Source organism: Candidatus Pantoea communis, assembly GCF_011752685.1.
Lineage (GTDB): Bacteria > Pseudomonadota > Gammaproteobacteria > Enterobacterales > Enterobacteriaceae > Pantoea > Pantoea communis.
In genome coordinates, this window is the sequence record NZ_VWXC01000013.1 from 115,344 (window position 1) to 166,263 (window position 50,920).

Here is a 50,920-nt window from a genome sequence, read left to right on the forward strand (position 1 = left end):
TGAAGAGGGATTTGGCGATCGGACTCAACCCTGCAGTGAAGAAGAAGCAGGATAAAACGCCGGACTCGTTCGGAACAATTTTCGAGGAGTGGTATAAGCACAAGCGCCAGGTGTGGTCGGAGACTTACGCCACGGAACTAAAGAAGATGTTTGAGGCTGACATCCTTCCCTATCTGGGTAAGATGCAGATGGACGAGATTGAGCCAATGGCACTGCTCAAGGTGCTGCGCAGATTTGAAGAGCGTGGCGCATTAGAGCGTGCCAGCAAAGCGCGCCGCCGATGCGGGGAGGTGTTCCGCTATGCAGTCGTGACCGGAAGGTGCAAGTACAATCCGGCGCCAGACCTTGCGGATGCGATGAAGGGATACAGGAAGCAGCATTACCCATTCCTCCCCGCCGAGCAGATACCGGCGTTCAATGCCGCGCTGGCGACTTATTCAGGCAGTGTGATTTCCCGCATTGCCACTCAGTTCTTGCAGTACACCGCCATGCGCACAAAAGAGATGCGTACCCTGCAATGGGTAGACATCGATTTTGAAAACGACATAATTACGATCGCCGCCGAGGTGATGAAGAATCGCAAGGTGCACGTTGTGCCAATGTCACATCAGGTGAAGGACCTTCTCAACTTCATCAAGCCGATCACTTCCAACTCTCCTTTCGTTTTCCCCGGCCGCAATGACAAAACTAAGTCGATAAGCGATGCCGCCGTTCTGCTGGTTATTCGCCAGATAGGATACGAGGGGCTTGCGAGCGGGCACGGATTCCGGCACCAGTTCAGCACAATACTGAATGAGCACGGCTGGCCCCATGACGCCATCGAGCGGCAGCTGGCGCACGTAGACCGCAACAACATCCGCGGCATCTATAATCACGCCCAGTACCTCGATAAGCGAAGAGAGATGATGCAGTGGTGGGCGGATTATATCGATGGCAATTCTTGATAATGGAACCGACAGATGCCAGGATCAGCCACAAAATTTTAAGAGAATGCTCATGGGAAAAATTTTTGCTCGATATGTCACTATTGGCGTAATCAATACCGCATAAAGAATATAGGCCTCATCCGTAAGGCCGCTCAGGCTTAAGCCATTACCCTCCAGTAACCAGCGATTTTCCGCACCTCATAAACTTGCTGGGTTCCCGGCGAGATGGTTACAGTACCCGTGACCATATTGGTTGCCCCAGAAGATATCTGAATCTGACCATTAGACCCACTATCGCTTTGCACCTGAAGGTAGAAATTTGCACCATCTGGGTAACCCGAAGCAATTCCAGAAATGGTAGTAACTGATGCATATGAGCTACCTCCATCTGTTGTATACAAATTACCTACCACTGGCGAGAAGCTGCTCAGTGTTGGGAAATTACTTACTGTTGATAACGCAATTGCTGTTTGCTCAAGAGATGTAACTGCGTCGGTATAGTACTGGCTTCCTATCTGTTTAACTCGAATGATTTTATTAGAGTGATCTGCCCCATTCAGAATTAAAGGCTTACCGTTTCCAACTCCTGCATAATATGAGTTAACATTAACTTTAAGTTGGCACAGTGGGCTTTGAGAAGATACAACAAGATAAAACTCTTTAGCGCTATATTCTGAAATTGTCAGCTCAAAACTATTTGTTCCAGTAATTGAATAAACGTACCCATCTCTGGGGTGGAATGAAGTATTGCTAGCGGTAATTACAGTTCCTTTACCGCTCTTACTTGTTCTTGAGCATAAAATTGATTTCAGAAGCTCCTTGCTTTTATCATCCATAAAACTCGTATTGGAGAAAGAGCCGTGCCGATTTGCTCTATCGGCTTCAATTTGCTTTGTTGAAGTCCATGACACAAGATCATTTGATTCACTATAAATATATGACCCTGTTACATATGAGTCTGCATAAAGCCTGAACCTTGGCAGTGACTCTGTCCACTCCACTAAATATGGCGCTTCAGCTTGTCCGCTTGTCATAACATCAGATGACTTAGTGTAAGGGCCGTTTAATGTGCTCGACGTCCAGTGTTCGATATATTTGTTATAATCATTTTTGGAAAATAAATTCCAGCTGTCTCCATACTTGTAAAACATACCATCAATTTGACAGTTTGCATTAGACGTTTGCGTTACAATTGTAGGGTATTCAAAGGTTAGGCTGTCTAAGCTTGAGCATTTAGATAAGTACTGCCGATAATCACCTATGGTATTTCCATTAACATCAACGAAGTCATTACCATATGGTAAAGTTAAACCTACATAGATATCATCTCCGTCTTTTACAAAGAATGGACTCCACACTTTATCACAGGCGTGAGTTGCCCCTGATATAGGATTGGTGCTTGATCCAATAGGTGTAGAACCGAAATTAACTCTGTGCCTTGAAAAGTTAAATCCATCCGTAGTTTTATATACGGTTGCATCCCAACTGCCAAGAGAATACCAACCTACGATTAGGTATAGAGTTCCATCTACCCAGATGTGCCCTGATGGCCCCATACTAATTGGTTCATCGCTGCCATCTGTTGAAAGTGGGTTGTCGCTAACGCTTGAATAAATAACACCATCCGTAGAAAACATAAATCTTGTATCAGTGTCTTCATCAGAACGGAAGTTAGGGAAAAATATAAGATCGTTAGGCAATGTAGCCAAGTCAACCTTATTATCTACATAGGAATGAGATGCAATATCCTTTACATCAATAGTTACTGTACCATCTAAAGTTCCTAGTTGGTTTGTTCTGAGTTGGCTCATATATATTCCTGTTACCTGGCTCTTCTCGCCTGAATAAATCCTTGCACTGGCATTGTCCCATCTGGGAATGATGCACCAGCAACTAAATAAACTATCGTGCTTACTGAAACGCTAACGCGCCTTACTGGTGTATTAATCATTTGACCGCCATTTGCATTAAATGATGATCTTAACTGCGTCATGTAAGGGAATCCTCCCCCCATCCCGGATGAAAGGCTAATGCTGACATTGAACTGCGTAGCATTATTGCTAGCTCCAGTAGGGTTGAATTGCGCGCACCCACTGACATCCCAATCCCCGGGGGTCAACGTTAAAGTTGCGTAGTTGGCTACAGAGCCTGCCGTTGCATTTGAGGCAGTGCCAGTATTGGATAAGTATTCGCCTACCTCGCCAGATGTCGCATTTCCGCCATCCGTTACACCTTTCTTGCTTGCTGCGATCTGGTTTCCGCCTGCCGTTGAGCCATCTCCTGCATACAGCTTGTTTGTTGTTGTATCTAAAACCAGCTCACCACTGAGTGGTGTGTAGGCGGCAACCTTTGCTGTTGTGCCTCTTTTTACCTGAATGGATGCTGCCATATAACCACCTTACGACAGCGTGCCGAGATCAATAGCGCCAAGTGTCAGTGCAATAGACACGTCTGCTGAACCATCCACGGAGCCTGAACCTGTGGCTGCTCCTGTGATAGTTAGAGTACGGACAGTCGTCCATTTCGCAGCTGATGCCACTGTTAGGGCCTTACCTCCGGTAGTTGAACCGTCGCCAATAAATAGCCGATAGTTATCGGTATCGATTACGACTTCACGCGCCAGAGGTGTATACGCTGCAACCTTAGCGGCCGTGCCGCCTTTCAACTGCAATGATGCTGCCATGTGTTTTCCTTAAAGTTCGCCATAATCGACGTTTGTGCCTGAGTTGTTAACCTGCTGACCGCTCGCTATCGTCCAGTAGCTGTTTTCTGGAATGGTGACCTGCTGGCCAGAGCTGATGGTAATTTCCGGTCCGAAAGACCATGCATTCATGTTGTCGGGGATAGTGACGCTGTTATCGACGGTTTGTTTATGCCAGGAGATAACTGAGAAGGCGCTAGCCTCAAGTGGAACGTTGCCGGTTAACTGATCCTGAAGGTTGGCATCTGCTGTTGCACGCGCATCTGCTTCTGCTATATCAGCGGCTTTTCGTGCCTGAGACTCTGCAGAAACTTCGCTGTCAACGTACTGTTTGAAGTCTGATACCGATTCATCAACGTAATGCTTGGGAACCGCATCATTGCTTGCGACTGGATCCGCAAGGTTACTGATACGGTTGTTGAGGGCATCGTAATAGCTGGCGAAGATGCTGGGCTTTTTCAGGGTTAATGAGTCGAAGCGCCAGCCATACTCCTGAATGAGCATGGTAAGTTTATCCAGCGCTGCTTCATGTGAAGCGGCCGGGAACTTGCCGTTCTCGTAGTACTTTGTCTCCTGCGTTACCGGTGGATTTCGGTAAATGAGAATAGTATTTCCTGAAGCGGTAACAGTGCCGAAAGTGAGTGAGCCACCTCCGCTTTCACCTGCGCCAGTGACGGTGAAATCAGCGCCATTCACCGACTCACTGATACTCCCTAATGAGTCGGCGAGCATTACTGAAATATCGCTGTTCAGAAGGAAATAAAATGGAATGGTGAATGTCGCCGTTACTCCGTCAGCTTTATACTCCACGTAACTTTGGGTGGATGAGACTGTCATCTGCCTTTCTCCTGAAAGGAAAATCAAATGAGAAGAATGTTTTTTGTTTCGTGCATAACAGTGCTGGCCGGATGTACATCAGCCGGGCATTTCAAAGAAATGAAGATGAGCAAATACGACAGCAATACAAATTACGGCATTGTTAATAAAACCGATGGGTTTGGAGTGCAGGTTGATTATTCACGCTATCAATTCGAACCAGAAAGCGACTCTGTGGCCATTGCTTGTAAGAGCCAGGTAACCGCTATCGCTTTTGAGCACGCGAAAGATATTGGCCGGGAAATAAAACCGATTAATGAGCAAGCCGTCAGAATCTCATTAGGGCGAAACGGATTGCTGGGATTGACCTCCTGTAATGCGTATGCCGAAGCAGAATGGAAATAAAAAACCCGCCGAAGCGGGTTTAGTGTTGAGCATTTTATTTATGCAACATCAGCACCGTGAATAAGATGCCTCAAAGCCTTAACTCCTTCGGCATTATATCGGAACGCCTCAACCTGTTTATTGCTGTGAGCTGACTTATCCATCACGGTAATTCCGTACTGGTCTGTCTTCAGGTTGTTAGCATTGGCCACTCGCCCAATTTTCTGAGCCGATACGCCAAGCATTTCCCCAACCTCACCTGCGCTATGATAATGCTCATCAACCTGCGGCAGTGGGAGTAACTCCATGCCGGCCGCATCATTAACAGCGCGTGCCATTGCCGTCTGCTTTGCGATATCGCTCAACTTTGGCATGAATGAAAGCGCAATATTCATAGCCTCTACTTCCATCTTGATCGCTCGGGCGCGGCGATACTCCGGCAGGTAAGACGCTGACTTCTGCGGCAGCACCTCGCCAGACTCCAGTTGACGCCAGCGCTTGGCAACTTTATGGCGCAGTGGAATGCTATAGCCAGTCATCAGGGTAAGAGTCAGATCTTGGTCGAGCCAATACTCCTGGTAGGTGCGCCCTTTATCATCTTGGTAATCGGCCGAAAAGTCGGCCGATTGAAGATTGAGCGCTTCGAAGAGTTTGCGGCAATCATCAAGAACGTGTTTATGCTGCTTGCCCGTCAAAGCAGCGATTTCGCGGCTAGACATTTTGGTGACAGCTGATCTTCCTTTTGCTACAGTTACTTTATTCATAGATTTCGCCTTCTATGTAGTCGATGTAGACCGCCAGCTGTAACTGGCGGTTTTTCTTTTTGCGCCGTCCTTTGCGCCCATCAATGTAACTCCGGAATCCTTAGATTGTTCAGCACCCGCCAATTGTCAGTGGTGTGACGATCCGCGTGAATATGCATGGTTTCGCGCTCCAGCAATTTCCTGGCTTTATTCATGACTCGCGAATACTCGCGTGGCATCGAGTGATATGCGCCTGCCAGTCTGTGCTCAGCAACACGCAGAAGTGGCTCAACGTCATCCATCTTGCTTGCCATGCCAACCGATGCGCGCCACAACCAGCACAGGTCTTGCAACTCTTCGTCGCTGAACTGCTTGGCGATCGGTGAGTGAGCAACTTCGCGATCCAGAATGTCTAACACCCAGCGGCGGAATTCTTTGGCTACCGGCGTTCTGGCAAACATAGCCAGAAGATGTGCACCGCGAAGAGAGAAAACGCGAACCTTCATCCGGCGGGAAGAGCCGCCAATACCATTGGTCACTGATTCAATGACCATTGTCATTGCTGGAGAAAACTCATCGCTGTACTGATTAAACAGGTTGGTTACTGATTTGGTGCTGTTGTAATGAAGGGCTTTCGCAACATCTGCCGATGTCAGCCAAACACCGTTCAAATCAGCCACTGGAGTCAGGTTGATGCCATGGAAGTTCATCTCTGTTTTAGCTACAATGTTCATGTTGGTTTTCTCGCAAAGGTTAACCGGCAAATTAGAGGCCCTGACTGTTAGCGCAGTCGGGGCTTCGCTGTTTTTACTGACCACTTGTTCTTTCCTCACGCAGGCTTTTAGCAAGTCGCTGGACTATCGCAGAGTTGATTGAGATTCCATCCATTTCTGCCATTCGGCGGATTTCTTCTTTCATGCGTTCGGGCAATCTAAGCATAAAGTTTTCGCTTTTTCTTCCCGTGTAAAGCACATCACCCATTTCGCACCTCGTTAGCAAGTTGATATCACGGTGAAATGATTACACCGTGAGTCTATCGTGTCAAGCGGTTTTATGATTACACTGTGATATCAAAACTGATTAGAGCAAATTTATGAAAGGTATGAGAAACATCGCGCCATTCGGACTGAGGATGCCCGACGAGTTGCGCGATGCCATTACAGCAAGAGCAAAGGCGAACGGAAGATCTATAAATTCAGAGATTGTTCAAATACTAGAGGATGCCGTTTCTGGAAAAGCCAAGTCTATTAAGTTCGACATGGCTAATGGAAAGCCTATTGAAATCAAGAATGTTGATAACCCTGAAGGCATCATTCAAGCTCTGACCGCATTTGCTGCTGCACTAACTGACATGCAAAAGAGCCCAGCAGATGTGGACGTCAATGATCTCCTTGATGAAAGCAAAAAGAACACCTGAAAGAAAAATAAGAATATTCTCATTAAATTTATTGCTGTTTTTGTAATCAGGACATATTGTTTCTTGCCGCTTGGCAAAAATCACACAGCGAGAAATATTATGAAGAAAACAATTGCAGTCCTTTGCCTGATCCTCTCCATGGGTGCCTCTGTGCAAGCCTTTGCAGGTAACTGCCAACACTCTACTGATACCGCATCAGATGGTTCCATCTGCGGCGGCCGCTCGGCTGACTCTCGCCCCGGCGGCAAGTAAGTCAGATAAGCCCACCTAATGGTGGGCTACAAGTGCTTGCTTAACATCCAGTCAGATGGTTTAACCAAGAAGTCGTTTCCCTGATTTTTCCTCACGTTCTGCTCATACCGCTGCAGCGCGCCGGGGGAAAGCGACTCGGTTATCTGGTTCAGTATCAGGCCATTCAATACTGGACGAAGCCAGAATAGATTTATGAACGGGGTGTGATCAACCGCCGTCCTGAAAGCATCACCGGCCTTAGCCTCCCCCGCGACAGCCTTTTGGTAGAGCGAAATGAAGTCATCCAGATCGCCTGCAACAGGCCCGGCCAATGAAGTGACTGGCCCATTACCAAAGCGATTCGCCTCGCCGAAGAGGAAATCACCGATAATCCCTAATCCTCCACCCTGCGCAGCGGCAGCAAGGAAGGTCTTATAATTATCAGCAGGCCTAGGCGTCTGCCCCTTCAACATCAGCTTGGTCTGCATTGACAGATAACCGAAAGTTGTCATCCACAGGAAAAGCTGAGCGAGCCCGACCATCTCACCCTTCCCGCTTTTGAACAGTGCGTTCTGCACGCTTCCCCACTTACTTTGCCCAAGAGGTGCCGGGGTATAACCGCGCCCGAATACCTCACGACCCAGCGCCTGCTGCATGAATGATGCAGTAAAGGATTTGTACTGACCGATAAAGCGCAGCAGTTCACCCTCTACCGTTCCGGGCTGCGTGCCCTGCTTCATCAGCGCTCGGGTGCGCGCCGTTGGCTCAGTCATTGCCACCATGACGCGGTCGAGAACGTAGCCGCGCAACTTATCAGCCAGTTGCTCACGTCCGGCCTGCAGGCTTTTGTCGTTCACGTTGACGTTGCGATCGGAAACGTATTTGGCGATCACTTCATCCGGAATTGAATCAATGCCGTCAGGCGTCATGAATTTGCGGCCTTCTGAGCCCTTCAAATCCATCTGGCGGTAAATGCTCCATTCAGCCTCACCGATGCCGTGCAGGTCCAGCGCGCGCTTTAAATCGCCATTGAGCGTGGCATGAGCCGAATCGGCATTATCAGCCAGCCAGTGAGAAATCATTGTGGCCGTGGTGTTGCGCGAGGCATCTGTCCACCAGTTCAGGCCGTTGAGCTTAAAGAACTGGCGCTGCAGACGCGACACCTTTCCGGGGAGAGTCACGTCACCAGAAAATCGCTGCAGGATTTCATCACGCATCGAGTCGGCGTAAACCCCAAGCGAGCTGAGGATCTGCTTTTGCTCCGGTGCCGAGTAACGCTTCAGACGACCCTGAATTGACTCGGTCAGCGCCTGCGGGAAGCTTTTACCCTGATAGCGAAGCTCCAGCGCGTTGCTGGCAAGGTCGTTGAATGATGAGATAAGCGCGCCACCAAGCTTAATCATCGAGTCCACAGCCCGTGTCGTAGAGCCAAAGCGCGCCAGCGCGGTTGAGCCGGGGATGTTTGTTGCGCCGGTAACTTCTGCCATCTGGCTTTTAATCTGGCTGCGGCGCGCGTCAGTGAAAGCACGCAGGCCTTTCTCATTGCCGCGCAGGTCGTTTGATACAGTGTCAGCCAGATAGTTGAGCATGTTCTCCGGGTTGGTGCCCAGCACGCGCATCAGGCCGGTGTTGCGCGCCGATGACTCCAGTCCACCAAATATGGCTTCACGAAGGCTGCCAACGCCATACTGCTGATTGTACTCATGCCATGCGTTACCGTCTTTAAAGTGCAGCACGCGCTCCTGGCTGGCACGGCGCGCAACATTCTGTGAACCTTTAAATCCTTTCATCCAGTCTGGCTTTTCGGAAGACAGGTGAACGCCGGATGCCAGCCCGTCATACACGTTACGCAGGAAAGCGTCCGTATCAGTTACGCCTTCAAAGGTGGCATTATCCAGTCGTGGGAGGATGGTCTGCTTCCACGCATCAAAACCAGCGGCGCGGATTTTCATCATGTCGTGACCCTGACGGGCGATGTAGCCAGGCATCTTGCGTATCCACGCCCCGGCCTTATTGGCATCGATACGTGCCGCCTCCTGCCACTTGGTGATGATCTCCGCAATCTTCACCGACTCCGGGCGTAGTCCATTGGTCGCCTCGCCTTTACCCAGTCGCCACATTGCATCAGCAACCTCGGCATCGTTTGTGCCGGCTGCCAGAAACTTTAGCACGTCTGCCTGTTCAAGGTCGTGATTCAGGCCTGACAGGTATTTGGAGCGAAGCTGGAACTGCTCGGATGAAGCAGAGGATCGGCTGCCGGTGCGTGCCTCGTTGCGCCCGACCAGAATAGCTGATAAGCCAATGTCCGGGCGGTCAGGGAAGCTGTCACGCAGGAAGGCAAGGCGTTCGGCTTTAATGCGAGTATTTAGTGCTTCATTCCTAGCGTCTATTACGGCTGCCAGTTTCTTTTCATTTCCTAACTCTTCCGCAGCGCGAAGTGCCGCATCCTGCAGTGATATTCCTTCGTTCTCTGCTCTGATTCGCTTCACAGTGTTTTCCATGTCGCGCACCAGATTTTCCATTTCCTGCTCAGACAGTTCGCGCCCGGCAGCCTTATTGACTGCCTGCTCGCACTGCGTCAGAAACTGATTAGCCATTACATTCTCCTGAGCATACAGGCTGCATATTCCTGATAGCCTTTAACCAGACTTTCGTCACTGGCCTGCTTCTGAATGTCACCCAGCGCCTCACGCAGTTCCGGTGAATCCAGTTCATCAACGCGGCTTTTCGCTAATGCCATTTCTGCTTCGAAATCTTCCTGCGCATTCAGCAGGTCGGCATCGTCACGGCTGGCGCGCTGATAATCAGCTTCAGCATCGCGGCTGGCGTTCACTGTAGATGGATCGGTGTCACTGCGTGGTCCTTTGCGGATCTGCTCGATGGAAGGCTCACGGAGTTCAGGCGCCGTCAGGTCGAAGAAAGGTTCAACGTCGGGCGCTTTACCCTGCATCATGTGAGACAACCCTGCGCGGAAAGCATTCTGACGCTGAGTCCAGTGGGCATCGTCGATTCTCTGTGCCGCGCTGCGAACACCTTCAGCCAGGTTTGTGCGCTGCAGGCCGGATTTAATCTGGCCTGCCCGCTCACTGATTCTGCCTGCCAGCCCATCAGGTATCTCGCCACGACCAATAGCGCTTAGCTCGCCCGCCGCTTTCTCAGCTGCTGCGTTGCCATCCAGCGCCTGATTGATTTCGTCGTTGCGCGATGACAGAGACTGCTTCTCACTTTCGATATCGGCAAGAGCGCGCTGGCGCGCATCTCGATACTTCATGCGCTGCTGCTGATATTGCTCAGTGCGATCTTTCAGTGTTGCATCAAGACGACTGGCGGCGTGTTCATTTGCCGCCATCTCTGCGCGCAGGTCGGCAACGTTGTCGATGCGCCCCTGCTGCAAGTCCTGAAGCGACTGCTGATAGTCCGGGATGACATCGTCGTACGCACGACTGTAGGCGTAATTATCAGCCTCACGGGCCATCGTCTGGTCGAGTAGCGGTGATGCGTTATCGGGTTCGGCTGTTGTGGTTCTAGATGGTGAAACCGGATCTGTTACAGGCTCAACGCGAGAGGTGGTTTCGAGCGGTGATTCACCGACTGAAGGAGTTCTGCGCCCGCGAACCAAATCAGCGATCACGCCGCCACCGGCATGAAGCAGGCCGCCGCCGACCGTGCCATAGAAAAGATTCTCCATGGCGTTGCCCAGCGTAAAATCATCACCCTCTGCCGCCGATGCCAGCGCGGTCGTAGGCAGTGTGACGCCCGTCTGGATGCCGCCCATCGCCGCACCCTGCAGGAATCGCTCACCTGCGCGACCGAGCAATGTCGCCGCGCGCGCCTCGCCTGCGAATGGCACCAGACCCAAAGCAAGGTTACCCGGGTCAGCCATTGCGCCAGCGAGGTTTGCCATCACGTTTAGTGGTGTGGCCACAAATCCTGATGGGGCGGCAGCGGCGATCTGCTGCTTTGCCAGTGTGTCTTTGCGGTTGGATACCACGTTATCCAGATAGGTCTGCGTGACGCCTTCATCAGGTATATCGATGCTCTTCACGCCATACTGCTTGAGCGTTGCATCAGCCTGTGCCTTTGGCACCATCGGTGATGTCGGATCGTTTAACTGGCCGTAAGCCCGGTTGAGGCGCAGCGCCGAGTTAAACGGCCCTTCTTCAAATCCCTGCTCGAAAGTAGCAGCAAGCGATTCACCAAGACCGGACTGAGCATTGCCTATTGGCTGGTTAATACCCTGACCAGGGTCTTGTGTGTAAATCGTCAACGCTGTACTCCTTGCTGGAAGTTATCACCGAACAGTGCGCGCTCAGGCGTCATGCCGCCTTTGCTGGCGTCAAACTTGGTTGGCGATGAGAAGAACTTACCGACGCTGTTCATCACGCCGCGATTCTGCTGGCCTGCTATAGACAGGTCATTAAAGTTCGCGGTGATCGGCGCGCCGTTACTGCCGTTTACCACCAGACCATTCAGCGTTAGCAGAAGCCCGGTTTCATCGGCGTTAGTCACCCACTCGGCGCTGTCACGGATACGCGACAGGCTTTGCTGGCGGTTCACTTCATCACCCAGGCGAGGATCGCCCTGCAGCGGCATAATCTGGTCTGCCTTTAGGTTTTCCAGATAATGGTTTGCCCCATCGCGAACATCGCTCAAATCCAGTCCGTACTTAACCGGCAGTCGCCATGATCCCTGAGTCTGGTACTGCGAGCCGAGCACATCCTGATAGGCCTGTTTCGCAGCATCACCTGGACTCATCCCCTTCTGGATGTTGAGGTAGGTAAGGCGGCGTCCCTGCTCGTTGAAGTTGTTCCATACACCAACCCCACCAGGCTGATTCACCATCGTGGTTGCGAAGTCTTTCGACTGGCTCGCCCACTCGCTGTCAGCGTTATCAGAAGCTCCTTTGTTGTCCGTGTTGATGGCGTCTTTGATGTCGCCTGTCTTCACGTTGCGGTTCTGCCAGAGCGTGTTGGCTGAGCGGGGGTTATCTGTTGCCATCACCACCTGCAAAACCGGGCCTGCCTTCTTCTGCACCTGCTGCATAACCTGATCTGCATAAGGGCCAAACTGACCAGCGATATTCTGTATCGCTGTCACGCTTTGCTCTTTGCTGGTATCAATCTGCTGCAGGATGCCGTCAGCCAGCGCATCAGGCAGAACATCTTTGCTCTTAATGCCAAGGCGGGATTTGTCCACCATGATGGATTGAGCAAGTTGCGCGCCATGAGTTGGGTCCTGCTGATATGCCTGATAAGCCGCCTGAACCTGTGGTGAGTTCTGCGCCAGCCAGCCGCCGGGGTCTTTTTCGCGTGCGCCGATGACCTGCTGGTATTTCTGCAGCGCCTGCTGGTAACGCTGCTGACGGAAACCGAAATCATCTTCAGTTCCCGTTGGCCTGATGCTCTGCACCGATGCGAGGCCTTCACCGGCCGACTTGCTGTTGATGTCGGAATAGATGGGCTGCAACTGGTTCAGCAGCGCATACTGCTGATACTGCTTATCCAGAATGGTAAGTTCTTCAGGTGTGGCATCATGCGGCGCGGTACTCATCCATTGATCATGTCTGATTGGGTTTGTAACCGGGTTGCCCGCCTCAATGAGAGCGGTGTCATTTTTCATCTGGTCCTGCATCAGCATGCGGCGCTGCGTGTTCTGCTGGTCAACCTTGGCCTGAGCCTGATTAATTACGCTGTTTGTCTGCTGCGGCGTCAGCTGCCCCCACGGAACGCCGGGGGCCAACTGGTTAGGATCGTTCTGTGATGACCATGCGCGATTAAGTTGCGAGTCACTGACTGGCGAACCATAGCCTTCCTGCCTCGCCATTGCTTTAGCAACGGCTGTCATCTGCTGCGGGTCGTTGGGATTGAGCTTCGCGTCAACCGGAATGCCGGTTTGCTGGCTTACTGACTGCGCATACTGCACCGGGTCATTGTGATCGCCAGCGGGAGCCCACTTATTGATGAGGCTTGAAATCGTGTCGTTACCGTTGTTGATGTGGTTACGCATCAACTTAATCCCGGCGCGGAACCCGTGATCGGGCGTGTCGAACTGCTCGAATCCTGTGCCGTTATCTCCACCCTTTCCTGCCCAGTCATTCTTCTGATTGAACCTGATGTTCAGCGGGTTATTGTTGCGTGTTGCCAGCGTGGACGGTGAGCCAGATGGCATTGATGAGCCATCGCCAGCACCAACCGTCTGAACAGCCTGGAACGCACCATGCTGGTCTAGAACATGCTGAGCGTCTTTCTGTATACCGTACTGCGCAGCAGACAGAGCCCACATGTTGCGCGAGCGGCTAGCAAGCTCTGCTTTTGTGGCTGGGTCCAGATCGCTCTGGTCGATTGCCTGCAGATGCGCCACTGCCAGTGACTTGGCTGAGTTCGGGTCCTGCAGGATAGCGTTACCAACTGCTGATGCGCTGTCTGTCAGGTTGGCGACTGAAATCTGTTTGGCCTGATTCTGGCCCCAGTTGATAGCCTGATTCTCAAGCTGACCGCGAGACTGCGCCCAGCGCAGGGTGTAATCCTGTTTCTCGCTGTCGCTAAGTCCGGGGTGCTGAGTAAAGAAATCTTCCTGATGTTGCTTTATCAGCTGCTGCGCGGCGGGGATGTAGTCGATGCCATCCTTAGATTGCTGCTGTGCATCATTCAGTGCCTGACCCAGCGAGGTTTGCGCATTAACGAAGTCGGTCATGTACTGCGTGCCGCGAACTGCATTCTGCTGCTGCTGAAGCCTGACGGCCGCATCGGCAAATGAATTGACGCCCTGTTGCAACATCTGTGTATCTGTTGACTGCGTTGGCAGATTGACCGGAGAAGGCCCGCCAGCGCGCACTCCAACCTGACGTTCGTAGCCCGGAATTCTTGCCATTGCTCACCTACCGTTTAGTCAAAGCTGATGTGTTGTAATAGCTTCCCGCCGCGCTGCTGATGCCACCAAGCAGACTAACCAGACCCGGACGCTGCAACTTAGCCTGAGCGCGCTGGGCCGCTGCCTGATTTTCGATGTCAGCGATTTGCAGCCGACCGTTATAGTCAGCGGTTGCCGCATCCATTTCTGTGTCGATGGCAGTCGAGCGCTGAATGGCGGCATTACTGCCGCCCGTACCAGTACCGTTTTCAGCAAAGGCCGCCGACTGTCCGGCAATCGCCTGTGCGCCCTGACGGCGAATCTGTGCCGTCTGAGAGCCAGTCTGTAGAGCGACCGTCTTTGCCTGCTGGTCAAGCAACGCGGCGTTGTAACTGCTGTTGCGTGAAGCTGTGAATCCTTGCGCCATGGTACTTACGCTGTTCAGGCCAGACGAAGCGACTGATGACCATGCGGCGGGGTTATTGCTCACTGATTGTGTGAACTGCATCGTCAACCCTCACTATGCTGTACATTTTCGCATCACACCCATCCGGACCCGCCCGGCGCATGACTCCCTCAAACCGAAAGCCGATTAACTCAAGCCAGCGATCGGCTTCAGGAAAAGCCGACAGCGTTTCAAGGCGGATGTAATCGTTCAGCGCGAGACCAATCAGTCGGCGGGCGACGCGATAAAGCTGTGTCCATTGATGCTGAATTTCGTCGGTCACGATGAGGTAGAGGTAAGCCCTGATTGGGTTCAGCTCTACCAGACCGCCAATCGCCACCACGCGATCGCCAATCACCCCTGTAAAGCTTTCGTACTGGGCAAGTTGGGCTGCTCGCTCAGGCGTTCTTTCCAGTGATTCCTGGCTGGGCTGCGGCTTAATCATCAGCAGGTGCTGCGGTTCGTAGGGGATTATCTTCATTCGCCTGTTGTCCATGAGCGAGGGTAAATAGCAACAAGCGTCATCGGGAGAGGCTGATCCTGCACTACCCTGATACACGCATTGGTGTCATAACCACCGGGGAACGGGAGATTCCTGTCATCAGTGAACGGCGCAGGGGGATTGTCCATCAGGTCTGAATAGTCACGACTTTCCAGCACATCCAGATCGGCTCCACCCTCAAGCCCCGCTTTGCCGCCCAGCGTATTCACGAATCGCAGCGTGAGTTTACTGATACGCTTTGTTTTCCCCTGAGCAGTGCCAGCGGTACCGCCCGCCTCCAGTGGAAGCGTGACAACCTCAGAACTGTATGGCAGGCCAACGTGAACCACCGATGCTGACCAGTCCAGAGAGACAGAGCCACCGCTCACTGTGCGATTGGGATGCGCCGCGCCATCTGAGATGATCGCGACCGTCTGCCCCTCAAGGTGGGTTAGGCCAGAAACACTAGTCACCGGGTCACCTGAGTAAGTCAGTCCGCAGTCGACGTAGTACGCCTGCGAAAAGCTTTCACTTGCCGCATCCCATGCCGCATGAAGAAACTCGACATACCGCTTAGTCACGCCATTGATGGTGCGCTTTACCACAAGCCAAAGGTCATCACGAATGCCGTTCGGATCCGGTATGCAACTCACCGCCTCAACATCGCCATCAACATCATGCCGGTGCCATGCCGTGACCTTCTGCTCATCGTTATAGGTCATCGCGACCAGAGAGCCATCGGACAGCACAACCCACAGCACGTAATCCGGCTCCTGCTGCCATGCCATATCGACAACGCCAGCGCGGGTGATGTGTTCAGCCAGCACGGTAAGATCGCTTGAGCTGTACGAACCGCTCTCATAGTCAGCCTGCACGGCGCGGACTTTACAGCCTGCACGCTGGACAAACATAGACGTTGCGCCGACCTGCACTGAGTTAACGCCAGTCGAACCATAGGCTGACTCTTTGGTGATCTGAATATTCTTCGGACCAAACGCCGATGTGGTTGTTGAAGGAGAGCAGGAGTGCTCAGCGCCAGCGGTGCCAATCAGCAGAGATGATCCGGGGGCCAGCCACTGAATGGTGTTGGTTGAGTCAGCTTCAATCTGTACGTTGATCGCATCATCATCCTGCACCTCATAGCCGTCAGCCATTGGCGTGAAGTTTTCGTAGTCGGAAGCAACCGAGAACCACAGTTTACCGCGAGAGGCGAATACAAGGCGGTTCTTGTAGAAGGCAACCTTTGTCGGGAAGCCCTGCTTCGGTGACCAGTCACCAAATGCATACTTGAATGTTTTGCCGGTTGTGTTGCGAACGCTGGGCGGCAACTCCTGAAGGATTTTTCCGACAGCAACAGTGGAGCTTGTGACAGAGGTGATCTGAATAACGCCCCAGCCACCGTTAGAGTATCGCCACAACGTATAGCCATCCTGATGCGCGCCTGCAGTCCAGTCTGGCTGAGTAGAGCCAGTCTTGGTGCCGTCCATGCTTTCGTAATACTTTCCATCACTGCGGCAGAATACGCCCGGAGAGAACGTCTCCGTAGTACCAGCAGCCCATGACGGGATATAGCCATTGTGTCCGGTATCGTCATCAACCTTATCGGTGCTAGCCTCGATATAAAAAAGACCACCCACGTGGCCTGATTCGAATATCGCGGTGTTTGATGTGATCGTGCACAGACTGGTTGTAGTAGGTGTACCATCCGGTCGCGCCGCACCATCGCTTGACCAGATGCGAAACTGGTCGGTATAAACAGTTTGTGAGCGCTTTGAGTTAGTGCTGTCAAACGGCCCCAGCGCGCCAGCGTAATCAAACGCGGCCAGTGTCCAGTCAGTATTGGAGTTTCGGCTCAGTTTGTAAGGCGCGATATCCCCGGTGTGGCAGCAGATGTAAATCACATCCCCGCTCTGCACCATGGACAGGCCAAAGCCACCATCGTCGTTAGTCAGGTCATCAGAGCTATACGGCGAAGGCACCTCGAGCACCCCGCCGCTGCTGTTCAATGCAACTCCGTGATCAGAGTAGAAGCGAATGTAATAAGGGCCAAACTCAAGGATAAATGCCTGGGTAGTGTTGAATTCAAACTTAGCCAGCCATACTTTATCTCCCGAATATTTTATCTCGCTGACAAAATATGTACCGGCGCGGCGCTCAGCCGGACCCTGAGATCGGGGTATGAAGTTGAGCATCGATTTAACACCAGATGACCACTTCTCAAAGTTGGTCTGCCCCATCATCAGCGGGGAGAACTCACCGGCGTTGAAGCTGTTGAGTGACGGGGATGCTGCTGGCATTTATAACCTCGACGTTAACCAGGATGTTTCCTGCTGCTTGATGCGTGGTCGCTCGATGGCGCTGGCTGCGCGTGCTGCCTTGATAGCGGCATCGAAATCCTGAGCGGCGGCCTGCTTCTTGGTGGATGACTGAGTGATTGACTCGCACATCTCGTAGGCCAGCAGACAGGCAAAGGCTTCTGCGAATGAACTATCCCACTGTGATGGGTCTGTGACTTTTGCCCCATAGCGCAGGTGTAGCGGCGATTCGATATCGGTCAGGATTTTCCTTCCTTCCATCTGCCATGGTGCTGTTGACAGGCGCTCACCTGAATAACTCCAGACCTCCATGAGCACGCTGTTAAGCACTTCATCCATACGCAGGAAATCGGCGGGCAACTGGTACTGCGTGGAATATCCGTAGGCCGGTGCGTCACTCAGCGCGGCGAGCTTTGTGCGCTTGATGGCAAACGCCCAGCGGTAGTCGCGCAGCAGACTTTCAAGCAAACCGTCATAAATCGCCTCGACTGTCCGTGACGCTTTATTGTTATCCGTCTCGCTCATCAGGCGCTCTTCGCCAAGCTTCACCAAAGCGCGGTTTATGACGATTATCTTGGTAGTCATATCTCACCATTAAAAAAGCCCTCCGTAGAGGGCTTGTGATATCGGGATGCTGTTACGAGGCGGTAACGGTGATAGTGCTGGTTGCGGTGTAGCCGCCATCTTCCGTGGTAACGGTGATGGTTGCGGTACCGGCTGCCACACCTTTCACGGTGATGGTGTTACCAGAGCGGGTCACGGTTGCCACTGCAGTGTTGGAAGACGATGCAGTAATTGCCGCATTGCTTGCATCAGACGGCGACACGCTGGCGGTAAGCGCGACAGTTGCACCTACGGCAACGCTGGCAGTCGTCGGGCTGACGCTGACACCTTCAACCGAAATGTTGGTAACGGCGCTGAAGTCAGGCGTTGGCGAACCAGCCGGATAAGCACGGTAGCCATCAGGACCCAGCAGCAGTGAAGCTGTCACGGTGCCTGCGGTGCCAGTGCCTGCCACGGTGTAGTTCACGCGCAGATAACGCTTAGTAGATGACGGCACCACCATGCGCACTGGCTGAGCGCCAGCGGTCAGGCTTGCCACCGGGATAGCGCCGGATGTCGCCAGGTCTGTCCAGGTGCTGTTGTCAGCACTGGTCTGCAGCGCCACATTCAGCGAGGTCAACCCGGCAAAGCCGGTACCAACTTGGACGGCGAAATACACCGGCTCGCCCACACCGATATCGCGATCAACACCGAGGTCTACCACGTTGGTAGATACAGCGGTCGCAGTGACCGCCTGAGCGTTCGAAAACGTCAGCAGTTTATCAAGAATTGCCATTGCTTAGCTCCTTACGCTACAGCAGTTTCGCCATCAACAATGGCATCGGTTTCGCGGAACGGCATGCCACGGAAGGCAGTCCAAGGCTTACCTTCAGTATCCTGAATCACGTTCAGTCCAAGCGAAGGCTTTTCTACCGCCTGCATGTCAAAGAATCCGCCCAGCGTGCGGTTCATGTAGATACCCATACGCGCGCTGCGGTCAGGAAGAATATGGGTGGCAGCGATCATCAAACGAACCAGATCTGTAGCGAATTTGCCATTGGCTTTTTCGTCCAGCATCTTGGTGACGTCGATATTCGCGATGCGCACCACGTAGCGCCAGTCACGCACGGCGAGGCCGGTGTCCCATGTGAAGTGATCGCGATAACCTTCATATGGGTTGTTGTTCTCGTCGAACAAAGTGACCTGGCCTTTATCTTCATGAGTCAAGCCAGCCTTTGAGCCTTTCGGGTAAAGCCCGTGGACAGTCTGCTCACCCCAGCCAACGATGTAGATCGAAGTGAGGTTATCGCCTGTGCCGCCAGCGTTTATGATGTTTTTGCCGTTCTGTGCGCCAAGCTCGCTATAGCGCGTAGCAAACCCATCGAACGATGCAGGGTCATCTTTCTTATTGCCATAGAAAAGAGTGCGAGCCATCTGCTGGTTCATGCCTTCAATGAAGGCCTGAGCTTCAGACAGGCGGAATGTGCCGGTATTACCGTTCAGATCTGCCAAGCGCTTATCGACTTCTGAATAGGTTTCAAGAATGCCAACAGCCTCATCAACCTGCGCAGTGGTTGACTTGCCTTTGCTCACACCTTGGTTGATACGACGCCATTGAGCGGCGGGCAGCGAGGTACGAACGGTAGTGCGGTGATGGGTCGGAGCGTTGGATTCGATGAACGGCATATCCAGCAGGATAGGGTTCTTCTGGTTCAGCATCTCAATGATGCGAGCCTGTTTAAGGTCGGGGTCCTGACGCTTAGCCCAGTCAGCCAACGTAAGGGCGGTATTGCCAATAGTAGCCATCGGTTATGGTTCCTTTAGTTGCTTCCGTAGAAGATGTCTTCTGTTGATTTGGGTCCGCTCTGAGACGGCTCACCATTGATGACCTTCGCCTCGGAAAGCGACTGGCCGATTTTGTGGAATGCTTTAACGAAGTGGGGATTACTGCCGAGCCCGCTATCTCTGAGCGCCTGAATAGCTTCAGGTGCCAGATAAGCTGAGATGGCTTTGTTGGCTACTGCAACGTTGGCATCGAAGTTGTTGCCCCACTCCTTGCGGATGGCGGCGACATTCTCTGTAGCCTGCTGCTCGCGCTGCTGATTGAATTGCTCAAGCATCTGCGACTGCTGGGTGTTGTACCACTCAGCGATGCCCTGAGCCTGCGACTTGCTCAGCCCAAGCTCATGCATCTTGCCGCTGGCGGCTCCAGCGAACTCACCGTTGTCACCATCTGGTACTGGCAGTTCATAGCCTTCTGCTGTTTCAGGGCGGCCAAGCTTGTTCCAGACATTACCCCAGCCTTCCGCATCACCCTCTTCAGGAAGCGATGACAGGAATGGCTCTGGCGGCTGTTGTGGTTCGTCACCGCCCAGCAGATTAGTACTGGTTGATTGTGGCTGCCCTTCGGTTCCGGGCTGCTGCCCTTCGCCTGCGCCGGACAGATCGCCTTCGCCTGCTTCGTTCATGTAAACGCGAATAAGGTCACGAATGTTAAACATCGGTTTTCTCTGCCTCGTTGATGATGCGGATCAGCTCTTCCTGGTCGAGCTGCAAATACTGGGATATGCGGTTGATGACTTCGCGACGACCTTCGGCTACACAGGTAGCCAGCGGGTCAACCTGCCGGTGAATGGGTGAGACGGTGACGCTCGATTTGTTCACCCTGCAGAAGTCACCAAGCACCTTGAGAACAATTTCCTGATCTCGCGTACGGTTCTTTGTGGTGCCAAACACCGCCCTGAAGGCGCGGGCACGCCTCAGAATTAATCTGCTCATGTCATCCCTTCAGGTGGTTATTGCGGTGCGGGTAGTGGTGTGTTGGCTTTCTGGTTGGCAGATGCCAGCTTATCGGCTGCTGTGGCAATGTTCGGCGCGGCATTGAGCAGGTTATTGAGTTGTTCCTGTTGTGCCTGCGCTGCCTTCATCTGCTGCTCTTCATCTTCAGTGAGCAACAGTGACAATGGCATGCCGTTGATGTCTGCCAGCTCGCGGATGGCCTCGCCATACTTCACAAGCTTGAGCACACTCGGATCGAACTGTGCCGCCTGGCTGACTACGCCCAGCGTGGTAAGAATGCCCTGCCCCTGCTCCGCGCGCTGCATGCGAACCAGCGGTGATTTGTAGTCGATGTCGTATTCCATGCCCGCGTCGATCAACTGCTGTGGCGGGTCAGGCAACAGGCCATTGCGGGCGCAGATATCAATCTCACGCTCAATCATCGGCCCAAGCTGCTCGGACATAATGCGCCCGGCAGTCGGTGCCATCAGCTGACCTTTCTCCTGAGCGCGCAGCATGGCTTCTGTCGCCGTCATCTGCGGGTTATCCACCAGAATCTGGAACAGCGTCACAAGGAACACGTCGTTAATCAGCTGGCGCTTCTGGTCCATCATCTCAAGGCCAAGGTTTGGCTGAGAGCCGGACGTGAACGGTGCGGCCAGAGGTGAGCCGTTGGAACTCATGCCGCCTGGAATGATAGCCGCTGGCGTCAGGTTGAATGTGTCGAGCACACCGTCATCTGCTACGAGGATCGGCGGTCGGTTCGCAAGCTGCGCACCTATCAGCGTTTCCCTGTTCATCTCGTTCAGCACTTTGATGTCAGGCAATGCTGTCATGCCGGGGCCGCGACCATAAGTCTCGCCGGGAGATTTGTAGTAGCGGCCAATGCAGTACGGCATGGTGTGATAGCCGCTCTGCTGGACAATCTTCCTGCCCTCTTTGCAGATGTAGTAAGAGGCCCACGGCATGCCGGTGTGATCCTGACGAGGCTGGTTCTCAGCATCGTACTGAATCTCGTTATTCGGGCACACGCGATGAATGAACTCAAACTTGCTCATCGGCGCTGACTCAGAGGCGCGTTGGATACTTTCTGGCAGGTTCTCTTTGCCAAACTGCTGCACCGCCTGACGGGCATTGAGTTTGAACTTGCGGTGAACCAGATCCACGATGCCCTGATAGTTCTCTTCGTAGTAAATCTCACGAAGGTGATATGTCAGGTAGCGCATACCCTTACCGGGCAGCTCATCCACATACATGCAGCCATTACCGAACGCGCCCTGCGAGATGTAGTTTTCACTCATCTGGTTAGCGAAGTTGGCCCATGGTGCATAGCGCAGACGAAACAGGACTTTCGTCACCTCTTCGAAGTACTCCTGCACCTCGGTGTCATCGCTGAATCTTTCATTCTGCAACCCGTGCCACGTCTGCGTGCGAGGCGTGATAACGGATTCCATGGCAGCAGCAAAGCGCTCAAGCGCCACAATGGGCGTGGAGTCGATGGCTTTATCAGATTTCTTCTGTCCATCGCGGATTTCGCCTTTGAAATCTGCACCACGCGGCAAACAACGCTCTGCTACTTCCTGCCAGAGCTGCTCCCATGCTGACCGGGAAGTTTCCATCGTCGACTGGTCACGGAGTATCTGGTCAAGCAGTTCGTCGTTTTCCTGAGCCATGCTAGCCGCCTAATAGTGATTTCTGTCCGGTTGAGGATGCGCCGACATTGCCTGCGCCACCTGAACCGCTAAGGATATTGGCATTGATGCCCTGACGTGATTTCTTGCGAAGCAGATCATCAGCGCCTGCTGTGGCTGCATCCGCGCCCTGCTTAAGCGGGTCTTTCACGCTGGGAGTTTTGTTCTGTGTTGCTGAGTAAACAGCTGTACCAGCGCCCACGGCAGCAGAAGCCACCGCCGCATATGCAGCAAGTGTTGCGGTTTCGATACCCATACATTCACCCGAATAGGTTGTAATCAGTGGTGGCTACGCGAGCCTTTTTGCGAGGGGATTTAATGCTAAACATCTGCTTGCCTGAACGGCGCATCATCACGCCATAACGCACAGCATCGAGAACGTCATCATTGGTTTTGACAATCTTGCCGTGCTCGTCGCGGTGATACATGCGGAACTCTTCGAAGAATTCAGGGCAGGTGGTGAACACCTTGAATTTTCCATCAAGCATGCGCTCGCGTATCTCATGGATGCCAGGCTCAACCTTGTTGCTGCCATCAGGCCAAGTGGCGTGCTCAGCAAGCATCCTGAATCCTTCAGCCTTGTACTGTTCTTTCAGCTGCTGGCCGCCGCCCTTCTCATGCTGATGACCATCGTGAGGCCATGCAACAGGAACGCCTTCAGCCCAGCGCTTGACCAGTCTCCATGCTTCATCGGCTTTCTTCTCGCGGGCTTTCCACACGTGAGCGACGTAGATGATGTCCTCATCGCGGTCTTCCCACAGCTGAATGTGTGCCTGCGGGTGGTCCCAACCAAAGTCCTGTCCGTCGATGACGAAGAAGTGATCCGGACACGGGAACGGCTGGCACATGATTTCATCATCGGCGATGTCATAAATGCGCCCATGACCCAGCATCGGAATGCCTTTGGTTCGCATGTCACGCTGATGAGCCGGGAACGACGCAAGCAACTCAGCTTTAACTTTCTCGCTGAGGTGTGGCGCGTCATCCCAGCCAACGTTCATACACGTCTGCGCACGGCTCGGGTTATCCATGAACCCGATAACGAGGTCAGTGCGTCCATTCTCTGGTGTGAACGTCAGGATGCCACGACCGCCATTGCCACGATCACCTGTCGCTGTACGCGTCAGAACCTGCGGGAATATGTCGGGGTCTTTTGGCTCTTCATCGATGTGAAACCAGTCGACGCTGTCACCCATCAGTGCGTGCTGGCCCTGCGAGTATGACCAGAACTGAATCTTGGCGGTGCCGCCAGACTTGTGCTTGATGTAAACAGATCGGACTGCGTTAGGTGTGCCGGTCATCGCCTCGACGCTGACAATCAGCTCGCCGGGGATTAACCCGCCTTCCCAGCCGTTATCTGTCTTGCGCCCAATGATTGGCGTCTGCAACAGGTCACGACACTTTTCACCAGAGTAACCCAGCACCCATATCAGCGGCGCATGGTCAAACTTATGGCCTGTCCACTCTTCAGGGTAATCACCCATTGCGTGAATGGCGTCGATGTAGGTCGCTGTCTCCGTCTTACCAACGCGGTTTGCAGCAATCAGCGCCGACTGTGAATATTCTTTGGTGCTGGCAATGAACCGCTTTTGCCACGGGTGACGCGACTGATAGAAGCCACGATAGCGATACACGCTTTCACGGCGCTTCTTCTCTTCCAGCAGCTTTACCAGCTCAATCTTCTGCTCCCGGCTGAGATTGTGCATGGCTTAGCTCCATTAACTTGCGATCTAACTCTTCATCAGTCAGGTCAGTAATTGTCTTGTGCACCTCGCGCTTATCAGCAAGGCCGAGGTCACGAGCGATGATATTGGGATTAAGCAGGTCAGCAGCGGCGCCAGAGAACTTCTGGTCATAAATGACTTTTTCTGCTCGTGTGACGACCCCCATAAAATCTTGTTTCGCACGATAGTTGCGCCATGTCTCATCCCCGATGTCGAGGAACAGGCACAGACCTGTAAGAGTCATTGCTCGCATTTTTGCGACTGGTTCCTGAACCACTTCGCCCTGATAAGCGAATGGTTTCATTTCCCATAGCGGGTTGTCTTCTACCCATTCGAAGTATTCAATGCAGGCTTGCCACAGTTCATCGGGTGAACCGAATGTCGGGTTGCGCCCGTGACTGCTTCGAGCCTCCCAGAATCGGTTGCCCTTTGGTGCGGCCATTTGGAGTTTCCTGCTACTTGGTTGGATATATCACCGTGATGTAGCGATACCACTACATCAGGATTCAGCGTTTTTGTTCTGTCAAAGGCACTCATTGAATGCCTTTTGCAGAATTATCTAAATTTCATCTTCTCTCAGATTGCCACGCCTGCAACTCGCACGGTGGGCGTTCACCGCATGTCGGGGAAAGTCAGCGGGATTGGAACCGCCTATAAACCCTGCTTGCCCCTTACGCTTACTGACCGAATTCACGGGAGGGTTCCGCATTGCGAACACCGCTTCATAGTTAAGTCAGGGCGTTTTAATCCAGAGGGACTGGCTGGCATCATCAGGCCCACTCACTGAATGAGCCTTGTGTTGCCTACTGTTGACTTAGCTTTTCTTTTAGCGCGTAGCCCATGAGCGCCCACAATTCTTCTTTGGCATTCTCAATGGCATACTTTTCACCAAGCTCAGCATCATCATTCTCGGGTGATACGGCGCAGGACGGTTTACCAGTTACAGCAAAGCCACTATTAGTGGTCAGAACGGCCCATCGCAGCACCTGACCAGCCTGTGAAACATGCTTAACAATTTCAGTGGATGATATGTTTTTTTCGATATCTTCCGGTGTAACTTTTGGTGCGTCGCTCATTTCAACCCCTGTTAAGCTGTAGCTTCTGCGCTGACGGCCGCTGTGTCCGCTGCGCTCGCGTCAGTGGCTGCGTCACTGGTGCTGGATGATTCAGCGCTGTCAGTGATGATGCCAAGGCTTTTGTACTGTGCCGTTAAAGCATCGGCCAGCCCTGCTGTTTTCTTCGCTGACAGTTTCTGCACGATGAGCGCCTGCACATCTGCGTCGAGTAATACTTCGTTCAGTTCAGCGGCGGTGACTTCAACAGTCATGGTTGCTCCTTAGCCCAGTTTCTTTGCCAATGCGATCAGGTCATCGATTACCACATGGGCCTGCGCGCCAGCGGCAACAACAAGTTTTCGCAAGCGCTCACATACTGCATCTGCTTCGCTTGTTAAAGTTGTGGTCGTGGTGGTTGCCGTGGTGTCAGTCGCCGCTACAGGCGTGGTTTCGACGGTGGCAACAGGTGTTACTGCTGTGGCGTCGGTTGCTGTGGTATCAGTCACAGTGCTTTCCTTCTTGGTGATGAGCCATAGCCAGGCTCGTTTGAAGATATTCATTTAGGTTCTCCGCACAACTTCACCCAAAGGTCGTTGTGATCGTTGATAGCGCGGACGGTTCGGATGTCCATCAGGTCGGCGTCTTTACCGTGGGTGCGGATGACTGAATCCTGGATGCAGAGGGAATCGACTGTGGCGACCGGGGAATCAGTCGTCGGAGTTGAATCGTGAGTTGCGCAGCTTGTCGCGCTGAGCAGAATCACTGAGAGCAGCATTGGCCTGTTTAACACTGTTCGCTTTCTCCGTGTTGTCGGACTGTTTCTTTGCCACAGCCTGCACCTGCTCAGACTTAGCCTCAGCGGCTTTAACGTCTGCCTTGGCTTGTGTCTGAACGTTGCCGACCTTTTTGCCGCCGAAGTAACTTGCCAGCAGCGCGGCCACTACAGCAGCAAGTGCTGCAATCCAGTGCCAGCCACCGGCCAGCAGTGAAGTGATGAGAGTCATTGGTCACCTCGCATTTGTTCGGCGCGCTCTTTGAGCTTGGGCTGCCGGATATACTGAGCGGCAACGGCCAGCCCCATGAGTGTCGGGCTGATGTAGCTGAGGATGTGAGGTGGCACATAACTCTTCAGGTCAGGCGGCAGCATGTTCCACGCATTAAGCGCTGCGTCCGGAAACTGAAGTAATGCGGCACCTATTACAGCGCCGATACTTCCCAGCCATACCGACCACGTTTTCCATAGCAGGCGGGCGTGGGCCACAAACTCCACCGAGGTGTACTTGCGGATCAGCAGCAGGACAACAATGAATGCCAGCGCCACCAAAAGGATGATAAGCAGGCTCATAGAAGCCCCTTATAAATATCGTAGGTGCCTGTGCGCATCACATCAGCATGCCGCAGGGCTCTCTTTGGTGTCTGACGGGCCCAGAGACTGTTCATCATTCCCGCTGCTGCACCAGTAAAGTTGCCAACTGCGATCATCTGAAGAGTGTTCTTGAACCCTGCCAGACCCTGCGTGCCTAACTGGTACGCCATGCTGGTGAGTATGTCAGCGCGCGCCGGGTTGCAGTTCTTCAGCGCGGCATAGATGGCAGGTGATGCCTTCATCTCTGTAGATTTGGTGTCGACCAGTTCCTGAAGCCACACATCCGACACGTTTTTCGAGAGTGAAAAGGTGTAATTGCTGATGGATGCGCCCTTCGGGCCAATCAGGAAGCCGGTACCGACAGTTGGATAGCCTTCGCTGTCAACGTAAGGGCGGGCTCTGAAGCCTTCCTCAAAATTGAGGATTGGGATAATCTGGCTCATTTGCGATCATCCTCTTTCACCGCGTCCGCTGTTTTGGCCGGTAGCTGGTCGAGCTTTTTATCTACCCGGTTAAGCATTTTTGCCTGCGCCGCGTCATGGCGCGCATTCGCAATCATGTACCCGGATGTCAGGCCGCCGATGTATATGCCAAACGCAGTCGCAAAAATAACGAGCCACACCTGCCAGGTAACCGAGAATTCTTCAGGCGTCCGTTTAATATTCATCGCGGAGTCTCCTGCTTCTGCCTGACGTTCTCGCGGTTTAAGTTCATGCATGCCGCCGTCAAATCAGAAACCTGCTGTTTTAATTCTTCGTTCTGGCGTTCCATGTGCTTCATGGTTGCCTCAATGACCTGTAAGCGGCCTTTCAGATCCGCGATAGTCAGCCAACACTCACGGTTTTCATCCCGCAACTTCTGGTTATCGCTTTCTAGCCGCTCAATGTTTTTTTCCTGACGCTCCAGCATGTCTATCTGCTGAATGTCGTTGGCATTGCTGGCGCGGGTCTTTACCCAGTAACGCCCAAATGCCAGCCAGCCATTTAGCGCAACAGATCCGGCTGTTGCCAGACCGATACCGGCTGATTTCAGTGTTTCATAATCGAAAGCCATAGGCCGCTCTCCGACCGGTGTCGGCTGTCTGTAGTCGTAAGAAATGCGCATCGCCCCTTCGTTACAAGGGAGTAAGTGAAAGATGATGGGCGAGCGCAAAAGGGAAGAAAGGCCAACTCTGTGGCTGACCTTTGAATAATCTCACGCAATCGCAAAATAGCGTGATTTTGAGATTTGGCAGTGAGCAGGCAATAAAAAAGCGCCTTCGGCTGGTAACCGTGGCGCTTTTAATCACTCACTTGTGATGGAACAGTTGAATTTTTTCACCCTGCAAACATCAGTGCGCAACTTCAACTGTTGGGAATCATATCCCCAGCTTCCTGAAAAGTAAATAGCCCATGATAAATAATGAGCTATTTCCTATTGCATCAGGCTGTGACCTTATTCAAAGCGGCATTAGCCCATGACTCCTCAATTTCCAGCTTGCCGATAAGTTGGTCATAGAATGGCTTCCCACTCCTATCCCATGTTGCCAGGCTGATGCTGTCTGTAATGTCACATACTGACCGGAAAGCCTCGACAGCCGGGATGCGCTCATACCCGCGCCCGCAGCATCGCTTACAGTCACCCATTACCGGCACGCCCTGCTTCTCTGTCTCCGCTTTCATCACCGCCCGACCGCGCCCGTTGCAGTCCCGGCACGCTGTCGAAACTACGCCTTTCCCTCCACACTGCTTGCACAGCACGCGCACGGTATCCTTGACGTTTCTGGCATAGCCACCTGATAGAGGTGATTTCATCGAGAACACATCGGCCTCAATGAAGCCTTTCGCTTGGCAGCATTCGCAAGGCTTAACGCTGGCGGCGCTGCGGCAATAGTCCATGTATGCATATGTTGCGAGCACTTGCATTACTGCTGGTTTAATATCTTTACCAAGCTTGCGTAAGGCGGCAACCTTATCGCATGACTGCAGTGCAAATTCAGTTAACAGGGATACGGCGCGTGCGGCGTCGTTCTCACTTACTCCAACCTTCCCCATAAATGCGCTGTAACCAATTGGAGCGCGAGCCATAGCCATTCCCATGGCTGCGATGTAATCAGTGCCTGTGAGAGTATCTGGTGAGGTCTGTGGCGCTGTCCCGCTGAAGTTCTGCCCCTTCGGGAAGTGATATTTAATTGTCGCTTCAAGCCCCATGTTTTAACCCCTGCAGTTTCGCTGTGTTTTTGATAATTCGGTAATCAATCGGGAAGGTATTGCGGGCGCGGTACATCCTGAGAAACCGCCATTTGTCTCGCAGGTAATCGGCAATCATTTCTTTCTCCGTTTGGTGATTTTTGCGGGGCTGGCCGGGTAGCTGGAGCGTTTGCGCTGAACCGGGATCGGATGAACGGGGTTAAATCTGCTGAGTAACTTGGTTAGCCAGGTCATTCGTCACCACCTTTGATGTGCATGCGCGGCTCGCCGTCTTTCGGTTCTGGCCAAGTGCGCGCCATATTCACCTTCAGCTTCTCTTCCATGGCAGCTATGATTTCTCCATCGCTTATGCCAGCCCGGCGCTGCGCGTCCCATAGCAGGAACTGCATATCAGCCCATTCAGACAGGTCCTCGACCTGCGCAGCGGCTTCAAGCGCTTCTGCTGACAAGTGCTTTAGCGGCCCAATTGGCCCGACATCGCCAAAGGTTCTTTGTGACCACTCACCATGGCGGCGGCGGATGATGTCGCGTAGCTGAGCCAGCGATCCGGATGCGTAATTTTCAGTTGTCATGCTGCCTCTCTTTGCTTTACAAATGCCCTAAGAAGCGACCTGTAACGTGCACGGATGCCGTCCAGCTCTTCCCTGGTGTATCGGTGAGGTGTGTTGTTTGATTCAAGCGCCAGAACGCGCTGAAGGCCGATTTTTGCTATGAGGTTGATGCGGTATGGCCCGATGGCGCCAGAGTGATGAACGTTGCAGGCCGAACACTGGCTATGAACATTGTCCTCATCGAACCTTAGTTGTGATGCCGCTGCCGTAGTCCGGAAGTGCCCGGCGTGGTAAATGACTGCCGTTGTGCTGCCGCAGCTGATGCAAATATCCCCGTCCCGCGCCCTGATGTAGTCGTTGAATGCTCGCTGGGTCATGTTGATCCAGTGGCTTAACGGCTTCACATCTGCCTTGCGCTTATTCCATGCCGCGCGCTGCTCTTTCTCCTGGCGCTTTTGCTTGCGCTCGGATAGTTGGTTAGCGAGTTGGATGGCACATTTTGGTGAGCAGACGGTTTGGAGGCTATTGCGGGGGATGAACTTCTCAGGGCAAAATTTGCATTTCTTGGGCTTCGGCGGCTTTGGCTGTTTAGCCTGTGCCATTATCGTCTCCTGTCATGTCGAAATTCGGATCGCTTTCCATCAGATGGTCGGCGCAGCCGCTGCAGCAATAAACTTCCGATGACTTGAGGCCAGTTCCACAGAACACGCACTCCAAAGCAGATTGCTCGCCAGCGCCAATGGGCTGATTTGATGGTGAGGTTTTGCTCATACTCTTCCCACTTGAGGTCGGTTTCACAGGACTCACATGCGACGCCATACCAATGCCTGTCTTCACTGGTGAGGATGGTGTGGCAGCGGTGGCAGCGTTCATGCGGCATCTTCTGCCTCCTGGTATTGCTCAAACCAGAACACGACCGGCGAAGGCGTTAGCTTTATCTGCCCGAACCTTTCTGCTGTGCGAGCATTGACGCTGTAATTCATTGCTCGCTGTGCCTGGAGTGCTATCTGCTCCCTGAATTGCTCAACGCTCCATACCGACTTGAAGAGATTGCACGGCTTGCAGGCTGGAACCATGTTTTCAAGCACATCCAGTTTTTCACGCCGCTGCTCAACATTGACGGTTACGATTTTCTTTTCTTCGTTGACATATCGGTGCTGAGTCACGCCGCGATAAATTGGCTCAACATGGTCAGCGTGCCAGCCTTTCTCAGGTAGCTCACATCCGCAATATGCACAGCGCCCGCCAAACTTCATGTGCAACTCTGAACGTTGCTTGGGGGTTAGTTTCATCGTGTCAGCCTCATGCGATTCCACTTTGCGCGCAGCAATCCGTAGGTGTAGTCAAATGTCTTCACCTCACTGGCTGGCGGGATAGGCTTCCGCTTTGAGCGCGATCGCTTGGTTGGCTGGAAGATGAGATGGTCTATGCAGATTTGTGTGGGTGATTTGCGTTGTCTGCTCATCGCGCCCTCGCCAGCATTGCCCGACCGCTGCTCTCGTTGATGCCGAGGCGCTCTGTGATGACTCGCCACGACAATCCCTGCTTACGGAGTTTGGCGATGTGGTTGCACTCTTCCTGAGTGTGGTGTTTGGATTTTCCTCTGCTCATACTGCACTCCCGAATCTGCCAGCCCACTCCGCAGCGCGTGCCGACTCATCGCTGAATCTGACGTTTTGCTCTGCACCGAAGGCATGGATGATGGTTATGAGGTCGCGCATCTCACTGACGCGCATTTTGCTGGTTGATTTGCCGAGAACGACAAAGCCGCCGTTGATGCCAGGCACCGTGTCCTGCTGATGCTGCGCGGCGCTGAAGATGTTCTTCCAGCTCTCCGAATCCAGTTTCCGCCCGTACCAGACCACCTGTTGCGATACGTCATGCAGGCAGGACCAAAGCATGCGGTTCTGCGCAAGGCTTCTGGTGTCTTCCTGGATGGTTACTTGCAGAGGTTTTTCTGTATCGGTAGGGAGTTGCTGGATGGCGGTGATGCAGTTCTGTCTGACGTTGTTATTACGCAACAGGTAGCGTTGTGTCTCCATCTCTGGCCTCTATCATGTTCTGCACCAATGCCAAAGCCTCATCAGTGATGCGCTCGGTTTCTGGTGAAGGGTTGGTGTCGTGGATGCTGTCGATTAACTGGTAGAGATTGCGTAGTGGATCAGGTCTGAGGGGGATTACGTTGCTCATGGTTCATTCCTCTCTGCGATGTAGAGGCCGATTGCGATGACAATGCACAGGATTATCCCGGGCGGAGTCATCAGTGCATCGATTACATTCATCTGGTTTGCCCCGCTCCACTTTCACGGCAATCATCGCCGTTAGTTTGGATTGTAATAACTCACCGCCCGATTTCATTTTCAGGAACTTCAGCACAGTCTCTGCCGAGTCAACAGGGTGAAGTCCGTGAAACTGGACACCTTCAGTTTCAGTAGCTCTACGTGCCCACTGGATTAGCTTTTCAAGAGTGTATGCAACGTGATCAATTTCTTTCGGAGTTAGTGCGCTCATCCTTCCCTCCCATCATTCTCAACAGGTTTCATGGTTGCGAAATATAATGTGCGCCCACCTGCCATCGGAACTGACAGTACCTGACCACATGGCGCATATCCTTCTTTGGTCTTATTAGCCACTTCTCGCGCAAGTCGGCTCAGGCTCTCATATCCAAATCGAATAAACATTATTTACTCCCATCATTCTCAATCACCCGATAGGCGATGATGTCCGTTCCCATGCCTCTATCCGCCCATATTAAAATTTTGGTTTCGCAGAGGTGATTTATCACCTCACCATTACGAAGCTGTACTTCAATTACCGCATCATCTGCTACAGGGCACTTACCACCACCCCAATCTATCCACCCATCATTGTCAATCTGAGTGGTGGTGGAGGGTTGGGGTTCTGCTGGCAACCTGAGCCAGTGGGTGATGACACAATCACTGTGTTTAGTGTGAATCCACTTTCCCCAATGAGTACAGCAAACCCATTGCTCACCATGCTGGTTTATAGTCAGTACATCCGGGCTGAAATCATCGCCGCCAATTATTTCTGTTTCTTCCGGCATCCTATCATTACAGCTAATCCATCCACCCTCCTGCTCCAGCACTGGCAGCGCAATCTCAAGGGCTTGCAGGTTATACTCAGCGAATTTATCCAGTTCGAAGTTTGATTTGGCTGCCTTTAATGCATGGATCAGATCTCTGCACTTCTCAGCGGTTAACTTGTTCATTTTGCTTCACCATTCTTGCACTTTCCGCCATTGTCGGAACGGGAATCGCGCTGTGCCGGTTTGTGCTCGCCGAATACGCGTTTGATTAACTGCTCGCGGGTCAGGCAGTGAATTACCTGTGTCATGATGCAGCCCTCTTGCCAGAGAAAAGCTTGCCGGATGCAAAAAGCAGAGCGAGATGAACGTGCGATGCGGCGCTGCGCATGTGCATTTCTTCCAGTTTGTGCAACTCAATAGTGATGTGTTTGATCTGAGGGTTGTCTGCGTAAATGTACGCGGCAATGGTAAATACATCTTCGTCATCGAGAATCATCAGAAACCACCTTTGCTTTTGCCTTTGGCTGGAGCCTGACGCGAGTCGCGTTCTGCCCTTGCCGATTGCTGGTCCATATCGTAGATAGCGCCGTCACGCTGCAAGCAGAAAACGGTGCCGGTGTTGCCGTGGCGATTCAGTCGGAGAATCAGCTCGGTTTCGCCAGGCGGAACGCTCTCATCGAATGCACCTTCTCGGTGAACTGCTACCCAGTAATCACAATCCTGCTCAATCTGGCCGGTATCGCGGGAGTCGCTTGGCAACGGTCGCTTGTTGACGCGCTTTTCCAGTTCGCGGTTCAGCTGTGTCAGCAGCACCACAACGCAACCCAGCTCTTTGGCGAGGTTTTTCAGCCCTTTGGTGATCATCCCGTAGGCTAAGTCATTGCGATCGGCTTTCTCGGCTGTCATCAGCGTGAGGTAATCGACCAGAATCATTCCGACGCAGCCCTTCTGGCGCTTAATCTTCCGGCTTTCGGCAACGATGTGGGCCAGCGACATGCCAGGCGTATCGTCGATGTACAGCAGGTCGAGTTCACGCAGGCGGTTGGCGGTTTCCGTGGCGCGTTTGAAATCGCCGTCATAGTCACCCTGGTAGAGGTCTTCTTCGTGATCGGTGGCGGGAAGGTAGAAAATACTCGGGTTGACTCCTGACTGCTGGCCTACCAGTTTTTCCAGAATCTGGTCTTCTGGCATTTCCAGGCTGAACATCAGCGCCGGTTTCTTCTCGCGCACCGCGCAGTTGATCGCCATCTTGCTGTACAGCGTGGTCTTGCCCATTTTTGGCCTTGCGCCAATCACGAACAGAGAACCTTTCACCAGACCTTTCGGCGATAACATTCGGTCGAGTGATGGGATGCCGGTGCTTAGTCCGCGCTGCTCGCCGTTCGGGTCGAAGCGTTTCTCAAGGTCGGTTACCCACGTTTCCATGACATCACCAAACGAGCGCAGGCCACGGCGTACACCGGTCTTGGCATGGTCGCTAATCAGGTTGGTCATCGTGCTGACGGCTTCAAGCTTTTCAGTGGCAGACATACCGCTGCGGCTGTAGAGCATTTCCAGTGATTCGTTCAGCTTAGAAATCGCATAGCGTTCCATGGCGCGATCACGTACCACCGAGGCATAGCCAACGATATTGGCAACCGATGGGGTGTTCTTTGCCAGCTCAGCCAGGTACGCAAAGCCGCCGTATTCCTGCGCGTTGCTGTCGAGATGCTCTGACAGGGTGATGATGTCGATTGGCTTGTTTTTGCTAATCAGCTCACGGATGCCGGTATAAATCACGCCGTGGTAGCGATTGTAAAAACTCTCGGCTTTCAGCATCACCATCGCCTTCTGGCTGCGCTCTTCGCCGCCATCTAGCATCAGCGCTCCCAATACACCCTGCTCCGCATCTGTGCTGTGTGGAGGTAGCAAAACGTTATCGGTCATCCTTGTCTCCTTCACGAACGTCGCGATAAAGCTTTTCAGACAGGAAGCTGTCGAACTTCATGCGGCGCCATGTTTTTCCGGTTCGGTTGTCGGGGCGGTCTTCCAGCATCCAGCGGCAGTTTGCGCTGATGTACTGGAGGTAGGATCGGAAGCCCTCCATGGTGAGAGGTTCGCCGTTATCGAATTGGCGTGCGATTTTATTGGCCTTACCCCAAAAGCGTTTGATCAGGTTGCGGCGGTCTTCGTCCATCACTCGCCAGCCTCTTGCTTCTGGCAGTTCTTCCTTCAGGCATTGCCAGACCTCTTCGCAGGAAATTCTCTGCTTTGGCTCAGCCTGTTTTGCGGCGGGAGTTGCACACTCAATATCTTTAGATATTGAGTTATTAGTATTTAATTCATTGTATGTGGTAATTTGCTGGGAATCTGTTGGGACAACCATCACCGCAGCCTTAGTGCCACGCGGGTTTGCGTTGGTAATCTGTTGGTAATCTGTTGGTAAATATTCGGCCTGATATTCGTCGTATTTCAGGATGGATATCACGGTGAATTTACGGTTAGATTCCGCGCTGATCATCTCCATGCTGACGAACTTTCTCAGCAGATACTGAATACGATCAGGCAAGATTCCGGTTTCGCTAGCCAGCTTGTGTCGCCCGGTAATGCATTGACCTCGGTCGAGGGTTACATCGCCAAATTCGGTAGATGCAACAATCGGCTTGTGTGTGGCCTTCATCACCAGGTGGAACCAGAGGTGAACGGCTTGAGAGTCCTTGTAGAATCCACAGTCCATAATTTTCCTGTGGAACAAGGCAAACCCCTTTTCAGTTGTGGGCTGTGCTTCCTGCTGACGGTAATCCTTGTGATCAGATATCTTTCTGACGACGTTACTCATTGGCTGTCCTTACCGGCATTATGTGACCGGTACTCTTCAAGGATTGCCATTACTTCAAACTCAATGTTTTGCGACAGAACTAATGCTGATGCATCGCCGTGAGGGAATGATTCAGCGCTAAATAGCAGTTCAACCAGGCGGCGCGCCCGTGATGCGCTGAATTGCGGCATAGCGGCGCTGCGGGAAAGCTTGGTTTTACCCGCGGCTTTGGCCTTAGCCATCTGCTCTGATGCGACATTGCCGGCATTGGGTCCATGTTCGCGGGCCATTGCCACTGCGGTGGTCGGTGCCACTTCGCCAGCCTTCACCATGCTGATAAGCTCATCGCCACAGTTCAGAAGCTGAAGGTGGTGATCAACGTCAGCAACAGATCGCTTTACCTTGCTGGCGATTTCGCTCACCGACCAACCCTGATTCTCAAGTCGCTGGTATGCTGCTGCGCGCTCCAGTGAAGTCAGCGGCTTTCCCTGGCTACTGGTAACCATGAAGGCAATGCGATCCGCTTCGGTGCCGGAAAAATCTTTGCACTCAAGGCGCGGAATCTCGGTACCGGATTCAGTGGCCAGCAATGCGCCGTGATAGCGGTGGTGACCGTCGATAATCTTGATGCCCTTATCGGTAACCTGCACCGCCAGAGGCGGGACAAACTCACCGGAAATATAAGCATCGCGGAACTCTTCAATGTGCGCCTGGTCGATTTCACGAACGTTGTAACCCGGCTCGATGTACAGCTCAGCCAGCGGCACCAGAAACGTTTTCTTAACCGTGGTCTCGGTACCGTTCTTTTCTTTGCCCTTGTAATGCAGTGATAAACTACTCATAATTACTCCTGTATGTTGATCCAGTTAATCCATACATCAGGCCTCGAAACTGTTCGCGCAGTTCGGGGCTTTTTCTTTTCCCAGCGCAGCAGCTACCGCTTGCCGGGCAACCTCCGCAATCAGGCTTGTTTCCCACACCTTCTCCAGCAGCACGAAAACCGTTGCCATATCGCGCAGGTTTAAGCGGCTTACTTTCGATTCATGCCATCCGGCTTCATCAGCCAGAACGCGCTGACCTTTGTGCGTAAGTCGGGATCGAAGTTCTGTTTCCACTTCATTGATTAACTTGCTGTTTCTTGCGTGTTCCATATTCAATAATTCCTTTTAGTAAATTCGTTGCGTGACATTGCGGTGAGCAAGTCACTTTGGTTTTGCCCTGGAGTTCCGAGGGCGGTCAGATTGATAAAGAGCGGTGCTTCTTATGCTGCCTGTTCTGGGTGTGGGAACAGGTTTGGTAAATCTGGGCGAATCTGATGGGCCTTAACTTGGCCGTGTGTTGCTTCGACTAATGAGGCAACGTTTTGGGGCGCTACCTTTGCCTTGTTATGCAGCCATTTCTGTACAGCTGCCTGACTTACGCCGCACGCTTGAGCTAGTTCCTTTTGCGTACCGACGATGGCAATGGCAGTTTTAATAACATGGTTCATAAAACCACCTCCGTTGTAATAACAACTCAAATATAAAACTTTGGTTGTTATTATGCAAACACTTTAGTTGTTTGACGAGGTAATACCTTGGTTGTATTTTGCGCGGCATGAAAATGACACTTGCAGAACGTTTAAAACTCGCAATGCGAGAGGCAGGGATGACTCAGGCTAGCCTTGCTGAAAAGGTTGGCGTGTCTCAGGCCGCCATCCAAAAGCTCACTTCAGGGAAGGCTCAGGGCTCCACAAAGCTGATCCAAATTGCAGAAGCTTTAAGAATAAGCGCAGCTTGGTTGTCAGACGAATCCGGTCCGATGTATGTTAGCCAGAATGGCGAGCATCACCCAGCATCTACGATCCCACCAGAAAGCAACTGGTACGCCGTAGACCCTTGGGATAAAAGCACACCTCTCGAAGATGATGAGGTTGAGGTGCCATTCCTAAAGGACATTGAGTTTGCGTGCGGTGATGGATCTATATCTGGTGAGGATTACAACGGATTCATGTTGCGTTTTTCAAAGGCCACAATGCGTCGCAGTGGCGTTAATACAGACGGATCTGGCGTGCTCTGTTTTCCGGCGCACGGCAATAGTATGGAACCGGTTATTCCTGAAGGAACGACCGTGGCCGTAAACTGCTTCGATAAGAAAGTGGTTGATGGAAAGCTTTACGCCATTAGCCAGGGAGGATGGAAGCGCCTCAAATTGCTTTACAGGACGGGCCCAGAGAAGCTGGCGATCCGTAGCTATAACTCAGATGAGTACCCTGACGAAGAAGCTGACATGAAAGAGGTTGAGATTATTGGCCGTGTATTCTGGTCATCAACCCTCTGGTAAGAAAACCCATTCCACTAACCCGCTCCGGCGGGTTTTTTATTGCCTGCAGATAATTTTCAAAACTATTTTCCTTTCAAAAACAACCACAAAACAACCAACCCGCAAATATTTACAACCTTAGTTGTTGACATGATTACAACCATAGTTTTAAATGAATCCATCAGCAGGACGCTGGCGAACAACTAAACGGACTTTTGCTCTTTAACAATTTAGCCCTGTGAATACACAGGCCGAGGCAAGTGCTTCGGGATTGGATGAATGCGCAGGCTGATGCGCGAGTGGAAGACCTGATGGGTGCCGTGCAGATGACTGGACGAAAAAATGTCGAGTAAGCAGCCCTAAAGACCAGTGGTAGCCCAATAAACAGCAGCCGAAAACTTTGCCCCGGTGAAACTCCGGTGTCGGCTAGGTTGCTGATAGTCATGCCGGAGATCAGCACCGGCCATCCAATCACCCAAGCACTCATCGAGGAAAACCCATGACCAGAAATCAACGCCGTATGGCGGCCTACAACGCGAAGAAAGCAGCAGAGGCTACCGACGCTAACCGCTTCGGGAAAAAGCTCACTGTGGCTCTCTCAGGATGCAGCTTAAACGTATCCCGCGCCACATCCTCACCAAGTCTGCGTGAGAAGCATGAGAGCACAGCGATGTGCTTACCGGATGTTGCGTTGTATCAGGCGGGACATCGCAAAGTTCGCAAAGAAGCGGTTCATATCACTAAGTGAGGGAATGATGGCTAGCAACAAGAAACCTAATTACAGCGCCAAGGTGAAGTTCTGGGCTAATGGTGTCACATCGGAATGCAGTGGCGGCATGACGGGATGCATTTCAGCAATGTTCACCTCTCTACCGAAAGAAAAGCGCGAATCTCTGCTGAAGCAACTGGAAGAAAGGCACGTCGCGGTATGCGAGTGGGAAGCAAAAAAAGATGCTTCTGAGCTGGCTATCGCAAATCAAAAGACATCGTAACGGCGAGAGGTTGAGCATGAGCAATATCAAAACGTACACCATCGACTATGACTGGAAAGCTGAGCTAACTGTCGAGATTGACCATGGCATCGTTAACGATGCCTGGCTGCGCGACATCAACGAATTCTGGAGCAATCACGAACGGCGTGAAGAACGCCATGGCCTACTGAATGCAGTTTTAATCATGCTGGCACGGCATGTTATGCCGATGGTTTATGAGCTTGGCTACAACACTCACGGCGCGGTCAGTTTGTTCGATTGGGATGATGGAAATGGTCAGGAAGGTTGGCCGCCAATGGACGGCTCGCACGGCATCAAAATAACGAACATTGATGTTGAAGGCGTGTTCGACGAAGACGATTTCACTATCAAGGCTGCCTAACCCGCAGCCTTTTTCATACCCGGAGCCACCCATGAGCAACACAGAGAACGCCATAGTCTGGCTGGTCATTGCTTTGCTTATGGTGGCTGGTTGGTTGAGTAAGGTGCCGTGTTAACGGCGTGGACGCAGAAGACATTTAAGAGGTGAGTATGGATTCAGAACTGGTTGAGATAATTCAGCAAATAGCTGACGAAGAGGGAATAACCTTTGGTGATGCAGTAAATGTTGCAATTGAAATATTACGAAATAACAGGAATTCATAGCCCGCCCCGAGCGGGTTTATTTTTGTCAGTAGTTCGGTAGTGCCGGACATGAGGGAGTGAGTGATGAAGCACACGATGAAAGTTTACAAGGATACGGCACTTCACGCCGAATACATGAAGGTGAGATTTCCGACCGGCCAATCACACCCTAAAAGCTTTGAGTTAGAAGGTCATCGCTGGGCGTATGAGTGCACAGCATTTGACGATGTCGGTGATTATGACCGCCTGTACCGATTTACTGATGACGATATTGAAATCCCTGACAACACCGATTTGCGTGACACGTTCGCAGCGGCAGCGCTTATGGGCTTATGTGGCAATCCGGGATGGCCATTCCAAGCGAACGATATGAATGGATGGGCTCTGGTTAATTGTGAAGTTGGCGATGTTGCTAATGAAGCATATCAACTAGCTGATGCAATGCTCGCCGCTCGGATTAAGTAAAAGCGCAAGCGGCTTTCTCGCAGAGCTGCTTTCAGTTTTACCCGCCAGTAACCATCCATTAGCCGACTCTTCATGTCGGCATTTTTTTGCCCGCAGGAGAAGGAAATGAGTGAAACAACGGATTTAGCAGTACTGGAAATCAAGCCAGAACAGGCTCCAGCGCTGTATGTGCCAAACGGCCTAAACGCTTATCTCGATGAGATTCGCAACTCAGTGAATGAAGTGCCAGACCTGAGCACTGCCAAGGGCCGTGCGCGCGTTGCATCTCTGGCGGCGCAGGTATCTCGCAGTAAGACAGCCATTGAAAAGCCCGGCCGCGATTACCTGAAGCGCCTGAAAGAGCTGCCGAAGGAAGTAGAGGCAGAACTGCGCCGCTTCGTGTCCGAGTGCGATGCCATCCGCGATGAAACCCGCCGCCCGCTCACCGAGTGGGAGCAGGCAGAAGATGAGCGCAAGCAGGCCTTGCAGCAGCGCCTGGCTGACCTGCGCGCGCTGGCCGATGTGATTGACGATGCCGGTAATTACCTGACATACACAGACATTCAGGCGCGCCTCAGCGAAGCCAAATCGGTGACGCTGGACGATAGCTGGCAGGAAATCGCTACAGAAGCAGGCGTGGCAAAGGATGCCACGGTGCAGAAGCTGGAAGCCGCGGTAATCGTTGCTAAGCAGCGTGAAGATCAGGCCGCCGAACTCGAACGCCTCCGGAAAGAAGCTGAAGAGAAAGCAAGACGCGATCACGAAGAGAAGCTGAAGCAGGAAGCCGCTGAAGCCGCCCGCCGTGAAGCAGAACAGAAAGCGCAGATTGAGCGCGAGGAAGCAGCGCGCCGCGAAGCAGAGCTGAAGGCCAAAGCGGAAAAGGCAGAGCGTGACCGTATCGAAGCACAGGAACGCGCTGAGCGTGAAGCCAGAGAAGCGCAGGAGCGCACTGCAAAACTGGCACAGGAAGCGCGTGAGCAGGCAGAGCGTGAGAAGCAGGCGGCAATCGCCGAAGAGCAGCGCAAGGCCAAAGCAGCCGATGATGCCCGCATTCGTGAAGAGAAGCGTGTCGCCGACGAAGCCGCAGCGCGTGCCGCCAATGAAGCGCACAGAAAGACGATCGGAACAGCTGTCGTGAACGCTTTGATTGCCAACGCCGGATTAACCCGCGTACAGGCCATCGACGTTCTGATGCAAATCAAAGACGGCAACATCCCGCATACCAGCATCACCTACTGATTTATCCAATTAAACCAACACCAAGGAAACCCACGATGACCTTCTCTATCGCGGGCGGACCCATCGTGGATTTCGCCCAGCAAGAATCGCTCTTAGATGTTATCACCCGCCGCCTGCGTTCTGGCTGGCGTTCACTTATCGAAACATTGAACCAGCCGGGGCAACCATGAGCCAGCAGCAGACTAAGCAGTATCAGAAGCAACAGGAAGAGCTTGAGCGTCAGCGCCAGATGCTGGAGCAGACAAAGGATTTCACTTTTATCAACCAGATGCTGAGGGCTATCGGCATGGGAGAGCGCAAATGAAATTCCGGTTGCACGACAAAGACGGCAAAGAGGTTCAGGCCATTGCCGACAGCCTGCCTGATGGCGAGCTGCAGATCATCGCGGCGCGCGTTGACAGCATCTTAGCCCAGCGTCACATGAGCCCAATCGTAGCGCCAGCCTGCGCCTATATGCTTCGCCATTTCGATCACGAAGCCATGGGCATGTTTGACATGGATGATGAACTGGAGATGGCCGCTGACGCATTCATGCGCGACATGATGATCACCGCCGCGAAGCGCGAGCGGGCAATTGAAATCTGGAAGCACAAACACAGTTACGATGAGGTGGCGTGATGGAGCCTGGCATTTACTTCGACATCAGCAACGAGGCGTATCACCACGGTGCCGGTATCAGTAAGTCACAGCTGGACGACATCGCGATTAACCCGGCCGTTTTCCAGTGGCGCAAGGAGGCTCCAGAGGACGAAGAGAAGAAGGCTGCACTCGACATGGGCACAGCGCTGCACTGCCTGCTGCTGGAGCCTGAAGAGTTCGACAAACGATTTATCGTGGCACCGGAGTTCAACCGCCGCACCAATGAGGGAAAGGCAAACGAGCAGGCGTTTCTAAAGGACTGCTCAGGGCTTGGCATGACAGTGATGGATGCCGAACAGGGGCGGAAACTGAAGTTAATGCGCGCCAGCGCCCTAGCCCATCCCGCCGCCCGCTGGCTACTCGAAGCGGAAGGCCATCAGGAAGCCTCGATTTACTGGAACGATGAGCAGACCGGTGAATTGTGTCGTATACGCCCTGACAAATTCCTGACGGGGCAGCCGGTGATTGTCGACGTGAAGAAGGTAGCGGATATGTCGCGCTTTGCCCGCCACGTTGAAGAGTTTCGCTATCACGTTCAGGACGCCTACTACCGCGAAGGCTACAGCAAACATTTCGGCGAATATCCCATGTTCGTTTTTATCGCCGTCAGCGAGTCGATTGACTGCGGCCGGTACCCGGTGCGCGTATTCCAGCTCGGTGAGGATGACGTAGCCGTGGGTTATGACCTGTTCCGCCGCGACCTGACCGCCTACCACGAATGCATGCAGTCCGGAAACTGGGGCGGCATTGAAGAAATCACGCGCCCTGAGTGGGCCAAGAGAAAGGATTACGCATGAGCAACGAACTGACTCAGTCACCAGTCAATGAGGCTGACACTAAAGCAGCCATCTTCAGCCCGAGCGGCCTGCAGAAGTTACAGGCGTTTGCCAACGTCATGGCAGAAGGCCGTGCAACGGTGCCGGGGCATCTGGCCGGGAAGCCTGCTGACTGCCTGGCTATTGCCCTGCAGGCGGCACAGTGGGGAATGAACCCATACGCAGTGGCGCAGAAAACGCATCTGGTAAACGGCACGCTGGGCTATGAGGCTCAACTGGTCAACGCGGTGATCACCAGCTCAACAGCCGTTCAGGGTCGCTTCAAATACGAGTATGGCGGCGACTGGGAAAAGTTTAAGCCGGGCGCAGCGAACGCATCCAACGAGCGTGGCCTGTTTGTGCGCGTCGGCGCCGTGCTGCGCGGTGAAACGGAAATCACCTGGGGCGAACCGCTGTTCATGGAATACGTCACCACCCGAAATTCCCCGCTATGGAAAACAGCACCAAAACAGCAGTTGGCTTATCTGGCCGTCAAATACTGGGCGCGCCTGTACTGCCCTGATGTGATTCTCGGTGTGTACACGCCAGACGAATTTGAGCCTCAGCAGCGCGCGGAACGTGATGTCACCCCGGCGCGCAGCCGTGCCGACCTGAATAACCTGATCAACAACAAGCCAGAAACACAGCAGCCTGAGCGCGAAATTAACCCGGCGACGAGCACCAATGACACACCGCGCACGCCGGATCAGTTGCTGGCCGATTTCACCGAAGCGTCAGCCAATGCTGATTCTGTTTCGAGTCTTGATCGCTTCTACAAGTACGCGGCGAAGGTGCTGGCTGGCAGTGCCGGGCACCTTGAAAAAGCCACTGACGTCTATCTGATCCGTAAAGCGGAGCTGGATGAAGCGGGAGCGTAGCCATGCGCAAACTTGCACAGTACCGGCGCAACGCTGCGCCCAATAGCGGCTTCAAGGAGCGAGCCGTCTGGCAGTTGAGTAAGGGACCAAAAACAGGGCGCGAACTAAGCGCCCTTTTTCATATGTCGCTGGGCCAGTTCAACAGCATCATGCGAGGCTGCCTGCGCGGTGAGACGGCGGTGATTACCGCTACTGACCCGGTGCCGGTAGATGGCTGCACCGACTTCACTTACACGCTGGTCATCACAAAGCGAATCACTCACAAGAACCCGAAGGCGATCGTCGTTTCATGGCGCGCTTTCGGCATGGCTACCAATGACAGCCAGCGCATAAACACAGAGGCGGCACAGCGCCGCGCCAGATTAATCAAGGCTGGCCTGTGGCCGGTTGGCGAATAAGGGGAAAGGTATGAAAGAACATCAAGTTGGAACTATCACCATAAAACAGAATGGCGGCACTTACTTAGTAGAGGGCTCTGTTCTTCCGGTGTTTATTGACGAAGAGAGCTCCCTGTGGGCGCGTGAGCATTACAACGAAGACGATGAACCATGCGATCACCCCCTAAGCGACCTTAAAAGTGATGGCGTAGAGTTCGATCTATCATTTCAGGCTTCGGAGGTTAAGCAATGAAAGTGGAAAAATTGAATGAACTCATCGAACTAGCTGATAAATACGACTACAAGCCATGCGCCTCTCACTTTCATAATCTGAGTGTTTTCGTTGGTGATAATGCATCTCTTATTTCTGACTTATGCAAAAACCATCAAGCTTTGCAGCAAAAGCTGGATGCCGCTCTGGATCTTGCTGGGTTCCGTGGTGCCATGATTGATGACTTGCTCAAAGGCGATAAAAGCGAACCTGTTTTCCAGGTGGAGGTATCGGGTAATCACTGGCTTAACGCCGGGCCAGTAGACAATGCGGATTTTACTGGCCTTCCCGATGGCATCAATCTGTTATACGCCCGTCCCGCACCACCCACCGACAGCACCACTTGAGTGCTCACCTACCGATAGCCGCGAAAGCGGTTTTTTATTATCTGGAGAATCATCATGTGCGATGAAATTGACGCAGCATCAGACCTCGAAATCCTCAACACAGAGATAGCGCTGGCTAATCGCCCGATACCCGCGCCGCGCTCACCGGTTTGTTTAAACGCTGATTGCGGCGAGCCATCTCTTGATGGAGCAAGCTATTGCAGTAAGGAATGCTGCGAGGACCATGCAAGGGAATTGTGGGCAGCTAAAAACAGGAGAGCGGCATGAGTGTTTCACTGACAGATAAGCGACGAGCCGGGCAGCGTGTCAGCGGCATCGATTTACCGAATGGCACTTGGTTTAAGGTTTTGGCAATACCCGGAATGGAGAGGCTGGTAAACACGCAGAACACAAACGACCCGCTCGACGTCACGCCTGCAAAAGCCAGAAAGATGGCTGACTTGCTGGAGCCATGGACGCCGCCAGATGGTTGGTGCAACGGTAACGACAGAGAATGGCACGCGAAGATGAAAGCCTGGCTAATCGAGTTTTTCCGCAACTGTAACGGCTTCCGCAGCCACTAATCCCCCACCCTATTAACCTTTATCGCGCTCTGCGTGAGGAGTTGTTATGCGCCGAATCGGCATCCTAGCGTCAATCATTGGCAGTGGACTCATGACGCCATCCTACTGGTCGCCACCTGAATATCACTGGCATTCCTATCCATCAGCGCCGGGCGGCAAGGCCACCAACGCCGCGACCATTAAACGGCAGTCAAAGAAGTGCCGCAACCGGAAGTAAGGGGTTTTTATGTCTGATGCACCTTCAGCTTTTCGGCAGGTAACACGCACTGCGCGGAAAGAGCATAAGTGCTGTGAGTGCCCGCACCCAATTGCGCCAGGTGATAAATACGTTTACTCATCTGGAATATGGGAAAGAGAGCCATTCGGCTTCAAGCAGTGCCTAATATGCGCTGAAGTATCGAATGCCGCCGCCGCTATAACAGACGACTATGGTGATAAGCCAACCTTCTCAGGCTTAAAGGATTGGTTCGCAAATCAGGTCTGCCGGGAGTTTAAGGGTGATGAATTTGTCGCTGTGTTTGCCAGAGACATGCAGGTATCACCTGAAAAAATATGGCACGTGCTTGGCCGTGAGTTCTTCAACGAATGACCACTACCTGCGACGAACCCATAACGCTTGGCGACCTGCTTCAGTGGGTTGCCCTGATTATCGCAATCATCATCGCCTGGCTATGGGCTGAACCCAAGCAATGTTGCCATATAGCCACATCCCACCCGATTAACCCTATTTGTTGTCATATACCAACATCCGGAGAGACCTATGGAACTGCGCGAGGATACACTCGTTGATCTGAAGTTCATCATGGCCGATACTGGTTTCGGCAAAACCTACATTTATGACCGCATCAAAGACGGCACTCTTTGCCAGCCCATCAAAATCGGCACCCGCTCCCGCTGGAAATACCGTGACCACCTTGAGTTCAAAAACAAGCTCATCTCCGGCTGCGGTGGGTAAATTGCTGGGTAAAAAAATAATCCAATCTGAAAAAATCTATATGGTGCAATCTCTTGCAGGTCGTGTTGGACGTCTGCAGGGGACACCATATAGCCGTTCGCTGCCCTCCTCATCCCCCTTTATATCAGGCAGTCGCCGAATCATTGGCACGCAAAGATTTTCGATGAGTGGCGGTGGGTTTAACTAAACCAAGACGGCTACGGGTCTTCATGAGAAATAGAAATGCGCTATCAACTTGTAGGCCGTAGTGCCAATAGCGATTAAGGCTGGAACACCGAGTAAAACAGCCAACTTCGCTTCAGAGATCTTTTTATCAACTGCATCTGTCAAAGGCTTTTTAGCGAGTGACTCTTTGAGACCTTCTAGTTTTTCAAGCACGGCAGCCATGTTTCTATCGATTGATTTTACATCGGCCTTTAGCTCTTCAACGTCACGTCTAATATGACTGACGTCAGATTCAAGTTTTACAACGCGCACTTCAAGCATGTTTCCTCCAGCCTGGTAACTATAATTCTGATCATAAGCAATGCCATCCCCAGGCAGAAATCTACTCCTGGTAAACATGCGAATCCGAATGGACGTTGGATGTGACGCAGGGCAGCTTGCAGTCTTCATCATTCCCTCATATTGGCTTTAGGTCTAATCCCTCAAAACAGCCAGCGCGCTATACCCAAGCTGAGTCCAGCCGCGCTCATTATTCCACCCAGGATCCATTTGGTTTGTTTGGTCATCTCTATGTGAATTTTGGCGATCTCTACATGAGTTTTAGCGATTTCCTGATGTAAATCGGCTTTCGTTACGTAGTTAGACTTGATCACCGCCAGGTCGGTTTTCACCGTTTCCATATCGGTTTTCAACGTTTTAATATCCGCCTTCATTTCAAATACATCGGCTTCAAGCTTTGAAACGCGCATTTCCATCGTTACCACTCCGCATAAGCTAAACATGTAATTATCACATAAAAAACAACATGTTAATGGATGGCATTGTATCTAAGGCTAAGAAAAGTTCATCACAATTAGCATGAGAGTGAATGAATCTGAGACGTTTCTCGAAGGTAGAAACTGGCTGTTTCAGGTAATTACAGCGGAATCAAAGCTGGTGCGCGTTTTGGCGCCATGAGGAAGGGGTGACACCATGCAACTGGCGGAAACGGTTACTGAAGTGACTGGAAGAGTGGAAACCGCAGCGCAGCGCGATCTCAGTTAACGGCAGAGCGCTGAACTTTAGCAGTTGCAGTGCGGTATCCATACGACGACGCATCACGAACTGATGTGGCGCTTCGCCCACGCTGCTGCGGAACATGCGAGCAAAGTGATACTCACTCAATGAAGCTTCCGCAGCTAATTGCGCCAGCGTCAACGGCTGATCCAACTGTGCATCAATAAAAGCCAACACGCGCCGCAATACCGCGGGGGCTAGGCCGCCGCGCACCTGTGGCGCCTGCCACTGCACTTCACTGTAGCGCTGCAACAGATGCGTCATTAACAACGTTGAGGCACTGCTCAGCATCAATTGATTAGCGGGTTGCTGCCAGTCAACGCTCTGCAGGAAATGGCGATAAAGTTGCGTGATGCGATCGTCGTCGGCAAAGATCTTTTCATGCAGGTTAAGTTGGGCGGGGCTGCGATCCCAAATCTGTTCGCCAAGATGACGCAAGTGCTTGTCAGTACAGTAGAGATGTACGAACGACAAATCGGCGCGTAAATCCCAGGTGGATTCAATACCAGAAGGCATCAGGCAGAAGCGATCCGGACCACCGCCGTTGCGCCAACCATGCTGAGTTTTATGCCAGGTGTCATAGCCATCCGCGGTATACAGGCTGAGCGTATGGTGATCGCTAAGATTAGTGACACGATCGCCACTATTAAACCAGGCCGCCAACTTGATGCCACCCGAAAGCTGCACGCTATCGCGCAATTGCGCTTTATGGCGCTGCAGCATGTCGAAGGTTTGATAATCGGGCATCAAAGGCATCCACTCACAGGTTAATAACGCACAGTTTACGGATCTCCACGGCCAGAAAACAGGTCAACGCAGGACATCCGTGTAAAAAGCGCAAGATTTTGCAATTCGCGCGCAACCGCGTGCAAGCAGATGGCCATCATGATCGTCACACTTCAGGCAATGATTTTGCTGGAGAGAATGCGATGAACATTATGTTGTACCTTGCGGTGGTGTTGATTTGGGGCACGACCTGGATTGCGATATTCCTGCAACAAGAAGCGGCTAACACGCCGGTTCTGGTTGCGGTATTCTGGCGCTTTTTGCTGGCCTCAGTACTGATGCTGGTGATCCTGAAACTGATTAAACGTCTGCGCCCGCTGGATAAGCAGGACCATCTTTTCTGCTTGCTTCAAGGTTGCTGCGTCTTTGGCTTCAACTTCGTTTGTTTCTATCATGCGGCAGCGTGGATCAGCAGTGGCCTGGAATCGGTCATCTTCTCCATGGCTGTGCTGTATAACGCGCTCAACAGCTGGATCTTTTTCCGTCAGCGCCCACCGTTTCGCCTGTTGCCCGCGGCCGTGCTTGGTTTGGGGGGAATTGTTGCCTTGTTCTGGAATGACATTCAGGCAGCACACCCGGCTCCGCAACTGCTGTGGGGCGTTGGGCTGAGCGCGTTGGGCACGCTTGGATTCTCTTTGGGTAACATGATTTCGACTCGCCATCAGCGCCGTCAACGTGATGTGCTAACCACCAACAGCTATGCCATGTTATATGGTGCAATTGTTATGGCAATCATCGCACTATTGAATGGCGATTCATTAGCGCCTGCGCTGAATTTGCAGTGGCTTGGTTCGATGAGTTATCTGGCCATTTTTGGCTCTGTGCTGGGATTTGGCGCTTATTTCACACTTGTCGGTCGTATCGGAGCCAGCCAGGCCGCCTACTGCACACTGCTTTTCCCATTGGTGGCACTGACGTTGTCGACCATTTATGAGGGATATCAGTGGCACAGCAATGCCATTGTGGGTCTGGCGATGATTCTGATGGGGAATATGGTGATGTTTGTGCGCTGGCCCACTGCACGCAAATTACGCCTGGCATGAATAGCGAGAGCGGGCATTGCGCCCGCTCTTTGGTCCTCTAGCGCCAGCCCTGAACGCCGATATTGAGCTGGTGAGGTTTGTTGATGGCTTTTCTGGCAATCCAGTAAAGCAGAACGCGTTCATCATCTCTGTCGCGATCGGCCATAGCCAGTAATTTCAGCGACAGCGTGGATTTATTCACAGGCTGATGCTCATCGCTTAACTCGATCACCGCCTGACCGATGATGCAGCAAACTTCATCCTCGCTTGACGCGGATTCATATGCTCGGTCTGTCATATTTCCTCCTATTGAGTGAATCTTAAGCATGGCAAAAAACGGTCATCCTGCAGCGAAATCGGCACGCTTATAACACCTGGTTACACATGCTTACCCATGGCAACCGCTACGCTTAAATTGACACCACTGTGACCCAATGCCATTCATACCCGTATTACTGCATTTCATTCCTTCATCCTGTCTCTTGATGCCCTGCTTCGCCCCACGCGCGCGTAAGCTGCCTATTATCGCTGCAGATTCCGCATTCCCTGAGGGGAGAGATAAAAATGAAAACAGAACTATCCGCGCAGTTGCAGCGCACCCGCATGCTTACCCTTATCGGCACCATCATCACTCAGTTTGCACTGGGTTCGGTTTACATTTGGAGCCTGTTTAACGGCCAGTTGGCGCATAAGCTTGATGCGCCAATCAGTCAGGTTGCCTTCTCGTTTGGTTTACTCAGCCTGGGCCTGGCGATTGCATCGTCACTGGCGGGAAAATTACAGGAGCGCTTTGGTGTGCGTAACGTCACCATCGGCGCCGGGATTTTAATGGCGATTGGCTTTTGGCTGACCGCTCATGCCGATAACCTGATGATGCTGTATCTCAGCGCCGGCATCCTGGTCGGTTTAGCGGATGGCGCAGGATACCTGATGACGCTGTCAAACTGCGTGAAGTGGTTCCCGGAGCGCAAAGGATTAATCTCCGCCTGCTCGATTGGCGCTTACGGCTTAGGTAGCCTCGGCTTCAAATTTATCTGTGGCGCGTTGCTCAGCACTTACGGTCTGGAGAACACCTTTATGATTTGGGGTGTGCTGGCGATGAGTATGATCATTGTGGGTGCGCTGATGATGCGTGATGCCCCTATCCAGCAAAGCAGCGGTAACGCGAAAGTGCTGGAAAAAGATTACACGCTGGCGCAATCCGTGCGCTTGCCACAGTACTGGATGCTGGCACTGATGTTCCTCACTGCCTGCATGAGCGGACTGTATGTGATTGGCGTGGCGAAAGACATCGGCGAAGGGATGGTCCATTTGACCACGCAAACCGCTGCTAATGCCGTGACTGTCATCGCGATTGCTAACCTGAGTGGCCGTCTTATTCTCGGCGTACTCTCCGATAAAATGGCACGTATTCGCGTCATTTCACTGGCACAGATCGTTTCACTGGTGGGCATGAGCATTTTGTTGTTTACCCGGATGAATGAAACCACCTTCTTCCTGTCACTGGCCTGTGTTGCCTTTAGCTTTGGTGGCACCATCACCGTGTTCCCTTCCCTGGTCAGCGATTTCTTTGGTCTTAATAATCTGACGAAAAATTACGGGCTGATTTACCTGGGATTCGGTATCGGCAGCGTGATGGGTTCACTGGTGGCTTCCGTGTTTGGTGGTTTTACCGTGACCTTCAGCTTGATCATGACACTGCTGGTGATTTCACTGGTGTTGTCGCTCAGCATCCGTCTGCCAAATCGTCAAAACGTGACTGAACCTTTGCTGCATAATTAATCTCAACAGATGCCGCATCACTGTGCGGCATCTATTTTCTCCATCTTTTCTGCGTTATGTTTTAAGAGTTGAGAACGGCTGTTATTTAGGATTGCATTTCAGACTATTCGCGTTATTATCATCAGGCATTCGGTTTTATCTGATTGGTTTATTTCCCGCCTTGACGTTTTTAGCTTTAAATTGACATATCTGGTAATAGATCCAGAAGTAACTCTACATTTACTGCATCTTCACTCCACTTTTCCCCGGTAATCTGGCTTCATTGGAAAAGAGGAGGACTCTCCATGAAAACACTTATTAAAGCGGCTTCGGTTGTTGCCATTATGACGATGTTGAGTGGTTGTATCGTTCATGACGGATATGGTCGCGGACCGGGCTGGGGCCACGGTGGCGGCTGGCATCATGACCATGGTTATCATGGTCGCCATTGGTAATTGGGCAAAGCACACACAGCACATAATAAAAAAACAAAAAGGGCGGGAATTTATCCCTAATGCCGATCAGTTAAGGATCAGTTGAACGATCCAGTGGCTGTGTAAGAATCCGGAAACGCTTCGTTTCCGGATTTTTTTATGCAGCTCAGTCAGGCCCTTGATATCGTCTCTCGTTACGATTC

Annotated in this window: 76 protein-coding genes and 2 pseudogenes (1 of these 78 running past the window's edge); 24 read left to right on the top strand and 54 right to left on the bottom strand. The window is 52.5% G+C overall.

The annotated features are described in order from the left end of the window. Positions 1 to 944, top strand: partial view of a tyrosine-type recombinase/integrase gene (locus F3J37_RS17760; protein ID WP_166934808.1) — the 3' portion only. Its footprint begins 208 nt before the window's first position; the window shows 944 of its 1,152 coding nt (coding positions 209-1,152); its start codon lies beyond the left edge, outside the window; its stop codon occupies positions 942 to 944. Positions 945 to 1,084: 140 nt separating this feature from the next. Here the strand turns inward: F3J37_RS17760 and F3J37_RS17765 are convergent, their stop codons facing one another. The 4 genes from F3J37_RS17765 to F3J37_RS17780 are packed head-to-tail and all read right to left on the bottom strand — an operon-like array spanning position 1,085 to position 4,464. After that, positions 1,085 to 2,737, bottom strand: a complete 1,653-nt coding sequence (locus F3J37_RS17765; RefSeq protein ID WP_166934810.1) for a glycoside hydrolase family protein — start codon at positions 2,735 to 2,737, stop codon at positions 1,085 to 1,087. A gap of 11 nt (positions 2,738 to 2,748) precedes the next feature. Then, entirely contained in the window at positions 2,749 to 3,315 is a 567-nt protein-coding gene (locus F3J37_RS17770; protein ID WP_166934812.1) for a hyaluronate lyase N-terminal domain-containing protein, read from the bottom strand. Positions 3,316 to 3,324: 9 nt separating this feature from the next. Continuing rightward, the gene (locus F3J37_RS17775; protein ID WP_166934814.1) at positions 3,325 to 3,609 is read right to left on the bottom strand and encodes a hyaluronate lyase N-terminal domain-containing protein; all 285 of its coding nucleotides are present in this window, start codon (positions 3,607 to 3,609) and stop codon (positions 3,325 to 3,327) included. A gap of 9 nt (positions 3,610 to 3,618) precedes the next feature. Continuing rightward, positions 3,619 to 4,464, bottom strand: coding sequence for a hypothetical protein (locus F3J37_RS17780; RefSeq protein WP_166934815.1), 846 nt, complete (start codon positions 4,462 to 4,464; stop codon positions 3,619 to 3,621). Positions 4,465 to 4,491: 27 nt separating this feature from the next. Between F3J37_RS17780 and F3J37_RS17785 the strand changes: the two genes are divergently transcribed. Then, positions 4,492 to 4,848: a hypothetical protein gene (locus F3J37_RS17785; protein WP_166934817.1), complete on the top strand. Its 357-nt coding sequence runs from the start codon at positions 4,492 to 4,494 to the stop codon at positions 4,846 to 4,848. A gap of 38 nt (positions 4,849 to 4,886) precedes the next feature. Here F3J37_RS17785 and F3J37_RS17790 read toward each other — a convergent pair whose 3' ends face one another. The 3 genes from F3J37_RS17790 to F3J37_RS17800 all read right to left on the bottom strand — a co-directional run bounded on the left by F3J37_RS17790 (position 4,887) and on the right by F3J37_RS17800 (position 6,551). Beyond that, on the bottom strand, positions 4,887 to 5,591 hold the full coding sequence (locus F3J37_RS17790; protein WP_166934819.1) for a Rha family transcriptional regulator: 705 nt from the start codon (positions 5,589 to 5,591) through the stop codon (positions 4,887 to 4,889). A gap of 80 nt (positions 5,592 to 5,671) precedes the next feature. Then, positions 5,672 to 6,388: a P22AR C-terminal domain-containing protein gene (locus F3J37_RS17795; protein ID WP_166934821.1), complete on the bottom strand. Its 717-nt coding sequence runs from the start codon at positions 6,386 to 6,388 to the stop codon at positions 5,672 to 5,674. Next, positions 6,378 to 6,551, bottom strand: coding sequence for an Arc family DNA-binding protein (locus tag F3J37_RS17800; RefSeq protein ID WP_166934823.1), 174 nt, complete (start codon positions 6,549 to 6,551; stop codon positions 6,378 to 6,380). The genes F3J37_RS17795 and F3J37_RS17800 overlap by 11 nt, the downstream gene beginning before the upstream one ends. Before the next feature lie 112 nt (positions 6,552 to 6,663). Here F3J37_RS17800 and F3J37_RS17805 point away from each other — a divergent pair, with 112 nt between their 5' ends. Further along, positions 6,664 to 6,987 carry an Arc family DNA-binding protein gene (locus F3J37_RS17805; protein ID WP_166934825.1) on the top strand — a complete coding sequence of 108 codons (324 nt, stop codon included), beginning with the start codon at positions 6,664 to 6,666 and terminating at the stop codon, positions 6,985 to 6,987. Positions 6,988 to 7,086: 99 nt separating this feature from the next. Next, a complete protein-coding gene (locus tag F3J37_RS28585) occupies positions 7,087 to 7,239 on the top strand; it encodes a transmembrane anchored protein (RefSeq protein ID WP_370662132.1) in 153 nt (50 codons plus the stop codon). A 26-nt stretch (positions 7,240 to 7,265) separates the two neighbouring features. On the opposite strand, the gene F3J37_RS17810 is transcribed toward F3J37_RS28585, so the two are convergent. From F3J37_RS17810 to F3J37_RS18010, 43 genes and pseudogenes are all read right to left on the bottom strand, one after another. Further along, positions 7,266 to 9,815 (bottom strand): hypothetical protein, encoded by a 2,550-nt coding sequence (locus F3J37_RS17810; protein WP_166934827.1) that lies wholly within the window; start codon positions 9,813 to 9,815, stop codon positions 7,266 to 7,268. Then, complete coding sequence (locus tag F3J37_RS17815) at positions 9,815 to 11,485, bottom strand: hypothetical protein (protein WP_166934829.1); 1,671 nt, start codon at positions 11,483 to 11,485, stop codon at positions 9,815 to 9,817. Before F3J37_RS17815 ends, F3J37_RS17810 begins: the two co-directional genes overlap by 1 nt. Continuing rightward, positions 11,482 to 14,088 carry a hypothetical protein gene (locus F3J37_RS17820; RefSeq protein WP_166934831.1) on the bottom strand — a complete coding sequence of 869 codons (2,607 nt, stop codon included), beginning with the start codon at positions 14,086 to 14,088 and terminating at the stop codon, positions 11,482 to 11,484. The genes F3J37_RS17815 and F3J37_RS17820 overlap by 4 nt, the downstream gene beginning before the upstream one ends. Positions 14,089 to 14,095: 7 nt before the next feature. Further along, positions 14,096 to 14,575: a virion core protein, T7 gp14 family gene (locus tag F3J37_RS17825; protein WP_166934833.1), complete on the bottom strand. Its 480-nt coding sequence runs from the start codon at positions 14,573 to 14,575 to the stop codon at positions 14,096 to 14,098. Further along, on the bottom strand, positions 14,547 to 14,993 hold the full coding sequence (locus F3J37_RS17830; RefSeq protein ID WP_166934835.1) for a hypothetical protein: 447 nt from the start codon (positions 14,991 to 14,993) through the stop codon (positions 14,547 to 14,549). Before F3J37_RS17830 ends, F3J37_RS17825 begins: the two co-directional genes overlap by 29 nt. Next, positions 14,990 to 17,290, bottom strand: coding sequence for a phage nozzle protein (locus F3J37_RS17835; RefSeq protein ID WP_166934837.1), 2,301 nt, complete (start codon positions 17,288 to 17,290; stop codon positions 14,990 to 14,992). The genes F3J37_RS17830 and F3J37_RS17835 overlap by 4 nt, the downstream gene beginning before the upstream one ends. Next, complete coding sequence (locus F3J37_RS17840; protein ID WP_166934839.1) at positions 17,291 to 17,893, bottom strand: phage connector family protein; 603 nt, start codon at positions 17,891 to 17,893, stop codon at positions 17,291 to 17,293. 52 nt (positions 17,894 to 17,945) lie between these two features. Then, positions 17,946 to 18,212, bottom strand: coding sequence for an Ig-like domain-containing protein (locus tag F3J37_RS17845; RefSeq protein WP_370662133.1), 267 nt, complete (start codon positions 18,210 to 18,212; stop codon positions 17,946 to 17,948). Between the two features lie 30 nt (positions 18,213 to 18,242). Beyond that, a pseudogene (locus tag F3J37_RS28135) lies at positions 18,243 to 18,647 on the bottom strand (Bbp16 family capsid cement protein); the annotation flags it as partial. 11 nt (positions 18,648 to 18,658) lie between these two features. Continuing rightward, positions 18,659 to 19,657: a major capsid protein gene (locus F3J37_RS17850; protein ID WP_166934841.1), complete on the bottom strand. Its 999-nt coding sequence runs from the start codon at positions 19,655 to 19,657 to the stop codon at positions 18,659 to 18,661. 14 nt (positions 19,658 to 19,671) lie between these two features. After that, positions 19,672 to 20,352: a hypothetical protein gene (locus F3J37_RS17855; RefSeq protein WP_166934843.1), complete on the bottom strand. Its 681-nt coding sequence runs from the start codon at positions 20,350 to 20,352 to the stop codon at positions 19,672 to 19,674. After that, positions 20,345 to 20,629 (bottom strand): Bbp19 family protein, encoded by a 285-nt coding sequence (locus tag F3J37_RS17860; protein WP_166934844.1) that lies wholly within the window; start codon positions 20,627 to 20,629, stop codon positions 20,345 to 20,347. Before F3J37_RS17860 ends, F3J37_RS17855 begins: the two co-directional genes overlap by 8 nt. A gap of 17 nt (positions 20,630 to 20,646) precedes the next feature. After that, positions 20,647 to 22,302 (bottom strand): portal protein, encoded by a 1,656-nt coding sequence (locus F3J37_RS17865; RefSeq protein ID WP_166934846.1) that lies wholly within the window; start codon positions 22,300 to 22,302, stop codon positions 20,647 to 20,649. A gap of 1 nt (position 22,303) precedes the next feature. Further along, the gene (locus F3J37_RS17870; RefSeq protein WP_166934848.1) at positions 22,304 to 22,576 is read right to left on the bottom strand and encodes a hypothetical protein; all 273 of its coding nucleotides are present in this window, start codon (positions 22,574 to 22,576) and stop codon (positions 22,304 to 22,306) included. A gap of 4 nt (positions 22,577 to 22,580) precedes the next feature. After that, on the bottom strand, positions 22,581 to 24,026 hold the full coding sequence (locus F3J37_RS17875; protein WP_166934850.1) for a phage terminase large subunit family protein: 1,446 nt from the start codon (positions 24,024 to 24,026) through the stop codon (positions 22,581 to 22,583). Further along, positions 23,995 to 24,486, bottom strand: a complete 492-nt coding sequence (locus F3J37_RS17880) for a DNA-packaging protein (RefSeq protein WP_166934852.1) — start codon at positions 24,484 to 24,486, stop codon at positions 23,995 to 23,997. Before F3J37_RS17880 ends, F3J37_RS17875 begins: the two co-directional genes overlap by 32 nt. A 361-nt stretch (positions 24,487 to 24,847) precedes the next feature. Continuing rightward, a complete protein-coding gene (locus tag F3J37_RS17885; RefSeq protein ID WP_166934854.1) occupies positions 24,848 to 25,120 on the bottom strand; it encodes a Gp49 family protein in 273 nt (90 codons plus the stop codon). Positions 25,121 to 25,131: 11 nt separating this feature from the next. Beyond that, the gene (locus F3J37_RS17890; protein WP_166934856.1) at positions 25,132 to 25,371 is read right to left on the bottom strand and encodes a hypothetical protein; all 240 of its coding nucleotides are present in this window, start codon (positions 25,369 to 25,371) and stop codon (positions 25,132 to 25,134) included. A 9-nt stretch (positions 25,372 to 25,380) separates the two neighbouring features. Next, positions 25,381 to 25,659 carry a hypothetical protein gene (locus F3J37_RS17895; RefSeq protein ID WP_166934858.1) on the bottom strand — a complete coding sequence of 93 codons (279 nt, stop codon included), beginning with the start codon at positions 25,657 to 25,659 and terminating at the stop codon, positions 25,381 to 25,383. Between the two features lie 147 nt (positions 25,660 to 25,806). Next, a complete protein-coding gene (locus F3J37_RS17900; protein WP_166934860.1) occupies positions 25,807 to 26,103 on the bottom strand; it encodes a hypothetical protein in 297 nt (98 codons plus the stop codon). After that, positions 26,100 to 26,444 (bottom strand): DUF7940 domain-containing protein, encoded by a 345-nt coding sequence (locus F3J37_RS17905; protein ID WP_166934862.1) that lies wholly within the window; start codon positions 26,442 to 26,444, stop codon positions 26,100 to 26,102. Before F3J37_RS17905 ends, F3J37_RS17900 begins: the two co-directional genes overlap by 4 nt. After that, positions 26,441 to 26,908 (bottom strand): glycoside hydrolase family protein, encoded by a 468-nt coding sequence (locus F3J37_RS17910; protein ID WP_166934864.1) that lies wholly within the window; start codon positions 26,906 to 26,908, stop codon positions 26,441 to 26,443. The genes F3J37_RS17905 and F3J37_RS17910 overlap by 4 nt, the downstream gene beginning before the upstream one ends. Then, the gene (locus F3J37_RS17915; RefSeq protein ID WP_166934866.1) at positions 26,905 to 27,132 is read right to left on the bottom strand and encodes a hypothetical protein; all 228 of its coding nucleotides are present in this window, start codon (positions 27,130 to 27,132) and stop codon (positions 26,905 to 26,907) included. Before F3J37_RS17915 ends, F3J37_RS17910 begins: the two co-directional genes overlap by 4 nt. Next, entirely contained in the window at positions 27,129 to 27,569 is a 441-nt protein-coding gene (locus tag F3J37_RS17920; protein ID WP_166934868.1) for a hypothetical protein, read from the bottom strand. The genes F3J37_RS17915 and F3J37_RS17920 overlap by 4 nt, the downstream gene beginning before the upstream one ends. A gap of 317 nt (positions 27,570 to 27,886) precedes the next feature. Then, positions 27,887 to 28,654 (bottom strand): antitermination protein Q, encoded by a 768-nt coding sequence (locus F3J37_RS17925; RefSeq protein ID WP_166934870.1) that lies wholly within the window; start codon positions 28,652 to 28,654, stop codon positions 27,887 to 27,889. Next, a complete protein-coding gene (locus tag F3J37_RS17930; protein ID WP_166934872.1) occupies positions 28,644 to 28,772 on the bottom strand; it encodes a YlcG family protein in 129 nt (42 codons plus the stop codon). The genes F3J37_RS17925 and F3J37_RS17930 overlap by 11 nt, the downstream gene beginning before the upstream one ends. A 127-nt stretch (positions 28,773 to 28,899) precedes the next feature. Continuing rightward, positions 28,900 to 29,199 (bottom strand): annotated as a pseudogene (locus tag F3J37_RS17935) (dATP/dGTP pyrophosphohydrolase domain-containing protein); the annotation flags it as partial. Between the two features lie 23 nt (positions 29,200 to 29,222). Beyond that, entirely contained in the window at positions 29,223 to 29,807 is a 585-nt protein-coding gene (locus tag F3J37_RS17940; RefSeq protein WP_166934876.1) for a recombination protein NinG, read from the bottom strand. Beyond that, entirely contained in the window at positions 29,794 to 30,078 is a 285-nt protein-coding gene (locus tag F3J37_RS17945) for a protein NinF (RefSeq protein ID WP_166934878.1), read from the bottom strand. Before F3J37_RS17945 ends, F3J37_RS17940 begins: the two co-directional genes overlap by 14 nt. Beyond that, the gene (locus F3J37_RS17950; protein WP_166934880.1) at positions 30,075 to 30,497 is read right to left on the bottom strand and encodes an HNH endonuclease; all 423 of its coding nucleotides are present in this window, start codon (positions 30,495 to 30,497) and stop codon (positions 30,075 to 30,077) included. Before F3J37_RS17950 ends, F3J37_RS17945 begins: the two co-directional genes overlap by 4 nt. Further along, the gene (locus F3J37_RS17955) at positions 30,494 to 30,670 is read right to left on the bottom strand and encodes a NinE family protein (protein WP_166934882.1); all 177 of its coding nucleotides are present in this window, start codon (positions 30,668 to 30,670) and stop codon (positions 30,494 to 30,496) included. Before F3J37_RS17955 ends, F3J37_RS17950 begins: the two co-directional genes overlap by 4 nt. Then, positions 30,667 to 30,816, bottom strand: coding sequence for a hypothetical protein (locus F3J37_RS17960; protein WP_166934884.1), 150 nt, complete (start codon positions 30,814 to 30,816; stop codon positions 30,667 to 30,669). The genes F3J37_RS17955 and F3J37_RS17960 overlap by 4 nt, the downstream gene beginning before the upstream one ends. Then, complete coding sequence (locus F3J37_RS17965) at positions 30,813 to 31,247, bottom strand: recombination protein NinB (RefSeq protein WP_166934886.1); 435 nt, start codon at positions 31,245 to 31,247, stop codon at positions 30,813 to 30,815. Before F3J37_RS17965 ends, F3J37_RS17960 begins: the two co-directional genes overlap by 4 nt. Then, positions 31,219 to 31,395, bottom strand: coding sequence for a hypothetical protein (locus tag F3J37_RS17970; RefSeq protein ID WP_166934888.1), 177 nt, complete (start codon positions 31,393 to 31,395; stop codon positions 31,219 to 31,221). Before F3J37_RS17970 ends, F3J37_RS17965 begins: the two co-directional genes overlap by 29 nt. 3 nt (positions 31,396 to 31,398) lie before the next feature. Further along, positions 31,399 to 31,716 carry a hypothetical protein gene (locus F3J37_RS17975; RefSeq protein ID WP_166934890.1) on the bottom strand — a complete coding sequence of 106 codons (318 nt, stop codon included), beginning with the start codon at positions 31,714 to 31,716 and terminating at the stop codon, positions 31,399 to 31,401. Between the two features lie 169 nt (positions 31,717 to 31,885). After that, positions 31,886 to 32,434: a DUF551 domain-containing protein gene (locus F3J37_RS17980; protein WP_166934892.1), complete on the bottom strand. Its 549-nt coding sequence runs from the start codon at positions 32,432 to 32,434 to the stop codon at positions 31,886 to 31,888. Beyond that, on the bottom strand, positions 32,431 to 32,559 hold the full coding sequence (locus F3J37_RS28405) for a hypothetical protein (protein WP_255464787.1): 129 nt from the start codon (positions 32,557 to 32,559) through the stop codon (positions 32,431 to 32,433). The genes F3J37_RS17980 and F3J37_RS28405 overlap by 4 nt, the downstream gene beginning before the upstream one ends. Further along, positions 32,556 to 32,747, bottom strand: a complete 192-nt coding sequence (locus F3J37_RS17985) for a hypothetical protein (protein ID WP_166934894.1) — start codon at positions 32,745 to 32,747, stop codon at positions 32,556 to 32,558. Before F3J37_RS17985 ends, F3J37_RS28405 begins: the two co-directional genes overlap by 4 nt. Continuing rightward, entirely contained in the window at positions 32,747 to 34,177 is a 1,431-nt protein-coding gene (locus F3J37_RS17990; RefSeq protein ID WP_166934896.1) for a DnaB-like helicase C-terminal domain-containing protein, read from the bottom strand. Before F3J37_RS17990 ends, F3J37_RS17985 begins: the two co-directional genes overlap by 1 nt. After that, positions 34,167 to 35,069: a DNA replication protein gene (locus F3J37_RS17995; RefSeq protein ID WP_240154125.1), complete on the bottom strand. Its 903-nt coding sequence runs from the start codon at positions 35,067 to 35,069 to the stop codon at positions 34,167 to 34,169. The genes F3J37_RS17990 and F3J37_RS17995 overlap by 11 nt, the downstream gene beginning before the upstream one ends. Beyond that, positions 35,066 to 35,890, bottom strand: a complete 825-nt coding sequence (locus F3J37_RS18000; RefSeq protein WP_166934898.1) for a ParB/RepB/Spo0J family partition protein — start codon at positions 35,888 to 35,890, stop codon at positions 35,066 to 35,068. The genes F3J37_RS17995 and F3J37_RS18000 overlap by 4 nt, the downstream gene beginning before the upstream one ends. Before the next feature lie 36 nt (positions 35,891 to 35,926). Beyond that, entirely contained in the window at positions 35,927 to 36,199 is a 273-nt protein-coding gene (locus tag F3J37_RS18005; RefSeq protein WP_045831962.1) for a CII family transcriptional regulator, read from the bottom strand. Between the two features lie 110 nt (positions 36,200 to 36,309). Further along, positions 36,310 to 36,537, bottom strand: a complete 228-nt coding sequence (locus F3J37_RS18010; RefSeq protein WP_166934900.1) for a transcriptional regulator — start codon at positions 36,535 to 36,537, stop codon at positions 36,310 to 36,312. Between the two features lie 107 nt (positions 36,538 to 36,644). Between F3J37_RS18010 and F3J37_RS18015 the strand changes: the two genes are divergently transcribed. The 17 genes from F3J37_RS18015 to F3J37_RS18095 all read left to right on the top strand — a co-directional run bounded on the left by F3J37_RS18015 (position 36,645) and on the right by F3J37_RS18095 (position 45,493). After that, on the top strand, positions 36,645 to 37,370 hold the full coding sequence (locus F3J37_RS18015; RefSeq protein WP_166934902.1) for an XRE family transcriptional regulator: 726 nt from the start codon (positions 36,645 to 36,647) through the stop codon (positions 37,368 to 37,370). Positions 37,371 to 37,848: 478 nt separating this feature from the next. After that, positions 37,849 to 38,097 (top strand): transcriptional antitermination N peptide, encoded by a 249-nt coding sequence (locus F3J37_RS18020; RefSeq protein ID WP_166934904.1) that lies wholly within the window; start codon positions 37,849 to 37,851, stop codon positions 38,095 to 38,097. A gap of 7 nt (positions 38,098 to 38,104) precedes the next feature. Beyond that, a complete protein-coding gene (locus tag F3J37_RS18025) occupies positions 38,105 to 38,341 on the top strand; it encodes a hypothetical protein (protein ID WP_166934906.1) in 237 nt (78 codons plus the stop codon). Between the two features lie 16 nt (positions 38,342 to 38,357). Continuing rightward, positions 38,358 to 38,723, top strand: a complete 366-nt coding sequence (locus F3J37_RS18030) for a DUF2528 family protein (protein WP_166934908.1) — start codon at positions 38,358 to 38,360, stop codon at positions 38,721 to 38,723. Positions 38,724 to 39,049: 326 nt separating this feature from the next. Then, the gene (locus F3J37_RS18035) at positions 39,050 to 39,430 is read left to right on the top strand and encodes a hypothetical protein (RefSeq protein WP_166934910.1); all 381 of its coding nucleotides are present in this window, start codon (positions 39,050 to 39,052) and stop codon (positions 39,428 to 39,430) included. A 105-nt stretch (positions 39,431 to 39,535) separates the two neighbouring features. After that, positions 39,536 to 40,648 carry a hypothetical protein gene (locus tag F3J37_RS18040; protein WP_166934912.1) on the top strand — a complete coding sequence of 371 codons (1,113 nt, stop codon included), beginning with the start codon at positions 39,536 to 39,538 and terminating at the stop codon, positions 40,646 to 40,648. Between the two features lie 35 nt (positions 40,649 to 40,683). After that, a complete protein-coding gene (locus tag F3J37_RS18045; RefSeq protein ID WP_166934914.1) occupies positions 40,684 to 40,818 on the top strand; it encodes a protease FtsH-inhibitory lysogeny factor CIII in 135 nt (44 codons plus the stop codon). Further along, positions 40,815 to 40,952, top strand: a complete 138-nt coding sequence (locus tag F3J37_RS18050) for a hypothetical protein (protein WP_166934916.1) — start codon at positions 40,815 to 40,817, stop codon at positions 40,950 to 40,952. The genes F3J37_RS18045 and F3J37_RS18050 overlap by 4 nt, the downstream gene beginning before the upstream one ends. After that, positions 40,949 to 41,266 (top strand): hypothetical protein, encoded by a 318-nt coding sequence (locus F3J37_RS18055; protein ID WP_166934918.1) that lies wholly within the window; start codon positions 40,949 to 40,951, stop codon positions 41,264 to 41,266. Before F3J37_RS18050 ends, F3J37_RS18055 begins: the two co-directional genes overlap by 4 nt. After that, positions 41,266 to 42,084 carry a PD-(D/E)XK nuclease-like domain-containing protein gene (locus F3J37_RS18060; protein ID WP_166934920.1) on the top strand — a complete coding sequence of 273 codons (819 nt, stop codon included), beginning with the start codon at positions 41,266 to 41,268 and terminating at the stop codon, positions 42,082 to 42,084. Before F3J37_RS18055 ends, F3J37_RS18060 begins: the two co-directional genes overlap by 1 nt. Beyond that, complete coding sequence (locus F3J37_RS18065) at positions 42,081 to 42,980, top strand: RecT family recombinase (protein ID WP_166934922.1); 900 nt, start codon at positions 42,081 to 42,083, stop codon at positions 42,978 to 42,980. The genes F3J37_RS18060 and F3J37_RS18065 overlap by 4 nt, the downstream gene beginning before the upstream one ends. Before the next feature lie 2 nt (positions 42,981 to 42,982). Continuing rightward, complete coding sequence (locus tag F3J37_RS18070) at positions 42,983 to 43,378, top strand: hypothetical protein (protein ID WP_166934924.1); 396 nt, start codon at positions 42,983 to 42,985, stop codon at positions 43,376 to 43,378. 10 nt (positions 43,379 to 43,388) lie between these two features. After that, positions 43,389 to 43,610, top strand: coding sequence for a hypothetical protein (locus F3J37_RS18075; protein ID WP_166934926.1), 222 nt, complete (start codon positions 43,389 to 43,391; stop codon positions 43,608 to 43,610). Further along, positions 43,607 to 43,975 (top strand): hypothetical protein, encoded by a 369-nt coding sequence (locus F3J37_RS18080; RefSeq protein WP_166934928.1) that lies wholly within the window; start codon positions 43,607 to 43,609, stop codon positions 43,973 to 43,975. Before F3J37_RS18075 ends, F3J37_RS18080 begins: the two co-directional genes overlap by 4 nt. Before the next feature lie 263 nt (positions 43,976 to 44,238). Then, entirely contained in the window at positions 44,239 to 44,538 is a 300-nt protein-coding gene (locus F3J37_RS18085) for a DUF7739 domain-containing protein (protein ID WP_166934929.1), read from the top strand. 226 nt (positions 44,539 to 44,764) lie between these two features. After that, complete coding sequence (locus F3J37_RS18090) at positions 44,765 to 45,127, top strand: hypothetical protein (RefSeq protein ID WP_166934930.1); 363 nt, start codon at positions 44,765 to 44,767, stop codon at positions 45,125 to 45,127. 171 nt (positions 45,128 to 45,298) lie between these two features. Further along, positions 45,299 to 45,493: a helix-turn-helix transcriptional regulator gene (locus F3J37_RS18095; RefSeq protein WP_160834561.1), complete on the top strand. Its 195-nt coding sequence runs from the start codon at positions 45,299 to 45,301 to the stop codon at positions 45,491 to 45,493. Positions 45,494 to 45,700: 207 nt separating this feature from the next. Here the strand turns inward: F3J37_RS18095 and F3J37_RS18100 are convergent, their stop codons facing one another. The 3 genes from F3J37_RS18100 to F3J37_RS18110 all read right to left on the bottom strand — a co-directional run bounded on the left by F3J37_RS18100 (position 45,701) and on the right by F3J37_RS18110 (position 47,461). Next, positions 45,701 to 45,979 (bottom strand): hypothetical protein, encoded by a 279-nt coding sequence (locus F3J37_RS18100; protein WP_034825194.1) that lies wholly within the window; start codon positions 45,977 to 45,979, stop codon positions 45,701 to 45,703. A gap of 161 nt (positions 45,980 to 46,140) precedes the next feature. After that, on the bottom strand, positions 46,141 to 46,413 hold the full coding sequence (locus tag F3J37_RS18105; RefSeq protein WP_034825196.1) for a hypothetical protein: 273 nt from the start codon (positions 46,411 to 46,413) through the stop codon (positions 46,141 to 46,143). 172 nt (positions 46,414 to 46,585) lie between these two features. Continuing rightward, a complete protein-coding gene (locus F3J37_RS18110; protein ID WP_166934931.1) occupies positions 46,586 to 47,461 on the bottom strand; it encodes a helix-turn-helix domain-containing protein in 876 nt (291 codons plus the stop codon). A gap of 182 nt (positions 47,462 to 47,643) precedes the next feature. Here F3J37_RS18110 and F3J37_RS18115 point away from each other — a divergent pair, with 182 nt between their 5' ends. After that, entirely contained in the window at positions 47,644 to 48,543 is a 900-nt protein-coding gene (locus tag F3J37_RS18115) for a DMT family transporter (RefSeq protein WP_166934932.1), read from the top strand. 37 nt (positions 48,544 to 48,580) lie between these two features. Here the strand turns inward: F3J37_RS18115 and F3J37_RS18120 are convergent, their stop codons facing one another. Continuing rightward, on the bottom strand, positions 48,581 to 48,820 hold the full coding sequence (locus F3J37_RS18120) for a hypothetical protein (RefSeq protein ID WP_034825199.1): 240 nt from the start codon (positions 48,818 to 48,820) through the stop codon (positions 48,581 to 48,583). A gap of 266 nt (positions 48,821 to 49,086) precedes the next feature. Between F3J37_RS18120 and F3J37_RS18125 the strand changes: the two genes are divergently transcribed. Next, the gene (locus F3J37_RS18125) at positions 49,087 to 50,304 is read left to right on the top strand and encodes an L-lactate MFS transporter (protein ID WP_166934933.1); all 1,218 of its coding nucleotides are present in this window, start codon (positions 49,087 to 49,089) and stop codon (positions 50,302 to 50,304) included. Between the two features lie 284 nt (positions 50,305 to 50,588). Continuing rightward, a complete protein-coding gene (locus F3J37_RS18130) occupies positions 50,589 to 50,738 on the top strand; it encodes a hypothetical protein (RefSeq protein ID WP_166934934.1) in 150 nt (49 codons plus the stop codon). The last annotated feature ends 182 nt before the right edge of the window (positions 50,739 to 50,920 follow it).

Coding starts and splice junctions, on each gene's coding strand:
- F3J37_RS18015 (WP_166934902.1), top strand. CDS start 36,645: ATGAAAATGACACTTGCAGAACGTTTAAAACTCGCAATGCGAGAGGCA.
- F3J37_RS17765 (WP_166934810.1), bottom strand. CDS start 2,737: ATGAGCCAACTCAGAACAAACCAACTAGGAACTTTAGATGGTACAGTA.
- F3J37_RS18035 (WP_166934910.1), top strand. CDS start 39,050: ATGAAGCACACGATGAAAGTTTACAAGGATACGGCACTTCACGCCGAA.
- F3J37_RS18075 (WP_166934926.1), top strand. CDS start 43,389: ATGAAAGAACATCAAGTTGGAACTATCACCATAAAACAGAATGGCGGC.
- F3J37_RS17770 (WP_166934812.1), bottom strand. CDS start 3,315: ATGGCAGCATCCATTCAGGTAAAAAGAGGCACAACAGCAAAGGTTGCC.
- F3J37_RS18100 (WP_034825194.1), bottom strand. CDS start 45,979: ATGCTTGAAGTGCGCGTTGTAAAACTTGAATCTGACGTCAGTCATATT.
- F3J37_RS18040 (WP_166934912.1), top strand. CDS start 39,536: ATGAGTGAAACAACGGATTTAGCAGTACTGGAAATCAAGCCAGAACAG.
- F3J37_RS17940 (WP_166934876.1), bottom strand. CDS start 29,807: ATGGCACAGGCTAAACAGCCAAAGCCGCCGAAGCCCAAGAAATGCAAA.
- F3J37_RS17910 (WP_166934864.1), bottom strand. CDS start 26,908: ATGAGCCAGATTATCCCAATCCTCAATTTTGAGGAAGGCTTCAGAGCC.
- F3J37_RS18070 (WP_166934924.1), top strand. CDS start 42,983: ATGCGCAAACTTGCACAGTACCGGCGCAACGCTGCGCCCAATAGCGGC.
- F3J37_RS17825 (WP_166934833.1), bottom strand. CDS start 14,575: ATGCAGTTCACACAATCAGTGAGCAATAACCCCGCCGCATGGTCATCA.
- F3J37_RS18080 (WP_166934928.1), top strand. CDS start 43,607: ATGAAAGTGGAAAAATTGAATGAACTCATCGAACTAGCTGATAAATAC.
- F3J37_RS17900 (WP_166934860.1), bottom strand. CDS start 26,103: ATGACTCTCATCACTTCACTGCTGGCCGGTGGCTGGCACTGGATTGCA.
- F3J37_RS17965 (WP_166934886.1), bottom strand. CDS start 31,247: ATGGAGACACAACGCTACCTGTTGCGTAATAACAACGTCAGACAGAAC.
- F3J37_RS17855 (WP_166934843.1), bottom strand. CDS start 20,352: ATGTTTAACATTCGTGACCTTATTCGCGTTTACATGAACGAAGCAGGC.
- F3J37_RS18060 (WP_166934920.1), top strand. CDS start 41,266: ATGGAGCCTGGCATTTACTTCGACATCAGCAACGAGGCGTATCACCAC.
- F3J37_RS17890 (WP_166934856.1), bottom strand. CDS start 25,371: ATGACTGTTGAAGTCACCGCCGCTGAACTGAACGAAGTATTACTCGAC.
- F3J37_RS17925 (WP_166934870.1), bottom strand. CDS start 28,654: ATGGGGCTTGAAGCGACAATTAAATATCACTTCCCGAAGGGGCAGAAC.
- F3J37_RS17850 (WP_166934841.1), bottom strand. CDS start 19,657: ATGGCTACTATTGGCAATACCGCCCTTACGTTGGCTGACTGGGCTAAG.
- F3J37_RS17865 (WP_166934846.1), bottom strand. CDS start 22,302: ATGGCTCAGGAAAACGACGAACTGCTTGACCAGATACTCCGTGACCAG.
- F3J37_RS18045 (WP_166934914.1), top strand. CDS start 40,684: ATGACCTTCTCTATCGCGGGCGGACCCATCGTGGATTTCGCCCAGCAA.
- F3J37_RS18130 (WP_166934934.1), top strand. CDS start 50,589: ATGAAAACACTTATTAAAGCGGCTTCGGTTGTTGCCATTATGACGATG.
- F3J37_RS17800 (WP_166934823.1), bottom strand. CDS start 6,551: ATGGGTGATGTGCTTTACACGGGAAGAAAAAGCGAAAACTTTATGCTT.
- F3J37_RS18065 (WP_166934922.1), top strand. CDS start 42,081: ATGAGCAACGAACTGACTCAGTCACCAGTCAATGAGGCTGACACTAAA.
- F3J37_RS28405 (WP_255464787.1), bottom strand. CDS start 32,559: ATGACACAGGTAATTCACTGCCTGACCCGCGAGCAGTTAATCAAACGC.
- F3J37_RS17970 (WP_166934888.1), bottom strand. CDS start 31,395: ATGAGCAACGTAATCCCCCTCAGACCTGATCCACTACGCAATCTCTAC.
- F3J37_RS18125 (WP_166934933.1), top strand. CDS start 49,087: ATGAAAACAGAACTATCCGCGCAGTTGCAGCGCACCCGCATGCTTACC.
- F3J37_RS17980 (WP_166934892.1), bottom strand. CDS start 32,434: ATGAACAAGTTAACCGCTGAGAAGTGCAGAGATCTGATCCATGCATTA.
- F3J37_RS17785 (WP_166934817.1), top strand. CDS start 4,492: ATGAGAAGAATGTTTTTTGTTTCGTGCATAACAGTGCTGGCCGGATGT.
- F3J37_RS17930 (WP_166934872.1), bottom strand. CDS start 28,772: ATGATTGCCGATTACCTGCGAGACAAATGGCGGTTTCTCAGGATGTAC.
- F3J37_RS17775 (WP_166934814.1), bottom strand. CDS start 3,609: ATGGCAGCATCATTGCAGTTGAAAGGCGGCACGGCCGCTAAGGTTGCA.
- F3J37_RS17955 (WP_166934882.1), bottom strand. CDS start 30,670: ATGAGCAGACAACGCAAATCACCCACACAAATCTGCATAGACCATCTC.
- F3J37_RS18120 (WP_034825199.1), bottom strand. CDS start 48,820: ATGACAGACCGAGCATATGAATCCGCGTCAAGCGAGGATGAAGTTTGC.
- F3J37_RS17975 (WP_166934890.1), bottom strand. CDS start 31,716: ATGAGCGCACTAACTCCGAAAGAAATTGATCACGTTGCATACACTCTT.
- F3J37_RS17875 (WP_166934850.1), bottom strand. CDS start 24,026: ATGCACAATCTCAGCCGGGAGCAGAAGATTGAGCTGGTAAAGCTGCTG.
- F3J37_RS18030 (WP_166934908.1), top strand. CDS start 38,358: ATGAGCAATATCAAAACGTACACCATCGACTATGACTGGAAAGCTGAG.
- F3J37_RS17860 (WP_166934844.1), bottom strand. CDS start 20,629: ATGAGCAGATTAATTCTGAGGCGTGCCCGCGCCTTCAGGGCGGTGTTT.
- F3J37_RS18110 (WP_166934931.1), bottom strand. CDS start 47,461: ATGCCCGATTATCAAACCTTCGACATGCTGCAGCGCCATAAAGCGCAA.
- F3J37_RS17920 (WP_166934868.1), bottom strand. CDS start 27,569: ATGCGCATTTCTTACGACTACAGACAGCCGACACCGGTCGGAGAGCGG.
- F3J37_RS18020 (WP_166934904.1), top strand. CDS start 37,849: ATGACCAGAAATCAACGCCGTATGGCGGCCTACAACGCGAAGAAAGCA.
- F3J37_RS18010 (WP_166934900.1), bottom strand. CDS start 36,537: ATGAACCATGTTATTAAAACTGCCATTGCCATCGTCGGTACGCAAAAG.
- F3J37_RS17805 (WP_166934825.1), top strand. CDS start 6,664: ATGAAAGGTATGAGAAACATCGCGCCATTCGGACTGAGGATGCCCGAC.
- F3J37_RS17960 (WP_166934884.1), bottom strand. CDS start 30,816: ATGAGCAGAGGAAAATCCAAACACCACACTCAGGAAGAGTGCAACCAC.
- F3J37_RS18105 (WP_034825196.1), bottom strand. CDS start 46,413: ATGGAAATGCGCGTTTCAAAGCTTGAAGCCGATGTATTTGAAATGAAG.
- F3J37_RS17790 (WP_166934819.1), bottom strand. CDS start 5,591: ATGAATAAAGTAACTGTAGCAAAAGGAAGATCAGCTGTCACCAAAATG.
- F3J37_RS18090 (WP_166934930.1), top strand. CDS start 44,765: ATGTCTGATGCACCTTCAGCTTTTCGGCAGGTAACACGCACTGCGCGG.
- F3J37_RS17835 (WP_166934837.1), bottom strand. CDS start 17,290: ATGCCAGCAGCATCCCCGTCACTCAACAGCTTCAACGCCGGTGAGTTC.
- F3J37_RS18095 (WP_160834561.1), top strand. CDS start 45,299: ATGGAACTGCGCGAGGATACACTCGTTGATCTGAAGTTCATCATGGCC.
- F3J37_RS18005 (WP_045831962.1), bottom strand. CDS start 36,199: ATGGAACACGCAAGAAACAGCAAGTTAATCAATGAAGTGGAAACAGAA.
- F3J37_RS17950 (WP_166934880.1), bottom strand. CDS start 30,497: ATGAAACTAACCCCCAAGCAACGTTCAGAGTTGCACATGAAGTTTGGC.
- F3J37_RS17985 (WP_166934894.1), bottom strand. CDS start 32,747: ATGATTCTCGATGACGAAGATGTATTTACCATTGCCGCGTACATTTAC.
- F3J37_RS17830 (WP_166934835.1), bottom strand. CDS start 14,993: ATGAAGATAATCCCCTACGAACCGCAGCACCTGCTGATGATTAAGCCG.
- F3J37_RS17810 (WP_166934827.1), bottom strand. CDS start 9,815: ATGGCTAATCAGTTTCTGACGCAGTGCGAGCAGGCAGTCAATAAGGCT.
- F3J37_RS18085 (WP_166934929.1), top strand. CDS start 44,239: ATGAGTGTTTCACTGACAGATAAGCGACGAGCCGGGCAGCGTGTCAGC.
- F3J37_RS17885 (WP_166934854.1), bottom strand. CDS start 25,120: ATGAGCGACGCACCAAAAGTTACACCGGAAGATATCGAAAAAAACATA.
- F3J37_RS17945 (WP_166934878.1), bottom strand. CDS start 30,078: ATGAACGCTGCCACCGCTGCCACACCATCCTCACCAGTGAAGACAGGC.
- F3J37_RS17880 (WP_166934852.1), bottom strand. CDS start 24,486: ATGGCCGCACCAAAGGGCAACCGATTCTGGGAGGCTCGAAGCAGTCAC.
- F3J37_RS18000 (WP_166934898.1), bottom strand. CDS start 35,890: ATGAGTAGTTTATCACTGCATTACAAGGGCAAAGAAAAGAACGGTACC.
- F3J37_RS17780 (WP_166934815.1), bottom strand. CDS start 4,464: ATGACAGTCTCATCCACCCAAAGTTACGTGGAGTATAAAGCTGACGGA.
- F3J37_RS17820 (WP_166934831.1), bottom strand. CDS start 14,088: ATGGCAAGAATTCCGGGCTACGAACGTCAGGTTGGAGTGCGCGCTGGC.
- F3J37_RS17995 (WP_240154125.1), bottom strand. CDS start 35,069: ATGAGTAACGTCGTCAGAAAGATATCTGATCACAAGGATTACCGTCAG.
- F3J37_RS17870 (WP_166934848.1), bottom strand. CDS start 22,576: ATGGGTATCGAAACCGCAACACTTGCTGCATATGCGGCGGTGGCTTCT.
- F3J37_RS17905 (WP_166934862.1), bottom strand. CDS start 26,444: ATGAGCCTGCTTATCATCCTTTTGGTGGCGCTGGCATTCATTGTTGTC.
- F3J37_RS28585 (WP_370662132.1), top strand. CDS start 7,087: ATGAAGAAAACAATTGCAGTCCTTTGCCTGATCCTCTCCATGGGTGCC.
- F3J37_RS18055 (WP_166934918.1), top strand. CDS start 40,949: ATGAAATTCCGGTTGCACGACAAAGACGGCAAAGAGGTTCAGGCCATT.
- F3J37_RS18025 (WP_166934906.1), top strand. CDS start 38,105: ATGGCTAGCAACAAGAAACCTAATTACAGCGCCAAGGTGAAGTTCTGG.
- F3J37_RS18115 (WP_166934932.1), top strand. CDS start 47,644: ATGAACATTATGTTGTACCTTGCGGTGGTGTTGATTTGGGGCACGACC.
- F3J37_RS17840 (WP_166934839.1), bottom strand. CDS start 17,893: ATGACTACCAAGATAATCGTCATAAACCGCGCTTTGGTGAAGCTTGGC.
- F3J37_RS18050 (WP_166934916.1), top strand. CDS start 40,815: ATGAGCCAGCAGCAGACTAAGCAGTATCAGAAGCAACAGGAAGAGCTT.
- F3J37_RS17895 (WP_166934858.1), bottom strand. CDS start 25,659: ATGAATATCTTCAAACGAGCCTGGCTATGGCTCATCACCAAGAAGGAA.
- F3J37_RS17915 (WP_166934866.1), bottom strand. CDS start 27,132: ATGAATATTAAACGGACGCCTGAAGAATTCTCGGTTACCTGGCAGGTG.
- F3J37_RS17990 (WP_166934896.1), bottom strand. CDS start 34,177: ATGACCGATAACGTTTTGCTACCTCCACACAGCACAGATGCGGAGCAG.